Source organism: Paraburkholderia sabiae, from assembly GCF_030412785.1.
Classification (GTDB): Bacteria; Pseudomonadota; Gammaproteobacteria; order Burkholderiales; family Burkholderiaceae; genus Paraburkholderia; species Paraburkholderia sabiae.
The window spans coordinates 6,030,772-6,087,705 of record NZ_CP125295.1 but is presented as its reverse complement, the minus strand read 5'-3'; the positions used below and the strand labels follow the sequence as shown (position 1 = coordinate 6,087,705).

The 56,934-nt window shown below is 63.4% G+C and carries 54 protein-coding genes and 1 tRNA gene; 31 read left to right on the top strand and 24 right to left on the bottom strand.

Going from position 1 to position 56,934, the window contains the following annotated elements; genetic code table 11:
- Window positions 1-3: 3 nt before the first annotated feature.
- The 5 genes from QEN71_RS27310 to QEN71_RS27290 form a co-directional block, all read right to left on the bottom strand.
- Window positions 4-1,224 (bottom strand): type II secretion system F family protein, encoded by a 1,221-nt coding sequence (locus QEN71_RS27310; RefSeq protein ID WP_201655963.1) that lies wholly within the window; start codon window positions 1,222-1,224, stop codon window positions 4-6.
- Entirely contained in the window at window positions 1,221-2,474 is a 1,254-nt protein-coding gene (locus QEN71_RS27305) for a GspE/PulE family protein (protein WP_201655959.1), read from the bottom strand. The genes QEN71_RS27310 and QEN71_RS27305 overlap by 4 nt, the downstream gene beginning before the upstream one ends.
- A 96-nt stretch (window positions 2,475-2,570) precedes the next feature.
- Window positions 2,571-3,875 carry an HlyC/CorC family transporter gene (locus QEN71_RS27300; RefSeq protein WP_201655956.1) on the bottom strand — a complete coding sequence of 435 codons (1,305 nt, stop codon included), beginning with the start codon at window positions 3,873-3,875 and terminating at the stop codon, window positions 2,571-2,573.
- A 179-nt stretch (window positions 3,876-4,054) separates the two neighbouring features.
- Window positions 4,055-4,131, bottom strand: a tRNA-Pro gene (locus QEN71_RS27295).
- Window positions 4,132-4,179: 48 nt separating this feature from the next.
- A complete protein-coding gene (locus QEN71_RS27290; RefSeq protein ID WP_201655953.1) occupies window positions 4,180-5,172 on the bottom strand; it encodes a polyprenyl synthetase family protein in 993 nt (330 codons plus the stop codon).
- 238 nt (window positions 5,173-5,410) lie between these two features.
- On the opposite strand from QEN71_RS27290, the gene rplU reads away from it, so the two are divergent.
- The 4 genes from rplU to proB all read left to right on the top strand — a co-directional run bounded on the left by rplU (window position 5,411) and on the right by proB (window position 8,554).
- On the top strand, window positions 5,411-5,722 hold the full coding sequence (gene rplU, locus QEN71_RS27285) for a 50S ribosomal protein L21 (RefSeq protein WP_007747161.1): 312 nt from the start codon (window positions 5,411-5,413) through the stop codon (window positions 5,720-5,722).
- A gap of 24 nt (window positions 5,723-5,746) precedes the next feature.
- On the top strand, window positions 5,747-6,007 hold the full coding sequence (gene rpmA, locus QEN71_RS27280) for a 50S ribosomal protein L27 (RefSeq protein ID WP_028371762.1): 261 nt from the start codon (window positions 5,747-5,749) through the stop codon (window positions 6,005-6,007).
- Between the two features lie 233 nt (window positions 6,008-6,240).
- Complete coding sequence (gene cgtA, locus QEN71_RS27275; protein WP_201655950.1) at window positions 6,241-7,359, top strand: Obg family GTPase CgtA; 1,119 nt, start codon at window positions 6,241-6,243, stop codon at window positions 7,357-7,359.
- Between the two features lie 76 nt (window positions 7,360-7,435).
- Window positions 7,436-8,554, top strand: a complete 1,119-nt coding sequence (proB, locus tag QEN71_RS27270) for a glutamate 5-kinase (RefSeq protein ID WP_201655947.1) — start codon at window positions 7,436-7,438, stop codon at window positions 8,552-8,554.
- Between the two features lie 83 nt (window positions 8,555-8,637).
- Here the strand turns inward: proB and QEN71_RS27265 are convergent, their stop codons facing one another.
- On the bottom strand, window positions 8,638-9,231 hold the full coding sequence (locus tag QEN71_RS27265; RefSeq protein ID WP_201655944.1) for a CNP1-like family protein: 594 nt from the start codon (window positions 9,229-9,231) through the stop codon (window positions 8,638-8,640).
- Between the two features lie 75 nt (window positions 9,232-9,306).
- Window positions 9,307-9,999 carry an RNA pyrophosphohydrolase gene (locus QEN71_RS27260; RefSeq protein WP_201655940.1) on the bottom strand — a complete coding sequence of 231 codons (693 nt, stop codon included), beginning with the start codon at window positions 9,997-9,999 and terminating at the stop codon, window positions 9,307-9,309.
- A 279-nt stretch (window positions 10,000-10,278) separates the two neighbouring features.
- Between QEN71_RS27260 and QEN71_RS27255 the strand changes: the two genes are divergently transcribed.
- Window positions 10,279-12,015: a proline--tRNA ligase gene (locus QEN71_RS27255; protein ID WP_201655937.1), complete on the top strand. Its 1,737-nt coding sequence runs from the start codon at window positions 10,279-10,281 to the stop codon at window positions 12,013-12,015.
- Window positions 12,016-12,027: 12 nt separating this feature from the next.
- The gene (locus QEN71_RS27250) at window positions 12,028-12,633 is read left to right on the top strand and encodes a MarC family protein (RefSeq protein WP_201655934.1); all 606 of its coding nucleotides are present in this window, start codon (window positions 12,028-12,030) and stop codon (window positions 12,631-12,633) included.
- A gap of 71 nt (window positions 12,634-12,704) precedes the next feature.
- Here the strand turns inward: QEN71_RS27250 and QEN71_RS27245 are convergent, their stop codons facing one another.
- Window positions 12,705-13,256, bottom strand: a complete 552-nt coding sequence (locus QEN71_RS27245) for a hypoxanthine-guanine phosphoribosyltransferase (RefSeq protein WP_201655931.1) — start codon at window positions 13,254-13,256, stop codon at window positions 12,705-12,707.
- A gap of 150 nt (window positions 13,257-13,406) precedes the next feature.
- Window positions 13,407-14,774, bottom strand: coding sequence for a signal recognition particle protein (gene ffh, locus QEN71_RS27240; protein WP_201655928.1), 1,368 nt, complete (start codon window positions 14,772-14,774; stop codon window positions 13,407-13,409).
- A 79-nt stretch (window positions 14,775-14,853) separates the two neighbouring features.
- Between ffh and QEN71_RS27235 the strand changes: the two genes are divergently transcribed.
- The 8 genes from QEN71_RS27235 (at window position 14,854) to QEN71_RS27200 (ending at window position 23,152) form a co-directional block, all read left to right on the top strand.
- On the top strand, window positions 14,854-15,795 hold the full coding sequence (locus QEN71_RS27235; RefSeq protein ID WP_201655925.1) for a cytochrome C assembly family protein: 942 nt from the start codon (window positions 14,854-14,856) through the stop codon (window positions 15,793-15,795).
- 25 nt (window positions 15,796-15,820) lie between these two features.
- Window positions 15,821-16,165, top strand: a complete 345-nt coding sequence (locus tag QEN71_RS27230) for a PP0621 family protein (RefSeq protein WP_201655910.1) — start codon at window positions 15,821-15,823, stop codon at window positions 16,163-16,165.
- Window positions 16,162-16,782: a 1,6-anhydro-N-acetylmuramyl-L-alanine amidase AmpD gene (ampD, locus tag QEN71_RS27225; protein ID WP_233472007.1), complete on the top strand. Its 621-nt coding sequence runs from the start codon at window positions 16,162-16,164 to the stop codon at window positions 16,780-16,782. The genes QEN71_RS27230 and ampD overlap by 4 nt, the downstream gene beginning before the upstream one ends.
- Window positions 16,783-17,273: 491 nt before the next feature.
- Window positions 17,274-20,273 carry a ribonucleoside-diphosphate reductase subunit alpha gene (locus tag QEN71_RS27220; protein ID WP_201655907.1) on the top strand — a complete coding sequence of 1,000 codons (3,000 nt, stop codon included), beginning with the start codon at window positions 17,274-17,276 and terminating at the stop codon, window positions 20,271-20,273.
- Between the two features lie 101 nt (window positions 20,274-20,374).
- Window positions 20,375-20,818: a hypothetical protein gene (locus tag QEN71_RS27215; protein ID WP_290468227.1), complete on the top strand. Its 444-nt coding sequence runs from the start codon at window positions 20,375-20,377 to the stop codon at window positions 20,816-20,818.
- 62 nt (window positions 20,819-20,880) lie between these two features.
- Entirely contained in the window at window positions 20,881-22,104 is a 1,224-nt protein-coding gene (locus tag QEN71_RS27210) for a ribonucleotide-diphosphate reductase subunit beta (RefSeq protein WP_201655904.1), read from the top strand.
- Window positions 22,105-22,183: 79 nt separating this feature from the next.
- On the top strand, window positions 22,184-22,510 hold the full coding sequence (locus QEN71_RS27205) for a hypothetical protein (protein WP_201655901.1): 327 nt from the start codon (window positions 22,184-22,186) through the stop codon (window positions 22,508-22,510).
- A gap of 30 nt (window positions 22,511-22,540) precedes the next feature.
- Complete coding sequence (locus QEN71_RS27200; RefSeq protein ID WP_201656056.1) at window positions 22,541-23,152, top strand: histone H1-like DNA-binding protein; 612 nt, start codon at window positions 22,541-22,543, stop codon at window positions 23,150-23,152.
- Between the two features lie 235 nt (window positions 23,153-23,387).
- On the opposite strand, the gene QEN71_RS27195 is transcribed toward QEN71_RS27200, so the two are convergent.
- The 10 genes from QEN71_RS27195 to QEN71_RS27150 all read right to left on the bottom strand — a co-directional run bounded on the left by QEN71_RS27195 (window position 23,388) and on the right by QEN71_RS27150 (window position 32,304).
- Window positions 23,388-23,876 carry an outer membrane lipoprotein gene (locus tag QEN71_RS27195; RefSeq protein ID WP_223959185.1) on the bottom strand — a complete coding sequence of 163 codons (489 nt, stop codon included), beginning with the start codon at window positions 23,874-23,876 and terminating at the stop codon, window positions 23,388-23,390.
- A 95-nt stretch (window positions 23,877-23,971) separates the two neighbouring features.
- On the bottom strand, window positions 23,972-24,916 hold the full coding sequence (locus tag QEN71_RS27190; protein ID WP_201655895.1) for a carbohydrate kinase family protein: 945 nt from the start codon (window positions 24,914-24,916) through the stop codon (window positions 23,972-23,974).
- Window positions 24,917-25,026: 110 nt separating this feature from the next.
- Entirely contained in the window at window positions 25,027-25,527 is a 501-nt protein-coding gene (tpx, locus tag QEN71_RS27185; protein ID WP_201655892.1) for a thiol peroxidase, read from the bottom strand.
- A 93-nt stretch (window positions 25,528-25,620) separates the two neighbouring features.
- Entirely contained in the window at window positions 25,621-27,384 is a 1,764-nt protein-coding gene (locus tag QEN71_RS27180; protein ID WP_201655889.1) for a DUF3426 domain-containing protein, read from the bottom strand.
- Between the two features lie 81 nt (window positions 27,385-27,465).
- A complete protein-coding gene (gene prmA, locus QEN71_RS27175) occupies window positions 27,466-28,368 on the bottom strand; it encodes a 50S ribosomal protein L11 methyltransferase (protein ID WP_201655886.1) in 903 nt (300 codons plus the stop codon).
- A 3-nt stretch (window positions 28,369-28,371) separates the two neighbouring features.
- A complete protein-coding gene (gene accC / locus QEN71_RS27170; RefSeq protein WP_201655883.1) occupies window positions 28,372-29,739 on the bottom strand; it encodes an acetyl-CoA carboxylase biotin carboxylase subunit in 1,368 nt (455 codons plus the stop codon).
- A gap of 141 nt (window positions 29,740-29,880) precedes the next feature.
- On the bottom strand, window positions 29,881-30,348 hold the full coding sequence (gene accB / locus QEN71_RS27165) for an acetyl-CoA carboxylase biotin carboxyl carrier protein (RefSeq protein ID WP_201655880.1): 468 nt from the start codon (window positions 30,346-30,348) through the stop codon (window positions 29,881-29,883).
- A 68-nt stretch (window positions 30,349-30,416) separates the two neighbouring features.
- A complete protein-coding gene (gene aroQ, locus QEN71_RS27160) occupies window positions 30,417-30,881 on the bottom strand; it encodes a type II 3-dehydroquinate dehydratase (protein ID WP_028371785.1) in 465 nt (154 codons plus the stop codon).
- Between the two features lie 194 nt (window positions 30,882-31,075).
- Window positions 31,076-31,624, bottom strand: coding sequence for a TlpA family protein disulfide reductase (locus QEN71_RS27155; RefSeq protein ID WP_201655878.1), 549 nt, complete (start codon window positions 31,622-31,624; stop codon window positions 31,076-31,078).
- A 26-nt stretch (window positions 31,625-31,650) separates the two neighbouring features.
- Window positions 31,651-32,304: a UDP-N-acetylmuramate--alanine ligase gene (locus tag QEN71_RS27150; protein ID WP_201655875.1), complete on the bottom strand. Its 654-nt coding sequence runs from the start codon at window positions 32,302-32,304 to the stop codon at window positions 31,651-31,653.
- 204 nt (window positions 32,305-32,508) lie between these two features.
- Between QEN71_RS27150 and mpl the strand changes: the two genes are divergently transcribed.
- The 5 genes from mpl (at window position 32,509) to mtgA (ending at window position 38,404) form a co-directional block, all read left to right on the top strand.
- Window positions 32,509-33,918: a UDP-N-acetylmuramate:L-alanyl-gamma-D-glutamyl-meso-diaminopimelate ligase gene (mpl, locus tag QEN71_RS27145; protein WP_201655874.1), complete on the top strand. Its 1,410-nt coding sequence runs from the start codon at window positions 32,509-32,511 to the stop codon at window positions 33,916-33,918.
- Window positions 33,915-34,517 carry a YqiA/YcfP family alpha/beta fold hydrolase gene (locus QEN71_RS27140; protein WP_201655871.1) on the top strand — a complete coding sequence of 201 codons (603 nt, stop codon included), beginning with the start codon at window positions 33,915-33,917 and terminating at the stop codon, window positions 34,515-34,517. Before mpl ends, QEN71_RS27140 begins: the two co-directional genes overlap by 4 nt.
- A 140-nt stretch (window positions 34,518-34,657) precedes the next feature.
- Window positions 34,658-36,748 (top strand): ribonuclease catalytic domain-containing protein, encoded by a 2,091-nt coding sequence (locus QEN71_RS27135; protein WP_201655868.1) that lies wholly within the window; start codon window positions 34,658-34,660, stop codon window positions 36,746-36,748.
- The gene (aroE, locus tag QEN71_RS27130) at window positions 36,745-37,617 is read left to right on the top strand and encodes a shikimate dehydrogenase (protein WP_201655865.1); all 873 of its coding nucleotides are present in this window, start codon (window positions 36,745-36,747) and stop codon (window positions 37,615-37,617) included. The genes QEN71_RS27135 and aroE overlap by 4 nt, the downstream gene beginning before the upstream one ends.
- Window positions 37,618-37,675: 58 nt before the next feature.
- Entirely contained in the window at window positions 37,676-38,404 is a 729-nt protein-coding gene (mtgA, locus tag QEN71_RS27125) for a monofunctional biosynthetic peptidoglycan transglycosylase (RefSeq protein ID WP_201655862.1), read from the top strand.
- Window positions 38,405-38,486: 82 nt separating this feature from the next.
- Here mtgA and QEN71_RS27120 read toward each other — a convergent pair whose 3' ends face one another.
- On the bottom strand, window positions 38,487-39,002 hold the full coding sequence (locus QEN71_RS27120) for an outer membrane protein (RefSeq protein WP_201655859.1): 516 nt from the start codon (window positions 39,000-39,002) through the stop codon (window positions 38,487-38,489).
- Between the two features lie 532 nt (window positions 39,003-39,534).
- Here QEN71_RS27120 and QEN71_RS27115 point away from each other — a divergent pair.
- From QEN71_RS27115 to pyrF, 11 genes are all read left to right on the top strand, one after another.
- A complete protein-coding gene (locus QEN71_RS27115; protein ID WP_201655856.1) occupies window positions 39,535-40,488 on the top strand; it encodes an IclR family transcriptional regulator in 954 nt (317 codons plus the stop codon).
- Window positions 40,485-41,525 carry a 2-dehydro-3-deoxygalactonokinase gene (locus QEN71_RS27110; RefSeq protein ID WP_201655853.1) on the top strand — a complete coding sequence of 347 codons (1,041 nt, stop codon included), beginning with the start codon at window positions 40,485-40,487 and terminating at the stop codon, window positions 41,523-41,525. Before QEN71_RS27115 ends, QEN71_RS27110 begins: the two co-directional genes overlap by 4 nt.
- Window positions 41,526-41,590: 65 nt before the next feature.
- Window positions 41,591-42,271, top strand: a complete 681-nt coding sequence (locus QEN71_RS27105) for a 2-dehydro-3-deoxy-6-phosphogalactonate aldolase (RefSeq protein WP_201655850.1) — start codon at window positions 41,591-41,593, stop codon at window positions 42,269-42,271.
- Window positions 42,268-43,053 (top strand): SDR family oxidoreductase, encoded by a 786-nt coding sequence (locus tag QEN71_RS27100; RefSeq protein ID WP_201655847.1) that lies wholly within the window; start codon window positions 42,268-42,270, stop codon window positions 43,051-43,053. Before QEN71_RS27105 ends, QEN71_RS27100 begins: the two co-directional genes overlap by 4 nt.
- A gap of 214 nt (window positions 43,054-43,267) precedes the next feature.
- Window positions 43,268-44,266: an arabinose ABC transporter substrate-binding protein gene (locus tag QEN71_RS27095; RefSeq protein ID WP_201655844.1), complete on the top strand. Its 999-nt coding sequence runs from the start codon at window positions 43,268-43,270 to the stop codon at window positions 44,264-44,266.
- Between the two features lie 86 nt (window positions 44,267-44,352).
- Window positions 44,353-45,867, top strand: a complete 1,515-nt coding sequence (gene araG, locus QEN71_RS27090; RefSeq protein WP_201655840.1) for an L-arabinose ABC transporter ATP-binding protein AraG — start codon at window positions 44,353-44,355, stop codon at window positions 45,865-45,867.
- A 104-nt stretch (window positions 45,868-45,971) separates the two neighbouring features.
- Window positions 45,972-46,988, top strand: coding sequence for an L-arabinose ABC transporter permease AraH (araH, locus tag QEN71_RS27085; RefSeq protein WP_201655837.1), 1,017 nt, complete (start codon window positions 45,972-45,974; stop codon window positions 46,986-46,988).
- A gap of 40 nt (window positions 46,989-47,028) precedes the next feature.
- Window positions 47,029-47,829, top strand: a complete 801-nt coding sequence (locus QEN71_RS27080; protein ID WP_201655834.1) for an SDR family NAD(P)-dependent oxidoreductase — start codon at window positions 47,029-47,031, stop codon at window positions 47,827-47,829.
- Entirely contained in the window at window positions 47,826-48,746 is a 921-nt protein-coding gene (locus QEN71_RS27075) for an SMP-30/gluconolactonase/LRE family protein (RefSeq protein ID WP_201655831.1), read from the top strand. The genes QEN71_RS27080 and QEN71_RS27075 overlap by 4 nt, the downstream gene beginning before the upstream one ends.
- A gap of 208 nt (window positions 48,747-48,954) precedes the next feature.
- Complete coding sequence (locus QEN71_RS27070; protein WP_201655828.1) at window positions 48,955-50,013, top strand: aldose 1-epimerase; 1,059 nt, start codon at window positions 48,955-48,957, stop codon at window positions 50,011-50,013.
- A gap of 125 nt (window positions 50,014-50,138) precedes the next feature.
- On the top strand, window positions 50,139-50,954 hold the full coding sequence (gene pyrF, locus QEN71_RS27065; RefSeq protein ID WP_201655825.1) for an orotidine-5'-phosphate decarboxylase: 816 nt from the start codon (window positions 50,139-50,141) through the stop codon (window positions 50,952-50,954).
- 30 nt (window positions 50,955-50,984) lie between these two features.
- Here pyrF and QEN71_RS27060 read toward each other — a convergent pair whose 3' ends face one another.
- Genes QEN71_RS27060 through thiL form a run of 4 tightly spaced genes read right to left on the bottom strand, consistent with a single transcriptional unit; the run spans window position 50,985 to window position 53,666 of the window.
- Window positions 50,985-51,497: a cupin domain-containing protein gene (locus QEN71_RS27060; protein ID WP_201655822.1), complete on the bottom strand. Its 513-nt coding sequence runs from the start codon at window positions 51,495-51,497 to the stop codon at window positions 50,985-50,987.
- A gap of 8 nt (window positions 51,498-51,505) precedes the next feature.
- A complete protein-coding gene (locus QEN71_RS27055) occupies window positions 51,506-52,006 on the bottom strand; it encodes a CinA family protein (RefSeq protein ID WP_028371806.1) in 501 nt (166 codons plus the stop codon).
- Between the two features lie 33 nt (window positions 52,007-52,039).
- Window positions 52,040-52,681, bottom strand: a complete 642-nt coding sequence (locus QEN71_RS27050; RefSeq protein WP_233472006.1) for a phosphatidylglycerophosphatase A family protein — start codon at window positions 52,679-52,681, stop codon at window positions 52,040-52,042.
- Window positions 52,671-53,666, bottom strand: coding sequence for a thiamine-phosphate kinase (gene thiL / locus QEN71_RS27045; protein WP_201655816.1), 996 nt, complete (start codon window positions 53,664-53,666; stop codon window positions 52,671-52,673). Before thiL ends, QEN71_RS27050 begins: the two co-directional genes overlap by 11 nt.
- A gap of 250 nt (window positions 53,667-53,916) precedes the next feature.
- Here thiL and QEN71_RS27040 point away from each other — a divergent pair, with 250 nt between their 5' ends.
- Window positions 53,917-56,211 (top strand): NADP-dependent malic enzyme, encoded by a 2,295-nt coding sequence (locus tag QEN71_RS27040; RefSeq protein WP_201655806.1) that lies wholly within the window; start codon window positions 53,917-53,919, stop codon window positions 56,209-56,211.
- Window positions 56,212-56,934: the final 723 nt, after the last annotated feature.

Sequence of the window (56,934 nt, the reverse complement as noted above, 5' to 3'; positions counted from 1 at the left end):
CTACTACACCACGTTGCCGAGTTGGATGATGGGAAGATACATCGCGACGACGAGACCGCCGACCAGCCCGCCGAGTACGACGATCACGAGCGGTTCGCACAGGCTCGCAAGGCCCGAGATCTTTTCGTCTACCTGACGATCGCTCAGCGACGCCACGTCGAGCAGCATCGTGTCCAGCGTGCCGGATTCTTCGGCGACGGCGACGGGTTGCACGATCTCTTCGGGAAAGCATCGCGCGTCCCGCATCGCTGGCGCGAGACGCACGCCGCGTCGAAGCTCTGCCGAGATCGACACCGTCGCGCGATCGAACCAGGCATTGCCCGTTGCGTGCGTGAGCGAATCGAATGCATCGGCGAGCGGCGTGCCCGCGGACAGCAACGTGCCGAGCGCACGGCTCCAGCGCGCGGCGCATAGCGTGGCGAGCAGCGGACCGGCGAACGGCAGCCGCAGCGCCGTCCGCGCGAAGTGCAAACGAGCCACTTCCGAGCGACGCAACACGTGACGCATCGCGAATACGAGCGCGCAGGCGATCGATGCGAGCGGCACGCTCCAGCGTCCAGCGGCAGCCGACATCGCGAGCACGATTTGTGTCGGCGCGGGCAGCTTCGCGCCGAAGCCGTCGAAAATCTGCTTGAACGTCGGCACGACCCAAACCAGCAGCGCCGTTGTAATCGCGAGCGCGAGCAGCAGGATCGCGACGGGATAGGTCAGCGCGGCGCGTACTTTCGCGCGCTGGGCGGCGGCGCGTTCGCGGTCGTCGGCGAGCCTCGCAAGCACTGTCGGTAGTGCACCTGATGCTTCACCTACTTCGACCAGCTGGCAGTACAGCGCGTTGAACTGCGCGGGATGACGGGCGAGCGCCGACGAGAAGCCAACGCCTGCGGTGATGTCGCGGGCGAGTGCATTGACGATGCGCGGCATGCCTTTGGCGCGCGTGCTGTCTTTCGACGCCTGCGCGAGCAGTTCGAGCGACGGCGCGAGCGGCAATCCCGCGCGCAGCAAACTCGATAGCTGACGTGTGAATAGCGTGACGTCGGCGGCGCGCGCAGTTGGTTGCGGCGCCGGACCGCGCGCGATCCATTCGACGGCATAGAGCGCGTCCTGTTTCAACGTCGCGCGCGCTGTCGAAATATCCGGCGCGATGACGGTTCCGCGGCGTCGCATGCCTTGCGTGTCGAACGCGCGCCACTCGAAGCGCTGTTCCCTGATCGCCGTATCGCTCATGCAACCTCCATTGCGCTCAACGCTTCCGCGAGGCTCGTCGTGCCGTCGAATGCGCGGGCCAGCGCAGCTTCGCGCAAGGTCTGTACGCGTTCGACTTGCGCGCGTCGCGCGATCTCATGCGTGCCGGCACGCGCAACGATGAGTTCGCGCATCGAGTCCGAGATCGGCATGACCTGATGGATACCGACGCGTCCACGAAAGCCGATGCCATGGCACGCTTCGCATCCGCGCGGAACGAAAGGCTGCCACTGCGCGATCTGATCGTCGGATGCGCCGGCCGAGCGCAACGAGGCGTGCGTTTCCGACGCGTGTTGTTTGCAGGCCGGGCACAGACGCCGCACGAGACGCTGCGCTGTGACGAGACGCAGCGCAGCCGCGAGGTTGTACGGCTCCACTCCGATGTCGATCAGACGTGCGATGGCAGCGGGCGCGTCGTTCGTATGCAGCGTCGAAAGCACCAGGTGCCCGGTTTGCGCCGCTTTGACGGCGACGTCGGCCGTCTCTTCGTCGCGGATTTCACCGACCATGATCACGTCGGGATCCTGCCGCAGAAACGCGCGCAACGCGACGGCGAACGTCAGCCCGGCCTTTTCCCGCACGCTCACCTGATTGATGCCCGCGAGCTGGATTTCGGCAGGATCTTCGACCGAACAGAGATTGCGCGACTCGGCATTCAGCAGTTGGAGGAAGCAGTACAGCGACATCGTTTTGCCGCTGCCCGTCGGACCAGTGACCAGCACGAGCCCGTGCGGCGAGCGGATCGACCCGTCGACGATATCGCGCTGCCCGGCCGCCAGTCCGAGCGAATCGAGCGAAAGATCGGCTGGCAGCGCTTCGAGCCGCCGCAGCACGAGCTTTTCGCCGAACAGCGTCGGTAGCGAATTCACGCGGTAATCTTCGACGCGTCCCGCCGTCACGGGCAGTCGCAGGCGACCGTCCTGCGGCACGCGCCGCTCGGCGATATCCATGCGCGCGAGCACTTTCACGCGTGTGATAAACGCGTCGCGCAGATGTGCGGGTGGTCGCGCCAGTTCGTGCAGCACGCCGTCGACACGCAGACGCATGCGCCAGCCGTGCTCCATCGGCTCGATGTGCAGGTCGGATGCGTTGCGGCGCGCGGCTTCCTGCAGCGTGTCGGCGAGCAGACGGACGGCGGGCGGATTATCGGCGTCGGGCGCGACGGGTTGCAGCGCCGGCCTGTGTGCCGTGACGTTGGGTGCGGGTGTTGAGGCGTGGGAAGTGGTGCGCATCGAAGACCGGCTGCGGGCCGCCTGTAGAACATGACGGCTTCATCATCCCGGTCCGCGTGTATGGCCGCTATTCGGCCGAATGGCCAGGTGTGGGTGTCAGCGGCCGACGAGTCGTTTGATCTTGGAGCCCGGCGGCGGACCGGGACGAAAAATCTTGACGGTTCTGATCGCCTGATCGTCGCTGCGCATAACCTCGATTTTGACGTCCGCGATCTTCACGCAAACATCGCCTTCAGGAATTTCTTCGAGAATTTCCAGGATCAATCCGTTCAGCGTCTTCGGGCCGTCCGTCGGCAATTTCAGCTGTAGCCAGCGGTTGAGTTCGCGCAGCGGCATGCTGCCCGCGACGATGCATTCACCGGCTTCGTTCCAGCCGCCGCGCGAGCTCGCGCTACGCGGCACGGACGTCGTGAACTCGCCGATTAACTCCTCGATGATGTCCTCGGGCGTCACGAGCCCCTGCAGTTCGCCGTATTCGTCGACGACGAGGGCGGTGCGATGGCGGCTTTCCTGGAAGAATTGAAGCTGCTGGAAGACGGGCGTGCCCGTTGGCACGAAGTACGGTTCGGCGAGCAGTTCGCGCAGCGTCTCGCGCTCCAGTTCCTGGTTGTGCAGCGCGGACAGCGTCTTGCGCACGTGGAGCACGCCGAGCACACGGTCGAAATCGCCCTGATACACGACCAGCTTGTTGTGATAGCAGGTCTCGAGCTGATGCAGGATCTGTTCGAACGGCGCGTCGAAGTCGAGCGCTTCGATACGGCGGCGCGGGATCATCACGTCGTCGACGGTAATGTTTTCGAGGTCGAACAGGTTCAGCAGAATGCTGCGGTGCTTGGTCGGCATGAAACTGCCGGACTCGAGCACGATGGTACGCAGTTCCTCAGTCGACAGCCGCTGGTCGTGCGCGCCTTTCGTGTTGATGTGCAGCACGCGCAGAATCGTGTTCGCGAACAGGTTGACGAACCAGATCAGCGGCTTCGACACGCGCATCAGCGGCGCGATCAGCAGGCTGGCGGGCAGCGCGATCTTCTCCGGAAACGTCGCGCCGACGATCTTCGGCGTGATTTCGGCGAACACGATGATCAGGAACGCAACGATACCCGTGGCGATCGACAGCACGACGTTGTTGCTGCCGAACGTGTGCAGCGCGATCGACGTCGTGAGCACCGGGATGATCGTGTTGAACAGGTTATTGCCGATCAGGACGGCGCTCAGCAGCTCATCCGTGCGCGCGAGCAGGCCCTGGGTCGTTTTTGCGCCGAGCGCGCCCTTGGTCGCGAGATGTTTCAGCCGATGACGGTTGATCGCCATCATCGCTGTCTCGGTAATGGAAAAGAAGCTGGAGCAGATGAGAAGCAGGACGACGGCGCCTATTTGCGCCCATAAGGGAAGTTGTTCCACGCGACGTGAATAAGAGAAGGGGAGGGATGGGGAGAATATAGCAGAGGGGCTAGGAGCCCTCAGTGGGCGGACGGACGGCTTGATCTTGCGCGGGTGTTCGACGCTTCGCGGTGCGCAATGGCCGCTTTCCGGAAAGACAGGCGAAAAAAAACCGCGCAATGCGCGGTTTTTTCAAAATCTGGTCGGGGTGAGAGGATTCGAACCTCCGGCCTCTACGTCCCGAACGTAGCGCTCTACCAGGCTAAGCTACACCCCGATTTGGTACTGCCACTCGATTCGGACTAATCCGTTGATTCAGTCTCGTTTAAGACTGCCTCGTCGTCGAGTAAGAACATAATTCTAGCAGGCTTTCTTTGTAAATGGAACCGGGAAACGAAGAAATTGCTGCCGCTGCCGCTTGCGCTTCGTGCTTCGCGCATTCGAGCGTGTGATCGAGCGCGCCCGAGCGCGTAATCGCCTCGAAAATTTCGTCGAAACGGTCGGTGCCGCCTTGCTCGATGGCCTCACGGGCGAGCGCCGACTGCTCCGGCGTGCCGCGCTCGATCAGATAGATGAGCGGCAACGTGGGCTTGCCTTCGCGCAGATCGTCGCCAGCATTCTTGCCCATCGATTCCGGCGTGCCCGTGTAATCGAGCCAGTCGTCCATGATCTGGAAAGCCGTGCCGATACGGCGGCCAAATTCCGCCGCGGCGGCTTCTGTGGTCGCGTCGACGCCCGACAGCACCGCGCCCAGCTGGGCTGCCGCCTCGAACAGCTTGGCCGTCTTGTAGCGGATGACCTGCATGTAACGCGCTTCGTCGACGTCGGCATCATGCATGTTCAGCAGCTGCAGCACCTCGCCTTCGGAAATGATGTTGGTCGCTTCCGAAAGAATCTCCATCACGCGCATCTTGCCCACGCCGACCATCATCTGGAACGAGCGCGAATACAGGAAGTCGCCGACCAGCACGCTGGCCGCGTTGCCGAACAGCGCATTCGCGGTCTGCCGGCCGCGACGCAGATCGGATTCGTCGACGACGTCGTCGTGCAGCAGCGTGGCCGTATGGATGAACTCGACGACGGCCGCCAGCTCGTGCCGATGCCCCGTCCTGTCGCCGAGCGCGCCTGCTACGAGCAGAAGCAGCGCGGGCCGCAGCCGCTTGCCTCCGGCACTGATGATGTACTCGGAGATCTGGTTGATCAGCATCACCTCGGACGCCAGACGGTGCCGGATGACGCGATTCACCTGCTGCATGTCTTCGGCGATCGGAGCGAGCAGATTGGCTGCGTTGGGGGTTGGGGTGGCGGTTGACGACATGGTGGCGAATTCGGGTAGTGCCGCGAATTATAAGGCGAACTGCGGTATTTCCGCGCCGTACACCATTTGTTCATGGCCGTTTTGGCCCGTTTCCGCATTCTTTCGCCCGGTTTGTTGCGCGCGGGACGGTGAGGCGCGGTCGTTGTCAACTGTTTTTGACCGCGAAGCTAACTCTATGTATAATCGAGGGTTTCCGCGCGTGGTGCGTCGGGAAAATGAATTTAGAGTGAGGTTTTCAATGTACGCGGTCATAAAAACCGGCGGCAAGCAGTACAAAGTTGCTGTCGGCGAAAAACTTAAAGTAGAACAGATACCGGCAGACATTGACGCTGAAATCACGCTCGACCAGGTTCTCGCAGTGGGCGAAGGCGAATCGATTAAGTTCGGTACGCCGCTGGTCAGTGGGGCTTCCGTCAAGGCTACCGTCGTGTCCCAAGGTCGTCACAAGAAAGTGACCATCTTCAAGATGCGTCGCCGGAAGCACTACCAAAAGCATGGCGGCCACCGCCAGAACTACACCGAACTGCGCATCGACGCTATCAACGCGTAAGCGCATCGGGCAAGGAGTAATCACATGGCACACAAAAAGGCAGGCGGCTCTTCCCGGAACGGCCGCGACTCCGAGTCGAAGCGTCTCGGCGTGAAAGTGTACGGCGGTCAGGCCATCCTGGCGGGCGGCATCATCGTGCGTCAACGCGGCACGCGTATGCACCCGGGCGAAAACGTCGGTATCGGCAAGGATCACACCTTGTTCGCGCTGACGGACGGCCACGTCAAGTTCACGACGAAGGGCGCCGACAAGAAGCACATGGTCAACGTCGTCCCGGCTGTCTGAGAATAATCAGGCACGGGCTTCAGGACCGGAAAAAGGCCCCGCGAAGTTTGCGGGGCCTTTTTGTTTGCGGGTTTGGGTTTGCGAGTTTCACGGCGATGTATTCGCCAAGCCCGCATCGTCGCGGCGGTCATTGTCGCGACTGGACAAGAATCAAGATCAATCTGGCCGTTCGGCCAATGGTGCACGCGCGCTGCGCGCGGCAGAATAGCAATACACACGGGACGGAGTAACGCATGAAGTTCATTGACGAAGCGAGGATCGAAGTCATCGCCGGCGACGGGGGAGATGGCAGCGCGTCGATGCGCCGCGAGAAATTCGTCCCGTTCGGTGGTCCGGACGGCGGCGACGGCGGCCGCGGCGGCAGCGTTTTCGCAGTTGCAGACCGCAACATCAACACGCTGATCGACTATCGCTATTCGAAAAAGCATCAGGCGCGCAACGGCGAAAACGGCCGTGGCTCGGACTGCTACGGCAAGGGCGGCGATGACATTACGCTGCGCATGCCCGTCGGTACGATCATCACGGACATGGACACGGGCGAGCTGATCGCTGACCTTACCGAGCACAATCAGACGGTGCGCATCGCGCAGGGCGGCGCGGGCGGCCTCGGCAATCTGCACTTCAAATCCAGTACGAATCGCGCGCCGCGCCAGAAGACGGACGGCAAGCCGGGTGAGCGCCGCATGGTGCGCCTCGAGCTGAAAGTGCTCGCGGATGTCGGTTTGCTCGGCATGCCGAACGCGGGAAAGTCGACGTTCATTTCGTCGGTGTCGAATGCGAAGCCGAAGATCGCCGATTATCCGTTCACGACGCTCGCGCCGAATCTAGGCGTGGTGCGCGTCGGGCCGAGCCGCAGCTTCGTGATCGCCGACATTCCCGGGCTGATCGAAGGTGCGGCGGAAGGCGCGGGCCTCGGTCACCAGTTCCTGCGCCACTTGCAGCGCACGGGCCTGTTGCTGCATATCGTCGATCTCGCGCCGTTCGACGAGTCCGTCGATCCCGTCGCGGAAGCGAAAGCAATCGTCAACGAACTGCGCAAATACGACGAGCTGTTGTACAACAAGCCACGCTGGTTGGTGCTGAACAAGCTGGACATGGTCCCCGAAGACGAGCGCGAGGCGCGCGTGGCCGCGTTCCTGAAGGACTTCGAATGGGACGGCCCGGTCTTCGAAATTTCGGCGCTCACGGGTCAGGGCTGCGAAAACCTCTGCTACGCGGTGTACGACTACCTCGCGGAGCATTCGGATGCGCAGCGCGCGGCGGAAGCGGAAGATCTCGCCGCTGACGTGCGTTTCCGCGAGCAGCAGCAAGGCAGCGGTGACGCGAACGCGCCCGTTGGGCCGCAGGAGTAAGCAGGAGCCGTAATCTGGATGCCGGCGCACTCCCAGCATGCGCCGGTCTTACGAATCATCTTGGAGACCGCGCAGAATGCGTTCCGTTATCGCAGATTCGAAGCGATTGGTCGTGAAAGTCGGGTCCAGCCTCGTCACGAACGACGGGCGCGGACTCGATCACACAGCAATCGGCCGCTGGGCCGCGCAGATTGCCGCGCTGCGCGAGCAGGGCAAGGAAGTCGTGCTCGTCAGTTCGGGCGCCATTGCCGAAGGCATGCAGCGTCTTGGCTGGACAAAGCGCCCGCGTGAAATCGACGAGTTGCAGGCGGCGGCCGCCGTTGGGCAGATGGGACTCGCGCAAGTCTACGAGAGCCGTTTCGCCGAGCACTCCATCCGGACCGCGCAGATTCTGCTGACACACGCCGATCTTGCCGATCGCGAACGCTATCTGAACGCGCGGTCAACGCTGCTGACGCTGCTGCGTCTCGGTGTGGTGCCGATCATCAACGAGAACGACACTGTCGTCACCGACGAAATCAAGTTCGGCGACAACGACACGCTGGGCGCGCTGGTCGCGAATCTGATCGAAGGCGATGCACTGATCATTCTCACCGACCAGCAAGGTCTCTTCACCGCCGATCCGCGCAAAGATCCCTCCGCAACGCTCGTCCAGCAGGCCGATGCCGGCACGCCGGAACTCGAAGCGATGGCGGGCGGCGCAGGGTCGAGCATCGGCCGTGGCGGCATGCTGACGAAGATTCTCGCGGCGAAGCGCGCGGCCCACAGCGGTGCGAATACGGTGATCGCAAGTGGCCGGGAGGCGGACGTGCTGGCGCGGCTGGCATCGGGCGAGGCGATCGGTACGCAATTGATCGCGCGCACGGCACGGATGGCCGCGCGCAAGCAGTGGATGGCGGATCACCTCCAGGTGCGCGGGCACGTGGTAATCGACGACGGCGCCGTCGAAAAGCTCACGGAAGGCGGCAAGAGCTTGCTGCCGATCGGCGTAGTCGGCGTGCAGGGTGCGTTTGCGCGCGGCGAGGTGATCGCGTGTCTAAACGCGTCTGGGCGAGAGGTCGCGCGTGGACTGACGAACTACAGCAGCGCGGAGACGAAGCTGATCCAGCGTCGTCCGAGCGGCGAGATTGAATCCGTATTGGGTTACATGCTCGAGCCTGAGCTGATCCACCGGGACAACCTGGTGCTCGTCTAAAGACGACTTCCAAAAATCAAAAAGCCGTCCCATCGGAAGATGGGACGGCTTTTTTTTGCGCCAGCAGCGCACGACGCTTCGGTTTAGCCGCCGCCGCCGCGAATCAGCGTGCTGTTCGCGCGCTTGTACTTGATATTGTTCACGATCACATCCGCCTTGCCGACGGGCAGCTTGCTCGTGCAGAAGTAATCCTGATAGAGCGCCGCGTGATACGCGTTCAGATCGCCGTTCTCGATGCGCGTCCACTCGTTTTCGACGGTGCGGTCCCAGCCGTCGTGGTCAGCGTTGAGGCCTGCATACAGCTTCCACGAATAGTCTTCGCAGCGAATGCCTTCGTAGTTCACGTTACGCGCGCCGCTCGGGCTCGTGATCACCACCGTGTAGCGAATCACGCCGTCGTTGTCGACGGTCAGCGACTTCGCATCGACAGCGAATTGAAGCGGCGTGTTCTGCGACACCGAGAACGGCAGCAGATTGGCCGGCTGAGGCATGGCCGGGAGCGTATCGACTTTCTTTTCGGTCCACGTCGACGGCCGGTCGAACAGATACTGAAAGTCGCTCCTGGGTCCGTCGGACGCGGACGAATCGGACGTATTGGTCGGATTCTTGGTGCTCGAACAGCCAGCCAGCAGAACGCCCGCGGCGACGCACGCCACGGCGAAAGCAGATACTTTCAATGTGATTTCCTCGAAACGCCGGCGCAGCGTGTCTCACGCCGCACCGGCAGATGCGGCGTGGACAGCCGCTTTGCGTCAGTCGCGCAGCCCCGGTGCCTGAACGGCTGGGTCTTCCGTCGACGAACAGTCCGACTCGATTGTCGCACGCAGCGTAGTCTCGACCGCAATTGTCGTGGTGACGGTCGTCACCGTTGCGGAGACCATCGACGCCCCGGGCGGCGCATTCACCGACGACGCCATCCGAGGATAGCGCTGCCCGTGATGATGTCCACCGGGCCGTTCCGTACGCGGCGCAGGCCGCCGCAGGAAACGGGACAATTCCGTTAACGCCAGCTGATACACATCCCGCTTGAACTCGATCACACAGTCGAGCGGCACCCAGTACTCGTTCCAGCGCCAGGCATCGAACTCAGGGTGGTCGGTTGCGCGCAGACATATGTCGCAATCGCGTCCGACCATCCGGAGCAAGAACCAGATCTGCTTCTGGCCGCGGTAATGGCCGCGGACCTCACGCTTGATGAACTTGTCAGGCACCTCGTAACGCAACCAGTCGCGCGTGCGACCGATAACCTTGACGTGCTCCGGAAGCAGGCCGGTTTCTTCGTGCAACTCCCGATACATCGCCTGCACGGGGGTCTCACCGTATTTGATGCCCCCTTGCGGAAACTGCCAGGAATGTTCACGGAGCCGCTTGCCCCAAAACACCTCGTTGTGAGCGTTCAAGAGGATGATGCCGACGTTCGGGCGAAAGCCTTCACGATCCAGCATACAACCACCTTCGAATCCTTTAAAATTGCTTTGATTATAAACAGATAACGGGTCTGACGCACCGCCTCGCACCAGATTGGCGCGATTGTCCGTAACAACCCGCATTCGTCGTTGCGAAAGCCTCTTTCCGGCACTTTTTGCGCGTCGTCGGACAAGTGTCACGCGCGTGCGACAATCGCTGTTCGACGTGCGCCGGTTGGCCAGGCGCTCAGGTGCGCAAATCCATCGTCTTACCCTTTCGGGCGGCCCTTTTGGTCCGCCGCTTTTGGAAAATTCTGAATGAAAGCCTCCCGTTTCTTTATTGGCACCCTGAAGGAAGCGCCCGCCGACGCGGAAATCGTCAGTCACAAGCTCATGGTGCGTGCCGGCATGATCCGGCGCGTGGCTGGCGGCATCTACAACTATCTGCCAATTGGCCTGCGCTCGATCCGCAAGGTGGAAGCGATCGTGCGCGAGGAAATGAACCGGGCAGGCGCGATCGAACTGCTGATGCCGGCTGTGCAGCCGGCGGAGCTGTGGCAGGAATCGGGCCGCTGGGAAAAATATGGTCCCGAACTGCTGCGCTTCAAGGATCGCAAGCAGAGCGACTTCGTGATCGGACCGACGCACGAAGAAGTCGTGACGGACATCGCGCGTGGTCAGATCAAGAGCTACCGTCAGCTGCCGGTGAACTTCTACCAGGTGCAGACGAAGTTCCGCGACGAGATCCGTCCGCGTTTCGGCGTGATGCGCGGTCGCGAATTCATCATGAAGGACGCGTACTCGTTCGATAAGGACATGGACGGTCTGCGCGAGTCGTATCGCAAGATGTACGACGCATACGTGCGTATTTTCACGCGCCTGGGTCTCGACTTCCGTGCGGTCGCTGCGGACAACGGCTCGATCGGCGGCAGCGGCTCGCATGAGTTCCACGTGATCGCCGATACGGGCGAAGACGACATCGCGTATTGCCCGACGTCCGACTTCGCGTCGAACGTCGAAGCGGCCGAAGCCTTGCCGCTGATCGCCGAACGCGCCGCGCCGAAGGAAGAGCTCAAGAAGACGTCGACGCCGGGCAAGGCGAAGTGCGAAGCCGTCGCCGAACACCTCAACATTCCGCTCGAAAAGACGATCAAGTCGATCATCCTCGCCACGGAAAACGAAGGCGCCGAACCGACCATCTGGTTGTTGATGCTGCGCGGCGACCACGATCTGAACGAGATCAAGGTCAACAAGCTGCCGGGTCTCGGCGAGTTCCGTATGGCGACGGAAGCAGAAATCGTCGAGTGGTTCGGCACGCCGCCGGGCTATCTCGGACCGCTGAACACGAAGAAGCCGGTCAAGGTGATCGCGGACCGCACGGTCGCGAACATGAGCGACTTCGTGGTCGGCACGAACGAAGTCGATTTCCACACGACGGGCGTCAACTGGGGCCGCGATCTGCCCGAGCCCGTCGTCGCGGATATCCGCAACGTGAAGAAGGGTGATCCGTCGCCGGACGGCAAGGGTGTGATCGACATCTGCCGCGGCATCGAAGTCGGCCATGTGTTCCAGCTCGGCACGAAGTATTCGGAAGCGATGAACGCGACGTTCCTCGACGAATCGGGCAAGCCGCAGCCGATGCAGATGGGCTGCTACGGCATCGGCATCACGCGCATTCTCGGCGCGGCGATTGAGCAGAACTACGACGACAAGGGCATCATCTGGCCGGAATCGATTGCGCCGTTCGAAGTCGTGCTGTGCCCCATGGGTTACGACCGCAGCGACGCCGTGCGCGAGCAGGCTGACAAGCTGCACGACGAACTGACGGCAGCCGGCATCGACGTGATTCTCGACGATCGCGGCGAGCGTCCGGGCGTGATGTTCGCCGACTGGGAACTGATCGGCGTGCCGCATCGTCTGGTGATCGGCGACCGTGGCCTGAAGGACGGCAAGATCGAGTATCAGGGTCGCCGCGATACGGAAGCCACGCTGTTGCCTGTCGAAGGCGCGGCGCAGGCTGTCATCGAAAAGATCAAGGCAGCGCTCGCGCGCTGATAGGAGCGGACGGTGGAGTACAACTTCCTGTCCGCGACCATCCTGCTGATTCTCATCACTGATCCACTCGGCAACATCCCGCTCTTCATCAACTGCCTGCGGGGTGTTGCGCCTCATCGGCGCATTCGCGTCATTCTTCGCGAAGTCGCCATCGCGTTCGTGATCCTGCTGATCTTCATGCTCGTCGGCGACCGCTTTCTGCGGATGATGAGCCTGACGGATCTGTCGCTGCGGATCGGCGGCGGCATTGTGCTGTTTCTGATCGCGCTGCGGATGATCTTTCCGCATCCCGATGGCCCGTTCGGCGCCGACACGCGCGCCGCCGAACCGCTGATCGTGCCGCTCGCGATTCCCGCGCTCGCCGGTCCGTCAGCGTTGGCCACGGTGATGCTGCTGACGTCGCAGGCGCCGAACAAGATGTTGGAATGGGTCGCGGCGCTGACGGTGACGATGATCGTGTGCGCGATCGTGCTGGTGATGGCGGAGCGCATTCAGCAGTGGCTCGGCGAGCGCACGGTGATGGCCTTCGAGCGCTTGATGGGCCTCGTGCTCGTCGCGATTTCGGTGGAGATGATGCTCGGCGGGATTCGCACTTTCGTGCATCAGCTTGAGAAGTGAGCATGGCCGTCGAGGCAACAAAAAAGCGACCCGCGGGTCGCTTTTTTATTTGCGGCAGCGCAGCCTGAGAGTCACGCGCCTTCCGTCAATGCGCGGATAGTCGGCAGATTGCGCCAGTAGCCTTTCGCATCCATCCCGCAGCCGAACACGTAACGGTCGGGCACTTCGAAGCCGCAGAAGTCGGGACGCAGCGGCTTTGCCTTCGGAATGATCTTCTCGCACAGCACCGCGCTCATGAAGCGCTTCGCGCCCATGCCCATGATGCGGTCGCGGATCGCGGCCATCGTCTCGCCTTCATCGAGGATGTCGTCGAGCACGAGCACCACGCGGTCTTTCACCGAACCCGACGGCGCGACGCGCCACTGCATTTCGGCGCTGCCCTTGATCGCGTTGCGATAGCGGGTGAGGTGGATGTAGTCGAACTCGAGCGGAAAATCGAGGTGCGGCAGGAGCATGCCCGTGAACACCGCCGCGCCGCCCATCACCGACAGCACGAGCGGAAACTCGTCGGCCATTTCCGCGCGAATGGCGCCGGCCATACGGCCGATAGAGGCGTTGACGTCGCTGGCCGAAACGATTTCTTCGGAGTGACTGAAAATGTGGAGAGCTTCTTCGCGATTCATGACGTCTGGCGGGCGGTAACTGTATACATAGTGTGAGAGACAACGACCCGGCGCGCTACAGCAAATACCCGCGCCTCGATCCGGCATACGCGCCGGGTCGCGATGGCCGTCGCACGCCCGGACAAACGGGCGAGCGACGGCCGTAAAACATTAGCGCATGCCCGGCATCATGCCCTTCATGCCGCGCATCATCTTTTGCAGATTGCCGCCCTTGAGCTTCTTCATCATTGTGCGCATTTGCTCGTACTGGTTTAACAGGCGGTTCACTTCCTGCACCTGCACGCCCGCGCCGGCAGCGATACGGCGCTTGCGCGTCGCCTTGATCAGCTCGGGCTTCGCGCGCTCGGCGGCCGTCATCGAATTGATGATGCCTTCCATGCGGCGCATCTGCTTTTCGGCCTGGCCCATGTCGGCATTCGACGCGGCCTGCTGAAACTGTGCGGGCAGCTTGTCCATCAGCGACGACAGACCGCCCATCTTCTTCATCTGTGAAAGCTGCGCGCGGAAATCGTTCAGATCGAAATCGCCGCCTTTCTTGACCTTGTCGGCGAGCTTTTGCGCGGCCTGAACGTCGACGCCGCGCTGCGCTTCCTCGACGAGCGCGAGAATATCGCCCATGCCGAGAATCCGGTTCGCCATGCGATCCGGGTAGAAGACTTCGAGGCCGTCGAGCTTTTCCGCGACACCGACGAACTTGATCGGCTTGCCCGTCACGTGACGCACGGAAAGCGCCGCGCCGCCGCGCGAATCGCCGTCGAGCTTGGTCAGCACGACGCCCGTGAGCGGCAGCGTGTCGTTGAACGCCTTCGCGGTGTTCACGGCGTCCTGACCGAGCATCGCGTCGACGACGAACAGCGTTTCCGCCGGATTCAATTCCTTATGCAGCGCGGCGATTTCGTTCATCATCGCCTCGTCGATACCGAGACGACCGGCCGTGTCGACGAGCAGCACATCGTGATAGTGACGCTTGGCCCAGTCGACGGCGGCGCGCGCGATGTCGACGGGCTTCTGGTCCGGCTGCGACGGGAAGAAGTCGGCGCCGACCTGTTCGGTCACCGTCTTCAACTGCGCGATAGCGGCGGGGCGATACACGTCGCACGACACCGTCAGCACTTTCTTTTTGTACTTTTCGCGCAGCAGTTTCGCGAGCTTGCCGACCGTGGTCGTCTTACCCGCGCCCTGCAGACCCGCCATCAGGATGACGGCAGGCGGCGTGACGCTGAGATTGAGTTCAGCGGCCTTGCCTTCGTAGTCGCCGCCGATCACGGCCGTCAGCTCGCGCTGAACGACGCCGACGAGCGCCTGGCCCGGCGACAGGCTGGCGATCACTTCCTCGCCGAGCGCCTTTTCCTTCACCTTCGCGATGAAGTCGCGCACGACGGGCAGCGCCACGTCCGCTTCGAGGAGTGCGAGGCGCACTTCGCGCAGCATCTCCTGGGTGTTCGCCTCGGTGAGCCGGGCTTCGCCGCGCAGCGTCTTGACGACGCGCGCCATCCGTTGAGTGAGGTTGTCGAGCATGGGGGCGATGAGCAGTGCGGCCGCCCCTGTCGCAGCGCGAGAGCGGCGGACTTTGGAGGGCCTGGTGTAAACTTCCAATATGGATATTGTACTGTATGCCCTCACTGCGCTCCTGTACGGCGGACTTGCCGTCGCGGGCTGGCGCGCGCACCGGCAGGCGAGCGCCGCGCCGATGCTCGAAAGCGTGCCGCCGCTTCCCGCTGCTGCGCCGCTGCCTGCGGGCGGGCGAGGGCTGGCGGGCGCGTCCGCCGGCATGTCGATGACGACGCGCATCGTGTTGCTCGTCGCGCTGCTTGCGCACGGCGTGCTGCTGCACACCACTATTTTTCCGCACGACGCGATGGTGTTCGGCTTCGCGTTCGCGCTGTCCGCGATGTTCTGGCTCGGCGCGGGCATCTACTGGATCGAGAGCTTCTTTTTTCCGCTCGACGGTCTGCGTCTGCTCGTGCTGCCGCTCGCGTGCATCGCGTCGCTGCTGCCGCTCGTGTTCAACGGCGTGCACGTGCTGTCGTATGCCGCCGATCCTCTCTTCAAGCTGCACTTCCTGATCGCGAACATCGCGTATGGTCTGTTCGTGATCGCCGCGCTGCATGCCGTGCTGATGCTGCTCGTCGAACGGCGCCTGCACGCGATGCGCGGCGGCGCGCTAGCGCGTCAAAGCGCCGCGGCGGGCAACGGCTGGCTGTCGAGCTGGCTCGACTCGCTGCCGCCACTGCTCACGCTCGAGACGCTGCTGTTCCGTCTGATCGGCGCGGGCTTCGTGCTGCTCACGCTCACGCTGGTGTCGGGCATCCTGTTCAACGAACAGCTGCTCGACCGCGCGCTGCAACTCGATCACAAGACCGTGTTCGCGCTGCTGTCGTGGGTGATGTTCGGCGCGCTGCTGACGGCGCGCAAGGTGTCGGGATGGCGCGGACGCGCGGCGTTGCGCTGGGTGCTCGCGTCGTTCGTCGCGCTGCTGCTCGCCTATGTCGGCAGCCGTTTCGTTTTCGAGGTGCTGTTGCACCGTCCTGTGGTCTGAGTTGTTCCAGGTTGATCCAAGCATCATGCGACAAATTTTTCTGCTGATCCTGTTGTTCATCGTCGGCCAATGGCTGGTGAAGGCGCTGCGCCGCGCAGAGGCATCGCGCACGACGCGCACGGGTACGGGCGACGCCGCCGGCGCGAACGCGCGCCCGGGTGCGCGCGCGAACAGTCACGCTAGCGGTCAGGCGAACGGAAGCGCGAACGGCAAGAGCGCGCCCCGACTCGCCGAGCCGATGATCCGCTGCGCCGAATGCGGCGTGCATGCGCCACAGAGCGACTCCGTGCTCGTGGCAGGGCAGACCTTCTGTTCGCACGATCACGCGAAGCGTTACGCCGCCCGTCCGACGGGCCGCGACGCACGATGACGGCACACATCCCCGCGCGCTTCACCGTCGATGCAAACGGGTGGGTCAACGAAGCGCGCAAGCTGCCGTCGCCGAATTTCGAGGTGCGTCCGAACGGCGCACGTCCGACGCTGATCGTCATCCACAACATCAGCCTGCCGCCGAACGAATTCGGCGGCACGGGCATCACCGATCTCTTCCTCAATCGCCTCGACTGCGACGCGCATCCGTACTACGACACGCATCTGCGCGACGTGCGCGTGTCCGCGCATTTCGTGATTCATCGCGACGGCGCGCTCGAACAGTACGTCTCGTGCGACGAGCGCGCATGGCATGCGGGCGCGTCGAACTTCTTCGGCCGCGAGCGCTGCAACGACTTCTCGATCGGCATCGAACTCGAAGGCAGCGACGCGTCGCCATTCGAAGCGGCGCAATACGAGACGCTAGCGCCGCTCGTGCAGGCGCTCGCCGCGCACTACGCAATCGACTCTCTCGCGGGTCACTCGGACATCGCGCCCGGCCGCAAGACCGATCCCGGTCCGCACTTCGACTGGCCGCGTCTTCAACGCGATACGGCGCTCGCCGATCCGTATTTCCCCTATCTGCATCCTTCCTCGCGCGCGCCGATAACGTCGTAAGCGCGTCACTTCCGCTCTGTACGATGCCGCACCGACAGCGCGCAAACGCTGTGTTGGCCCGTCGCCGTTTTCTGACGCGGCCTATCCAAAAGTCAAGATCGTCAGACCAAATAAAAGAATTTGCGATGGCCGTTGAGTACACTATACTTCGTGCCGTTAATCAGTTTTTGCACAAGATGTAGTGTTTGTCAGGCGGCGCCCCGCTCCATGAGCATGGCGCCGTCAGCATTACCGGCACTGAAAAAACCTGATGCGGCGCAACCAGTTACGAGAACCGGTGCGCCGACCCATTCGAAGAAAAGGGCGCAGCCAAGTGATCGCGACACGCACGACGTTGAAGTTCTCCCACGCGGATCTGTCGCATCCGGCCCAGCTGTTTCCTGGTTCCCGCTGTCCCTCTTCTTCTTCCTCATCGCATGCGTCCGGGGTGGCGCAGCGGTTGTACTAATCCGCGGTAACTCCGCACTATTCCAAGACCAGGAGCTTTGCACATGCAAACCACCGACAACGTGACGACCCGGTTCGAAGGCGCACCCGCTGGCCGCCCCGAAGCGCTCGCACATGGCGCGCAAGCGCTCGCGCCGCAGACGAACTACGCCGACTACAAGGTGATGCGTCGCAACGGCGGCGTGGTGTCGTTCGAACCGTCGAAAATCGCCATCGCCGTGACGAAGGCATTTCTGGCCGTCAACGGTGGTCAGGGCGCGGCATCGGCACGCGTTCGTGAACTGGTCGAGCAACTCACGCAGAACGTCGTGCGCGCGCTGGTGCGCAGCCGTCCGAACGGCGGCACGTTCCATATCGAAGACATTCAGGATCAGGTCGAACTCGCGCTGATGCGCACGGGCGAGCACAACGTCGCGCGCGCCTACGTGCTGTATCGCGAGAAGCGCACGCAGGAGCGCGGTCATGAGGCCGACGTGCCGGCAGGCGCATCGGGTCTGAACGTGACCGACAACGGCGTCACGCGTCCGCTCGACATGGCTGCACTGCGCGGCATCATCGAATCGGCATGTGCGAACCTGGGCGATGCCGTGAACGCAGAGCCGATCGTCGCGGAAACGGTGAAGAACCTGTACGACGGCGTGCCGATGAGCCAGGTCTACGACTCGGCCATCCTCGCTGCACGCACGATGATCGAAAAGGATCCGGCATACAGCCAGGTCACGTCGCGCATCCTGCTGCACACGATCCGCCGCGAGATCCTCGAAGAAGAAGTCACGCAAGCCGAAATGGGCCAGCGTTACGCCGAGTACTTCCCGCTCTTCATCAAGCGCGGCGTGAACGCCGAGCTGCTCGACGACAAGCTGCTGCAATTCGACCTGAAGCGTCTCGGCGCCGCGCTCGACGCGAACCGCGACCTGCAGTTCGGCTACCTCGGCCTGCAGACGCTGTATGACCGTTACTTCCTGCACGTCGACGGCACGCGTATCGAAATGCCCCAGGCATTCTTTATGCGTGTTGCGATGGGTCTGTCGCTGAACGAGATCGACCGCGAAGCGCGCGCGATCGAGTTCTACAACGTGCTGTCGAGCTTCGACTTCATGTCGTCGACGCCGACGCTGTTCAACTCGGGCACGCGCCGCTCGCAACTGTCGTCGTGCTATCTGACGACGGTCGACGACGACCTCGACGGCATCTACGAAGCGCTGAAGGAAAACGCGCTGCTGTCGAAGTTCGCCGGCGGTCTGGGCAACGACTGGACGCGCGTGCGTGCGCTCGGCTCGCACATCAAGGGTACCAACGGCAAGTCGCAAGGCGTCGTGCCGTTCCTGAAGGTCGTCAACGACACGGCCGTCGCCGTGAACCAGGGCGGCAAGCGCAAGGGCGCGGTGTGCGCGTACCTGGAATCGTGGCACCTCGACATCGAAGAATTCCTCGAGCTGCGCAAGAACACGGGTGACGACCGTCGCCGTACGCACGACATGAACACGGCGAACTGGATTCCCGACCTGTTCATGAAGCGCGTGCTCGAAGGTGGCGACTGGACGCTGTTCTCGCCGTCCACCTGCCCGGACCTGCACGACAAGTTCGGCGCCGAGTTCGAAACGGCTTACACCGCTTACGAAGACAAGGTCGCGCGCGGCGAGATCAAGCTGTTCAAGAAGATTCCGGCTGCGCAACTGTGGCGCAAGATGCTGGGCATGCTGTTCGAAACGGGCCATCCGTGGATCACGTTCAAGGATCCGTGCAATGTGCGCTCGCCGCAACAGCACGTCGGCGTCGTCCACTCGTCGAACCTGTGCACGGAAATCACGCTGAACACGAGCGACACCGAAATCGCCGTCTGCAACCTCGGCTCGGTGAATCTCGTCGCGCACCTGAAGGAACAGGCCGACGGCACGCTCGCGCTCGACCACGACAAGCTGAAGCGCACCATCAGCGTCGCGATGCGCATGCTCGACAACGTGATCGACATCAACTACTACGCGGTCGCGAAGGCACGTAACTCGAACCTGAAGCACCGTCCGGTGGGTATGGGCATCATGGGCTTCCAGGACTGCCTGCACGTGCTGCGCACGCCGTACGCATCGCAGGAAGCCGTCGAGTTCGCCGACCGTTCGATGGAAGCCGTCTGCTACTACGCATACTGGGCGTCGACGGAACTGGCGGAAGAGCGCGGCCGTTACTCGACGTACCGCGGCTCGCTGTGGGATCGCGGCATCCTCCCGCAGGACACGCTGAAGCTGCTCGCCGATGCACGCGGCGGCTACGTCGAAGTGGATTCGAGCGAATCGATGGACTGGTCGTCGCTGCGCTCGCGCATCGCGACGCACGGCATGCGCAACTCGAACTGTGTCGCGATCGCGCCGACGGCGACGATCTCGAACATCATCGGCGTGTCTGCATGTATCGAGCCGACGTTCCAGAACCTGTACGTGAAGTCGAACCTGTCGGGCGAATTCACGGTGGTGAACGACTACCTCGTGCGTGACCTGAAGGCGCGCGGCCTGTGGGACGAAGTGATGGTCGCCGACCTGAAGTACTTCGACGGCTCGCTGTCGCGCATCGACCGCGTGCCGGCCGACCTCCGCGCGATCTACGCGACGGCGTTCGAAGTCGATGCAACGTGGCTGGTCGAAGCGGCGTCGCGCCGTCAGAAGTGGATCGACCAGGCGCAGTCGCTCAACATCTACATGGCGGGCGCATCGGGCAAGAAGCTCGACGAGGTCTACAAGCTCGCATGGCTGCGCGGCCTGAAGACGACGTACTACCTCCGCACGATGGCGGCAACGCACGTCGAGAAGTCGACGGTCGCGCACGGCGCGCTGAACGCAGTGCCGTCGGGCGACGGCGGTGCAGGTGGTGCAGCAGGTGGCTTCGGTGTCGGCGGCGGTGCAGCGTCGTCGGGTAGTACGGGTGGCTTCCAGGCATCGGCTGCTTCAGCAACTGCGGTTCCTGCTGTCGAAGCAGCGCCGGAAGCGGATGGTCCCGTGTGCATGATGCGTCCGGGCGATCCTGGCTTCGAAGAGTGCGAAGCCTGCCAGTAAGCCGGAGCGCTCACTAATAAGTAGCAGGTAAGAAGTGGCAGGTAAGCCGCCGGCGCTCGCCGGCGGCGAGCAACAGATAGCAAGCGAGTAGCAGATGAGCGGTGGCCGTCGAACGCATCGCTCATCGCAGCACGAAGGCGCGGCTCCCGTTGCAGATCCTCGTTTCAGTTTCAGTCGGAAGAGAAGCACACGACGCAACGAGGAACATCACGTGCTACCCACTCATCGACGAGTGCGCGAAAACCCTGAACGCACACACGATGAAGTCGGCGAGACAGCACAGAAGTGACGATGCATCGCGCGTCCCGCTCGCTTCGCAAGACACGCGCAACGCGCAGCGAAGCAGCAAATGTTTCGAGTTCGGAACAACGCAGAAGCAACGTGGAAGCAACGCATACGCATCACTGAAGCAACACGCTTTTGATCGTGCATCGCGCTTCATCGACACACGTTTCGATCGACTCGCAACGCGTGACCTTCACACACTGATGAACAAAGTGTTGTATGTAGGTCGCAACGCGATTCGAAAACAGGATTTTTCATGAGCGGACCCTTTTAACGCTCGTGAAAAGATGGTACAAACCGATCTAAATTGATGGTGACATTTATGCTCAACTGGGATGACGAGATCACTGCCGTAACTCCCTCGAGTGATTCGCAACAAAACGTGTTGCGCAACGCTGCGGGAACGGCTGTCGGTTCGCAAGTCGAAACGCGTTCCGCTCATCAAGCTCCCTCGGCTCAACAGGTCTTTGCGAACGACATCGCAATCGCTCCGCCGGCGCAAGCAACTGCATCGGCTGTCGCTTCCGAAGCTCGCGTGAATGTCGCCGACAAGCGCATCATCAACGGCCAGACTGACGTCAACCAGCTGGTGCCGTTCAAGTACAAGTGGGCGTGGGAAAAGTATCTGTCCGGTTGCGCGAACCACTGGATGCCGCAGGAAATCAACATGTCCCGCGACATCGCGCTCTGGAAAGACCCGAACGGGCTGACGGAAGACGAGCGTCGCGTCGTCAAGCGCAACCTCGGCTTCTTCGTGACGGCCGACTCGCTCGCGGCGAACAACATCGTCCTCGGCACGTACCGCCACATCACGGCGCCCGAATGCCGCCAGTTCCTGCTGCGCCAGGCGTTCGAAGAGGCGATCCACACGCACGCTTACCAGTACATCGTGGAGTCGCTCGGTCTCGACGAAGGCGAGATCTTCAACGCGTACCACGAAGTGCAGTCCATTCGTGACAAAGACGAATTCCTGATTCCGTTCATCCACACGCTGACCGACCCGGCCTTCAAGACGGGCACGCTCGAAGCAGACCAGAAGCTGCTCAAGTCGCTGATCGTGTTCGCGTGCGTGATGGAAGGCCTGTTCTTCTACGTCGGCTTCACGCAGATTCTGGCGCTCGGCCGTCAGAACAAGATGACGGGCGCCGCGGAACAGTACCAGTACATCCTGCGCGACGAGTCGATGCACTGCAATTTCGGCATCGACCTGATCAACCAGATCAAACTCGAAAACCCGCATCTGTGGACGCCGGAGTTCCGCGCGGAAATCCGCGAGATCTTCAAGCATGCGGTCGACCTCGAATATCGCTACGCAGAAGACACGATGCCGCGCGGGGTGCTCGGCCTCAATGCGTCGATGTTCAAGAGCTATCTTCGCTTCATCTGCAACCGCCGTTGCCAGCAGATCGGTCTCGATCCGCTGTTCCCGAACGAGGAAAACCCGTTCCCGTGGATGAGCGAGATGATCGACCTGAAGAAGGAACGCAACTTCTTCGAGACTCGGGTTATCGAATATCAGACCGGCGGCGCGCTGTCCTGGGAATAACCCAACGCGTCGTGTATGTATTTGATGGGGTTGCCGCTGGCTGTGCCGCGGCAAAATTGGTGAGGAGCAATATCGCCTGATGCAGAGCGTGCCCGTTGTGCCGCGGACTACCGCGGCCTATAAAGATCACAGGCACTTTGCGAACCCTTCAGTGGGATGGGCAAACTTCCCCCCGGAAAAAGCCGTTCGCTACAGAGCGAGCGGTTCGATCAAACGATTGACGGTGTCGCAATCCGGCGCCGACAGGACTTGGCGCGCTGTGCCCGATGGCACGGCGCGCCTTACCGTATTCATTAGCGTAAGCGCGCTGGAGCTGCGTACGCCGATGAATAGCCCGCTTCGCAGTGGCCGCCGTGAGAAGCGTCCGCGGGAAGCGGGTTTTGACGAAGGGTGTAGTTTGAACTGACTCTCATCTGAAAACCTGAAGGAGAAAATGATGGCACTCGCCAAGAAGAAACCGGCAGCCAAGAAGGCTGCAGCAAAGAAGGTCGTCGCGAAGAAGGCTGCTCCCGCAAAGAAGGCAGCACCGGCCAAGAAGGCAGCTGTGAAGAAGGTCGCAGCCAAGAAAGTCGCAGTGAAGAAGGTTGCTGCGAAGAAGGCAGCTCCGGCGAAGAAGGCCGCTGCAAAGAAGGTCGCAACGAAGAAGGTTGCAGCGAAGAAAGTCGCCGTGAAGAAGGTTGCTGCGAAGAAGGCAGCGCCGGCGAAGAAGGCCGCAGTGAAGAAGGTTGCAGCGAAGAAAGTCGCCGTGAAGAAGGTTGCTGCGAAGAAGGCAGCACCGGCGAAGAAGGCTGCAGCGAAGAAGGCCGCTGCGAAGAAGGCGCCTGCGAAAAAGGCTGCTGCCAAAAAGGCTGCGCCTGCGAAGAAGGCTGCCGCGAAGAAGGCCGCTGCTGCCCCTGCGAAGAAGGCTGCTCCTGCGAAGAAGGCAGTTTCGAAGAAGGCAGCACCTGCTCCGGCTGCGCCCGCTGCTTCGACGGCGCCGGCTGCTACGGTGAAGACGGCTCTGAACCCGGCTGCAGCATGGCCGTTCCCGACGGGCAGCCGTCCGTAAGAGCTGAAGTCGTAACGGACGCATCATGTATGCGTCCGTCGATTGAGCGACATTGCTCGATCACATCTCATCCCGTCGCCGGGTCACTGGCGGCGGGATTTTTTTCGTCACGCGCTTTGTCGCAGTACAGCTCGACGCAAACGCCGGACCAAAAAAAACGCATGCACAGGGGAGCGCATGCGTGTGAGGTTGCCGACACGGCGCAAGTGCGCCGCCGACAGGGAAAGGGTTTGCGTCAGTGCGTGACGCGCGTCACGCCGCCGCTCGAAAGCAGACGCACGCGCTCGCCGGCGCGGAAGATTTCGCCCGTCGCGCTTTGCGTGATCGCGCGCATGTCGCCGTTGTCGAGACGCACGGTGATCTCGACGCCGTCGCGCATTGCGGTGCTGTTCTCGACCGTGTTGCCGGCAACAGCGCCCGCCAGCCCGCCGACGATGCCCGTCAGAATGGACCCGCGTCCGCCGCCGATCGCGCTGCCCGCAACCGCGCCGAGTGCGCCGCCGCCGATTGCGCCGATACCGCTTGGCTGGCCGTTGTTCGAGCTGATCTTCACGGCGCGCACGCTATCGACGGTGCCCATGCGGACCGTCTCTTCGCGCTGCGCCTGTGACGACGTGTACACGTCGGCGGAACTGCTGTTGTACGCACAGCCCGACATCACGAGCGAACTGACGATCACCGCGCCTACAACCAGGCGGCCCAAACTGCGATTCGTTGTTTTCATTCCCTAAACTCCAAACGGGGCTCGCCTCGAGCCCCTCAAACCCGATCGGTCAGGCGCGGCGTATGCGCAGCGGGCGCTGTTCGCTGCTCGCTGTGTCAGGCGCCCTCTGGCAGTTCGTAGCCGAACGCCTGCTTGAACCGTTCGTTGATCTCCGCGCGCGACGGCGCATAGTTTTGCGGCCCTTGATGTTCGATCTTGAGCGCGCCCATCAGACTGGCGAGACGGCCGGTGGTCGCCCAGCCGAGGCCCTTCTCGATGCCGTACAGCAGGCCGCCCCGGAACGCATCGCCGCAACCCGTGGGGTCCAGCACCTGCTTCGCCTTGACGGCCGGAATCTCTTCGATGCCGCCTGCATGGTGAATCTGTGCCCCGTGCTCGCCGCGCGTGACGATCAGTGCATCGACACGGCTCGTGATTTCTTCGATCGACCAGCCCGTCTTGTTGCTCACCAACGCAGCTTCGTAATCATTGACTGCGACGTAAGTGGCAAGTTCAATCATGCGGCGCAGCGACTCACCGTCGAACAGCGGCAGCCCCTGACCCGGATCGAAGATGAACGGAGTACCTGCCGCGGCGAACTGTTCGGAGTGCTGGATCATGCCGTCGAAGCCGTCCGGCGCGACGATGCCGAGCTTCACGCCGGGCTGGTCCGCGCGGTTCAGGTGCGACTGCATCATCGCGCCCGGGTGGAACGCGGTGATCTGATTGTTCTCGAGGTCGGTGGTGATCATCGCCTGCGCCGAGTACGTGTCGGGCAGCACGCGCACGTGTTCTTTCGACAGACCCAGCGTGTCGAGACGGTCGACGTAGAGTTGCGCGTCGACGGCGCCGAGCGTCGCCATGATGCGCGCATCGCCGCCGAGCAGATGCAGCGAGTAGGCGATATTGCCCGCGCAGCCGCCGAATTCGCGGCGCATCGTCGGCACGAGGAAGCTGACGTTCAGGATGTGGACCTGTTCCGGCAGGATGTGCTCCCGAAAGCGCCCTTCGAAGGTCATGATGTTGTCGTAGGCGAGCGAGCCGCAAATCAGCGTAGCCAAGGCGAGCGTTCCTATAAGTGTCGGTCGGAGAAGAAAAAGGGCGCGACGATGTGACAGCGCCGCGCCCGATGCGATACGGGCGCGGCGCTGTATCGACGCAAATATGAAGCTTACTTCAGCGCGGCAAGCGCTGCGTCGTAGTTCGGTTCGTTCTTGATTTCGCCGACGAGTTCGGCGTGCACGACCTTGTCGTTTTCGTCGATGACGACGACGGCGCGTGCTGTCAGGCCCGTCAGCGGGCCGCTCGTCACGTCGACGCCGTACGCCTGCGCGAACTCATGGCCGCGGAACGTCGAAGCCGTGACGACGTTCTCGATGCCTTCCGTCGTGCAGAAGCGCGTCGCGGCGAACGGCAGGTCGCCCGACACGACGATCACGGCCGTGTTGTTCAGCTTGGCAGCCGCTTCGTTGAACTTGCGCGTGGACGTTGCGCAGGTCGGCGTGTCGAGGCTCGGGACGATGTTCAGCACCTTGCGCTTGCCAGCGAAGTCGCCGAGCGTGAGCGGCTTCAGATCCTTGCCGACGAGCGAGAAGGCGGGCGCCGCCTGGCCCACGGACGGGAACGTGCCAGCGACTTCGATCGGGTTGCCACCCAGCGTGACTTGACTCATGTTGTGCTCCGAAGATTCGTCAGGGATTGACGGGATGCGCGGCCGGTTTGCGCCGGACGCGCGGACAAGCTGCACGCGCTGCAGATCGACGGATTACGGATAGAAGATCTGCACGCGGAAGTTCGAGGCGACCGTGTCGCCGGTGTCGAGGCGCACGATCATCGTCTGCGTCGTGCGTGCGGGCAGGCCCGCCGCGATCGGCGTGCCGGGCTTCACATAGTCTTGCGGCCACAGCACGCGCCGCACGGCGATGTTGTTGTTCTCGTCGAGCAACGTCAGTTCGACGGCGGGATACGCGAGCGCGAGATCGAAACGGTTGCGCAGCGGCATCTTCAGTTCGAGCTTGTGCGGACCGTCGACTTGACGCAGATCCGACGGCTCGACCAGCAATCCGTCGATATCGCGCGGCGGTTCGATCTTGCAGCCCAGATTCGAGCAGGCCTTGACGAACAGCGCCTGCGAATCGGGCCACGCGACCATCACCGATTCGCGCTGCCACCACGCCAGTTGCACGAGCAGCAAACAGGCGAGCAGGCCGCCCGCGACGCCGCCCCCGATGTGCCACATGAGGCGCTTCGCTTCAGGCTCGCGCGGCTCACGCGTGACGGCGAAGGCATCGTCGTCGCCTCCGTGTGGTGCCGCGAATGGCGTGCGATACGGCTCGCCGTATTGATCGCGTGCGCCCGCGTCGGCGCCGAAGCGCGGTTCGAGATCGGGTTCCGCCGATGGTGCGCCGAAGTACGGTTCGCGCTCGCGCGGCTGTCCGGCGTGATCGGCTGACGGCGAAACGGTGCGGTCGTCGTTTTCGAACGCGGGCTTGCTGGGCTTGTCGCGCGGCGGTTCGCGCAGATCGTCGTCGAACGGATCGTGCAGCGGCGCTTTGGCTTCGGGCTTTGGCGCTGCCTGGCCGCGCTGGGTCTCTGCGGATTCGCGCAGCGATTCCGGTTCGCGCCATGCGTGCGTCGTCGATTCGCGCATGTCGCGTTCGAAGTCGCGCGCGGACGCGCCGTCGAAGGCCGGCTCCGCTTTCGACTGTGCGGGCGCCACGGCAGGTTCTTCGACGCGAGGTTGCGATTGCGCTTCGGCAGTCGGTCCGACCTTCGGCTCCGTCTGCACGGCGACGGTCGGCTCGACGCGCTGTTCGACTTGTTGTTCGGCGCTCGCCTTGATGTGCGGCTCGACCGGGTCGCGCTCGACCGGGTTGCGCGCGATCGCCTTCTCGAGATTCATCGGCTCGGACTCGGTGAGTTCGAGCGTGAGCGGCGGTTGCGCGGAACGCGGGATCGTGACGGGGTTGAACGGAATCGTCGACGCGTTATGGCGGATGCGCCGGTCGATCGACGCATCGGGCGCGGGCGCCCACGGATTCCATGCTTCCGCGCGGAAGTCGGGCTCGTGTTCGGACGGCGCGTGTTGCGCGTCGGCGGCGGGCGACGGTTGCGCTGCCGCCTCGGTTTCGACGCGCGGTCCCGCAGGCGCTTGTTCTGCGCGCGCCGTTTCGCGATTGGATTCGGGTTCGGCAGCGGCGGGGCGCTCGTTTTGCGTTTCCACCGGCTGCGTGGGCGCCGCTTCCTGCACCTGCGTCACGACAGGCGGCGCCACCGGCTTCGTTTCCCGCACCGCAGCTTCAGCGCCGCCGTTCGCGAGCGAGCCGAGCGTGTAGGCCGTGACATCGTCGATCGTCACGGGCTTCGCCTTGTCGATACTGACGCCGTTGCTCACGTCGAACAGGCTGCTCGATGCATCGAATACTTCTTTGCAATGGCCACAACGCACGAGTCCGCGGCGCAGCGTGAGCTGCTCCGGTTGGAGCCTGAAGACGGTTTCGCAGAAGGGACAGCGTGTCGCTAGAAGCATATCGAGCCGAAAGACCGGTGAGCCGCCAAGATGCCAAATGAGGTGCCGAATGGGGCCGGAAGCAAACAAATATGCCTTATTCTAATTGCTTTCGCGTCGCGTTCCCGCAAGACATACCCAACCTTCGTGTTCGCGCCACACGGCGATGTCGATCCACTGCCGGTAGACGCTCGCCACTTCTTCTGCCTGTCGCGCGAGAATGCCCGACAGCGCAATGCGGCCGCCCGGCTTCACCTTCGACGACAGCATCGAGGCCATCAGCTTCAGCGGATTCGACAGAATGTTCGCGACGACGATATCGAACTCGCCTTCGGGACAATCGTCGGGCAAACCGTACGTCACATCAGCGTGATTGCGCTCGCTGTTGTGGCGCGCGGATTCGACGGCTTGCGGATCGATGTCGATGCCGATCACGGGATTCGCGCCGCACTTCTTCGCGAGAATCGCGAGAATGCCCGAGCCGCAGCCGTAGTCGAGCACCGACTGATCTTTCTGCACCGACTGCTCGAGCCACTCCATGCACAGACGCGTGGTCGGATGGCTGCCCGTGCCGAATGCAAGGCCCGGATCGAGCTCGAGTACGAGCGCGTTCGGATCGGGTGCGTCGTGCCATGACGGCACGACCCAGATGCGTTCGCCGATCGGAATCGGATCGAACTGGGATTGCGTGAGGCGCACCCAGTCCTGTTCTTCGACCTCGCGCACGCTGAACGACGGCGTATCGGCGAGACCGAGTTCATTCGCAGCGGCCGCCAGCAGCACGGCCGGTTCGTGTTCCGGCGCCAGCAGCGCGATCACGCGTGAGTGCGTCCACGCGGTGCGCTCCGGCGTGAGACCGGGTTCGCCGAACAGCGGCTGCTCGTCGGGCGTATCGGCATCCGCGTCTTCGACGGACACCGACAACGCACCCAGTTCGAGCAACGCATCCGACAACGCTTCCGCATGCTCGCGCGCGAGTTCGACGATCAGTTCCCGGTAACTCATTGATTACGCTTCTTCCGGTGCGGCTTGCAGCTTCGCGGCCAGCCGGTTTTCGAGGTAATGGATGCTCGTGCCGCCCTCGACGAACTTCGCGTCGAGCATCAGCTCGCGATGCAGCGGGATGTTGGTCTGAATGCCTTCGACCACCATTTCCGACAGCGCGATACGCATCCGCTTGATCGCCTGCTCGCGCGTCGCGCCGTAAGCGATCAGCTTGCCGATCATCGAATCATAGTTCGGCGGAACGAAATAACCGTTGTACGCGTGCGAATCGACGCGAATGCCGGGACCGCCCGGCATATGCCACGACGTCAGACGTCCCGGCGACGGAATGAACTTGAACGGATCTTCGGCGTTGATACGGCATTCGATCGCATGTCCGCGGAACTGGATGTCGCGCTGACGGATGGCAAGCTTTTCGCCAGCCGCGATGCGGATCTGTTCCTGCACGATGTCGATGCCCGTAATCAGTTCCGTGACCGGGTGCTCGACCTGCACGCGCGTGTTCATTTCGATGAAGTAGAACTCGCCGTTTTCGTACAGGAACTCGAACGTGCCCGCGCCGAGATAGCCCATCTTCTTGCACGCGTCCGCGCAACGATCGCCGATACGCTCGATCAGACGGCGCGCGATGCCGGGCGCCGGCGCCTCTTCGATCACCTTCTGGTGGCGGCGCTGCATCGAGCAGTCGCGTTCGCCGAGCCACAGCGCGTTCTTGAAGGAGTCCGCGAGAATCTGGATTTCGATGTGCCGCGGGTTCTCCAGGTATTTCTCCATGTAGACCTGCGGATTGCCGAATGCGCGGCCGGCTTCTTCACGCGTCATGTTGACGGCGTTCACGAGCGCGGCTTCCGTGTGCACCACGCGCATGCCGCGGCCACCGCCGCCGCCTGCCGCCTTGATGATCACCGGGTAGCCGACCGCGCGCGCAATCTTCACGATCTCTTTCGGATCTTCCGGCAACGCGCCTTCCGAACCGGGCACGCAGGGCACGCCCGTCTTGATCATCGTCTGCTTCGCGGTGACCTTGTCGCCCATCAGGCGGATCGTGTCGGGACGCGGGCCGATGAAGACGAAGCCCGATTGTTCGACGCGCTCGGCGAAGTCCGCGTTCTCGGACAGGAAGCCGTAGCCGGGGTGAATCGCTTCGGCGTCCGTGACTTCCGCCGCGCTGATCAGCGCGGGCATGTTCAGGTAGCTCAGGTTCGACGGCGCCGGTCCGATACAGACCGCCTCGTCGGCGAGCTTCACGTACTTGGCTTCCTTGTCGGCTTCGGAATAGACGACGACCGTCTTGACGCCGAGTTCGCGGCACGCGCGCTGAATGCGGAGCGCGATTTCGCCACGATTGGCAATGAGGATTTTTTCAAACATAGCGGATATTCGACTCATCAATGGGCGCCGCGGGCCCGGTTGGTTCGAAAGGGCGGGCGGCTGCCTCAGAGGATCGGTTGCGCGCCCGAAGAAGTAGGGCGCGCGGATGGCGAACGGCGAGCTGGCTAAAAGCGCGCCGTATCAGCCGATCACGAACAGCGGCTGGCCGTACTCGACCGCCTGGCCGTTCTCGACGAGGATTTCCTTGATCACGCCAGCCTGGTCCGATTCGATCTCGTTCAGCAGCTTCATCGCTTCGATGATGCAGATCGTCTGGCCTTCCTTGACCGTGTCGCCGACCTGCACGAACGGATCTGCGCCCGGCGACGGTGCGCGGTAGAACGTGCCGACCATCGGCGACGTCACGACATGGCCTTGCGGTGCGGCAGCGGCGGGCGTTGCAGCGCCGGCAGGCGCCTGCTCTGCGTGGCCGACGGCGGCCGGTGCCGAACCCGCGAATTGCGGCGCAAAGTTGCCGGGCTGCTGGACGTAAACCGGCGGCGCGTTCTTGACGATGCGCACCTTGCCTTCGCCCTCGGTCACTTCGAGTTCGGAGATGCCGGACTCGGAGACGAGGTCGATCAGAGTCTTCAGTTTACGTAGATCCATGGGCTTTCCCCTTCAATGCGTGAAGCGCCGGCGGGTTGCCGCCAGCGCCGAATTCGTGTTTTGGGTTGTCAGTTGCGCGACGATCCGGCCGCCCCAACGGCCAACCGGTCGAGCGCATATTCGAGTGCGTACAGATAACCCTTCCAGCCGAGGCCGCAAATCACGCCCTCTGCCTGGTCGGAAAAATACGAGTGATGCCTAAACGGTTCTCGACGATGCACGTTCGACAGATGAATCTCGACGAACGGGATGCCGACGCCCGCCAGTGCGTCCCGGATCGCCACGCTCGTATGCGTGTACGCTGCGGGATTGATCAGGATGAAATCGGTCTTCTCGGTTCGCGCGGCCTGGATGCGGTCGACGAGCGCGCCTTCGTGATTGCTCTGGAAGGTGGCCAGTTCGACGTCGGCGTCCGCTGCGCGGTCGGCCAGCGCCTGATCGATCTGCGGGAGCGTAACGCGGCCATACACCTCGGGTTCCCGTGTACCGAGAAGGTTGAGGTTGGGGCCGTGCAGAACCAGCAGTCGCGTCATGGTCGCTTCGTTTTCCGTGGAATTGGGCGCACTTTAGCGCCGATTAGAGAAATTTGTCTAGTTTCTCGAACGGGCGGCACGTCTCGCGCCCTTACCAGGATAGCAGCAACTAGCAGAACTTCTGACATTTAAGTGCGAATATCGCCCAACCTGAGGCCAAAGGTTCTCAACTAAATGTCAAAAAGTTGTTGGCGTTATAGCGCGTCGAGCGTGCGTTTCAGCTCGTCCGGCTTGATCTGGCCGAGTTTTGTCGACCGTACGACGCCTTTGGCATCAATTACGACCGTGTAAGGCAAACCGCCCGCGTTGTTGCCGAACGCGCGCGCGAGGTCCGCACCGCCGAAGCCGGCGACGTAGATCGGATAGTTGACGGGCACTTTCTGCAGGAACGCCTTGATGTTCTTGTCGGAGTCGACGCCCAGACCGACGAACTCGATACCCTTTTTCGAGTATTCCTTGTGCAACGCCGACAGCGACGGCATTTCTTCGACGCACGGTCCGCACCACGACGCCCAGAAGTTGACGACGACGGGATGGCCCTTGAAGCCGGCAAGCGACTGCGGCGCGCCGTCGGCGTTGGTGACTTTCGCTGCCCACAGCTGATTGACGGCGTTCGCGCTGTCGGCGGGCGCCGCGTTCGCCACGCCCGCGAGATCGTTGTTGCCGAGGAGCCAGTGGCCCGCCACCGCTCCGCCCACGGTCGCGACGACGGCGACGGCCGCGACTGCCAGAATTCGCTTCATATAGTGCATGTGCCCGATCGAGGTGTTCAGTTCGTGGAAGGCGCCGCGCCGCTTTCGTCGATCAGCGCCTGAACGGCGCGGATGTCGGCGCGCGCAAGACGGCCGCGCGCGTCGGCCCGCACGGCGCCGCGCAGATCGTCGGTGCCGTACAGCGCGACGTGGATGCCTACCGGTTCGGTGTCCCGGCCTTCGTTCGCCGGACGCCAGAGAAAGCTCAAGGTTTCGACGTAGCCGCGGCCCGCAAAGTGCCGTGTCTCCGAAACGTCGTACTGCACGTTGGCATTGAGCAGGTAAATGGCGACTTCCTTGGGGTTGTCGCAGAACGCTTGCAGATGAATATCGGAATGTTCGCCGGCCGTCCCACCTAGCACGGCGCCCGTCAGATAGCTGTTGAACGGCGCGAGCCGCTGCATCCAGTCGAGCGCGATCTCGCGCAGCCGGCGCAGCACGGCCGGCTGGCTGTCGCCCTGGAACAGCGACTGGTATTCGCGAATTTCTTCCTCGATCTGGTCGTTATCCGGCAGCCATTCGCCCGCGACGCGCGTCTCCCCGACGACTTGCCGCGCGGCTTTGCGCTTGGCCGTCGAGTAATCGAGACCGTCTTCGGCGATCATCCGCGCAGCCGCGATGGCGATTTCCTCGCGCACGCGCTGCGGATCGAAGTGTGATTTGCGAACCATCCGACAATCATACTAGAGAAAGCCTGACGGCCTTTTGACGCCGCCACCCGCCCGCGCGAGCCCCGAAGGGCTCTGCCGAATAGCACGCACGATCAAGAACGGGCGGGGCTGTCGGTTACAATAGTCGTCCTTTGCACGAGGGCTTTTTCGCTCCCGGCGCGCATCTTTTTCCACGCAAAACACGCCTTGCGGCGCGACAGCTTTATGCACATTCACATCCTCGGCATCTGCGGCACGTTCATGGGTGGTCTCGCGGTTCTCGCGCGCAACGCCGGTCACACGGTGACGGGCTGCGACGCCGGCGTCTATCCGCCGATGAGCACGCAGCTGGAGGCGCAAGGCATCAAGCTGATCGAAGGCTGGGGCGTCGAGCAACTCGAACTGAAGCCCGATCTGTTCGTGGTCGGCAACGTCGTGACGCGCGGCAATCCGCTGATGGAAGAAATCCTGAATCGCGGGCTGCCGTACACGTCCGGCCCGCAGTGGCTCGGCGAGCATGTGCTGAACGGCAAGTGGGTGCTGGCCGTGGCGGGCACGCACGGCAAGACCACGACGACTTCCATGCTGACGTGGCTGCTCGAGGACGCGGGCATGAATCCGGGCTTTCTGATCGGCGGCGTGCCGCTGAACTTCGGCGTGTCGGCGCGGCTGACGGATTCGAGCTTCTTCGTGATCGAAGCCGACGAATACGACACCGCGTTCTTCGACAAGCGCTCCAAGTTCGTCCATTACCGGCCGCGCACTGCGATCCTGAACAATCTCGAATTCGATCACGCGGACATCTTCGCCGATCTCGCCGCGATCGAAACGCAATTCCATCACCTCGTGCGTACCGTGCCGGGCATCGGCCGCGTCATCTCGAATGGCCGCGAAGCCGCGCTCGACCGAGTGCTCACGCGTGGCTGCTGGAGCGAAGTCGAGCGCTTCGGCGTCGAAGGCGGCTGGCAGGCGCTGCCCGCTGAAGACGGCGTCGCCGTCGACGAACGCTTCGCCGTGTATCACAACGGCGAGCGCGTCGGCGTGGTCGACTGGCAGGTGCAGGGCGATCACAACCGGATGAACGCGATCGCCGCAATCGCTGCCGCGCGTCATATCGGCGTGCCGCCCGCGCAAGCCGCGAAGTCGCTGGCGACGTTCCGTAACGTGAAGCGCCGGATGGAAGTGCGCGGCAGCGTCGACGGCGTGACCGTGTACGACGACTTCGCGCATCACCCGACGGCGATCGAAACGACGGTGGCCGGTCTGCGCACGCGCATCGGTCGTACGAATACGCGGATTCTCGCCGTGCTGGAGCCGCGCTCGAACACGATGAAGCTCGGCGTGATGAAAGCGCAACTGCCGTCGAGTCTCGCCGACGCCGATCTCGTGTTCGGTTACGGCGCGCCGTCCGGCAAGGACGCGCTCGGCTGGGATCTCGCCGAAGCGCTCGCGCCGATGGGCGACAAGGCGCAGGCATTCAACGACATCGATACGCTCGTCAAGGCGGTCGTGGCAGCCGCGCAGCCGGGCGATCAGGTGCTGGTGATGAGCAACGGCGGTTTCGGCGGCGTGCATCAGAAGCTGCTCGACGCGCTGTCGGTGCGGCCGACGGCGCAGGCGCGGGGCGTCGCGTGATTCTGTATCTGCACGGTTTCCGCTCGTCGCCCAATTCCTTCAAGGCGCGCGTGATGGCCGAGCGTCTCGAGGCGCTGGGACGCCGCGCCGAATGGTGCTGTCCGATGCTGCCCGTGTCGCCGCTGGAAACGGTGGCGCTCGTCGAAGAAATCGTCGCGAAAGAGAAGCCGGCGCGCGTGACGCTGGTTGGCAGTTCGCTCGGCGGCTACTTCGCGACGCATCTCGCGGAGAAGCACGGCTGGCGCGCGGTGCTGCTGAACCCGGCCGTCGTGCCGCAGCGCGATCTGAGCCACTATCTCGGCGAGCAGCCGTTGTGGCATGGCGGCGGCAGCATCGTCGTCGAGCCGCATCATCTTGATGAGTTGCGTGCGTTAGGCGTCGCGCAGATCACGCATCCCGAACGCTATTATCTGTTTGCTGCCACCGGCGACGAAGTGCTCGATTATCGCGAAATGCTCGCGCACTATCCCGGCGTGCGGACGAAGCTGATCGAAGGCAGCGACCACGCGATCAGCGAATTTCCCGACTATGTCGACGACGTGCTCGCATTTTGCGACGCCGCCGACGCCGAGCCGCCCGCGCCACGCGAGGCGGCATGATCCGATGATCCGCAGCCGGAGCGCGCCCGAAAGGCACGCGCGTTGCGGAGCACCACACCGAACACGACGCCGACGCGCGCAGACGCAAGCAGCATGCAGCACCGCGCGCCGGCTGACGCAAGCCAGAACGAGAGTATTGAGTGAACGTTTTCTTCGAGGAATCGGGTAGTTTCAAGGCGGGCAGCGTGCTGTCGCGTCAAGGCGACGCGTTTCAGGTCGAACTGCCGGGCGGACGCCGCGCGAAGGTCCGCGCGAAAGACGTGCTGATCGAGTTCGACAAGCCGACGGCGGGCGAGCTGATGGAACAGGCCGACGTCGTCGCGCAGGACATCGATCTGGACTTCCTGTGGGAATGCGCGCCCGAAGACGAGTTTCCGTTTGCGACGCTCGGCGCCGACTATTTCGGCGACACCTTCGGGCCCGTCGAACGCGCCGCGCTGATTCTGCGCATGCACGGCTCGCCCATCTATTTCCGTCGCAAGGGGCGCGGCCAGTATCAGCGCGCGCCGGAAGAGCAGCTGAAAATGGCGCTCGCGTCGCTCGAACGCAAACGCCAGCAGGCGCTCGTGCAGCAGGGCTACGAAGACGAAATGAAGGCGGGCCGTCTGCCCGACGGCTTCCAGAGCAAGGCGCTCGGTCTGCTGACGAAGCCCGACAAGAATTCGATCGAATACAAGGCGCTCGAAGCGGCGGCGGCGGCGCGCGGCATTTCGGCGGCGCGTCTGATGCTCGAATGCGGCGGCATTCCGTCGGCCCGCGCGCTGCACGAAGCGCGCTTCCTGTCGGAATTCTTCCCGCACGGCACCGGTTTCCCGCCTGTCACGGTCGGCGAATTGCCGGAAGATCTGCCGCAAGCGGAAGTCGAAGCGTTTTCGATCGACGACGTGACGACGACTGAAATCGACGATGCGTTCTCCGTCGAGCATCTGTCCGATGGCCGCGTGCGGATCGGCATTCACATCGCCGCGCCGGCGCTGGGCATCGAACGCGGCGACGCCGTCGATGCAATCGCGCGCGGCCGTTTGTCCACGGTCTACATGCCGGGCGACAAGATCACGATGTTGCCCGACGGTGTAGTCGACCGCTTCACGCTTGCCGAAGGCGGCTTGCGTCCGGCGCTGTCGCTGTACAGCATCGTCAATCGCGAGACGCAGGAAATCGTCGCGAGTGAAACGCGCGCCGAACTCGTCTACGTGAAGAACAATCTGCGCCACAACACGCTCGACGAACTGGTGACGGAAGACGCGCTCGCCAACGGTACGGGCGAGTATCCGCACAAGGAAGACATCGCGGTGCTGTGGCCGTTCGCGCAGGCGCTGTTCGAGAAGCGTCAGGTCGCGCGCGCCGGTTACGGCCTGAAGCGCGAAGTGCAGCGCAATACGGACTACAACTTCTACGTCGACGGCGAGCACATCTCGATCACGCCGCGCCGCCGCGGTTCGCCGCTCGACACGATCGTCGCCGAACTGGCGATTCTCGCGAACTCGACGTGGGGCGCGTTCCTGCACGATCACGGCGTGCCGGGCATCTATCGTTCGCAGCGCGCGTTCGGCGCGCCGACGGGCCCGAAGCGCACCCGCATGCAGACGACGGCCGCGCCGCACGAAGGCCTCGGCGTCGCGCAGTACGCGTGGAGCACGTCGCCGCTGCGCCGTTACGTCGACCTCGTCAATCAATGGCAACTGATCGCGTGCGTGCAGCACGGCGTGACGGCGAAGCTCGCCGCGCCGTTCAAGCCGAAGGACGCTGATCTGTTCGCCGTCGTGCAAGGTTTCGACGATACGTACACCGCGTACGCCGATCATCAGCGCCGCATGGAGTATTTCTGGTGTCTGCGCTGGCTCACGCAGGAAAACCGCAAGCAGGTCGCGGCGTCTGTCGTAAAGGGCGATCTGGTGCGTCTCGAAGAAGTGCCGTTGCTACTGCATGTGCCGGGTCTCGGCGTGCACGCGCGCGGCACGCGACTGATGCTCGACGTGATGTCGGTGGATGAGCTGACGGTCGAAGCGTCCGTGCGCCTGTTGCACGTGATCGACGCGCCGACCGTGACGAGCGGCACGGAAGAAGAGGAAGAGGCCGACGAAGAAATCATCGACGCCACCGACGAATCCGCCGAAAGCGAAGCCGAAGCCAAGGCCGAAGCCGACACGGAAGGCGCGGCGGAAGGCGAGCAAGCTGCCGATCAGCAGAACAACGACTCGACGCAGCACGCGACGGAGCAAGGCCAATGAGTTCGAACCAGACCACGCCGCGCGACAAATACGCGGTGATCGGGAATCCGATTGCGCACAGCAAGTCGCCGCTGATCCACGCGCAGTTCGCCGAACAGACGGGCGAGCCCGTCGAATATGGCCGGCTGCTGGCGCCCGTCGACCAGTTCGTCGGGCACGTGCGTGCGTTCATCGACGAAGGCGGCCGTGGCATGAATGTCACCGTGCCGTTCAAGCTCGACGCGCACGCGTTCGCGACCACGCTGTCGCCGCGCGCGGCGGCAGCGGGCGCGGTCAACACGCTGCGTTTCGAAAAAGACGGCGGCGTGTACGGCGACAACACAGATGGCTTCGGCCTCGTGCGCGACATCGAAGTGAACCTGGGCGTGTCGCTCAAGGGCGCGCGCGTGCTGCTGCTCGGCGCGGGCGGCGCGGCGCGTGGCGTTGTATTGCCGATGCTCGAACGCAAGCCGCAGTCGTTGACCATCGTGAACCGCACGGCATCGAAGGCCGACGAACTCGTCGCGCAATTTTCGGACGCGGCCAGCGACGCCGCGTGCCGTCTGACGGGCGGCAGCGCACAGGCAATCGAAGCAGGCGCGTACGACGTGATCGTCAACGCGACGGCAAGCAGCCTCGATGCATCGCTGCCCGAGTGCGGCGATAGCGCGTTCGGCGCGCACACACTCGCGTACGACATGATGTACGGCGCGCAGCCAACCGTCTTCATGCAGCACGCGAGCAAGCTGGGAGCGCGCGCGGCGGATGGTCTCGGCATGCTGGTCGAACAGGCGGCGGAGTCGTTCTTCGTGTGGCGCGGCGTGCGTCCCGACGGCGCGCCCGTGCTGGCGGCACTGCGCGAGATGCTGCGCGCACCGCAGAGCGCGTGACGGCGTAAGCGCCGCTCATTCGCTCATCTCACGGCACGGCGACGATATGGCGACGACGATGACAAGAACGAAGCGCGCAAAGGGGCAAGCCGCCAGTCCCGCACGCTGGTTGATGTACGCCGGCGCGGTCTTCGCCGTCGCGTGGATCGCGACACAACTGTTCTATTTTGCGCAGATTGCCGTCTGGAACTACGTGAATCCGCAATCGACGGCTTTCATGCGTTCCGATGCCTGGCGTCTTTCTCAAGATCGTCCGGACTTGTCGATCCAGCACACGTGGGTGTCCTACGACCAGATCTCACGCAATCTGAAGCGCGCAATCATCGCGTCGGAAGATGCGAACTTCGTCAATAACAACGGCTACGAGACGGACGCGATTCTCCAGGCATGGGAGAAAAACAAGGCGCGCGGCAAGATCGTCAGAGGCGGCTCGACGATCACGCAGCAGCTTGCACGCAATCTGTTTCTGTCGCGTGAGAAGAGCTATATCCGCAAGGGCCAGGAACTGATCATCACGTGGATGCTTGAGACGCTGATGGACAAAGAGCGAATCTTCGAGATCTATCTGAATTCGGTCGAGTGGGGCAACGGCGTGTACGGCGCGGAAGCGGCGGCGCGCTACTACTTCAGGACATCGGCGGCGAAGCTGACGGCGGGACAATCGGCGCGGCTCGCGGTCATGCTGCCGAGACCGAAATACTTCGATGAGCATCGCAGTTCGGGGTACCTCGCGCAGCGCGCGCGGGTGATCGCGCGAAGAATGGGCGCGGCGGAATTGCCAGAGTGACGATCCGGATTCAAGCGCAAACAGGCAATGAAAACGGCGATTATCGTGCAGATAATCGCCGTTTTTGTTTTGGAGCAACTGCTTACCGGAAGCGGTAATTCGCGCCGATCGTGAGGCTGTCGTTCGTCCAGTGCGTGTTGTCCGCATGCGTGGCATCGTGCGTCCATTCCGAGAACAGGCTCACGTTTTTCATGAACATGTATTCGACGCCAAGCCCGTAGTTGAAGCGCGAGGCCGGCCAGTCGGTGGTCACACCGAGACGCGCATACGGCATGAACTGACCAACGGGATAGCCGATCTTCGCGTCGATGCCGCCGTCCTTGAAGGTCGCCGAACCGTGATGCAGATCCGCGAAGATTTCCGCGCCGAGCATTACGGGGCCTGCGTTGAAGCCATAACCGGCAACGAAACCGGGGAAGACCGTCGAGTGCGTCGGCTTGTCCGTCGCGCCCGATGCGCTCGACACATTCACGCCCAGTTTGGCGCCGACATACGGACCGGAAAAATCGTCGATCAGTTGCTGCTGGGTCGGTTGTGCTTGCGCGGCAGCGCTGAGCGCAATCGCTGCACATGCCAATAAAGTCTTGATTGCTGTCATTTTTGGGAACCTGAAAATCGCGAGAGCTCTTGAGAATCGAAAAGCTCCGGAAGTGGGCCGAAACGGCGTTCCCCAAGTCTTTTAAGCGTCGACTTAGAGCGGGAGCAGCCTAAGTACAGCCTCATGCACGCTCAATCGGAGTGTTCTTAAAAGCGCCCCCGCGAAACTGACAGGCTCTTCTGCTATGGCGGACAGGATCGGACAGGAAGCGTGAATGCTTGCGAAATGTCTCCAACAACGCGTCTCGCATCCTTGATGCATGATTCCCAAAATATGGACGCGACGCTCATATGTTGGTGAATCTCAAAAAAGCGCCCTACAATCCGGTTCAACAAGCCGAAACCGGCCAGAAACACCGCTTCATCGACGTGCACCGCGCGTCCTACGAAGCGGGACGAAAATCGGAGACACCACGCCATGCCTTCCAGCATCTTGCTGACCGACCCGCTCGCGCAGCTTCGACCCGCTCCCGACGCAAGCCGTCACGCCGGCTTCTCCCGGTAACTCACCTTTTGTCTGTTGCCCAGTCGCCATGAACAAAGCGATGACCTCTCACGCCGAGTCCGACGCGCCCGAAGCGCCTGAAGTCGAAGTGCCGCGCAAGCCCGCTGCACGTCCCGCGAACGGTGCCGTTGTGCCGCCGCCGCCCGCCGACACGATCGGACTGCCGAGCACGCTGCTCGACATCACGCCGCAGCAAGCCGGCACGCAAACGCTGCTGCGCGGCCTCGCGATTCTCGAAGCGGCCGCCGCCGGCGTGCGCGATCTGCGCACCTTCGGCGCCGCGCTCGGCACGACGCGCAGCACGACGCACCGGCTCGTCAGCAGCCTCGTGCAGGCGCGCTATCTGCGCCAGGTGCAGGGCGGCTATCTGCTTGGCCCGAAGCTGATCGAACTCGGCACGATCGCGCTCGAACAGATGCCGCTCACGCAGGTTGCGCGTCCGCATCTGGAGTCGCTCGCGGAACAGACGCACGATACGATTCACCTCGGCGTGCGCGACGGCGACGACGTGCTGTACATCGACAAGATTCCCGGCACGCGCGGTCTGGAAATGCGTTCGCGCGTCGGTCACCGGATGCCGCTCGCATCGACGGGCATCGGCAAGGCGATGATGCTCGACCTCGTGCCGGACCAGTGGCAGTCGCTGTTCGACGCGTCGCGCCGCGCGCTCGCGGGCGTCAGCTTCAAGCCCGACAACCGGCCCGACCAGCAGACGTTCATGCAGCGCATGACGAACTACTCGGCCGGCGGCTTCACGTTCGACCTCGAAGAGAACGAAGCGTCGATCCGCTGCGTGGCGGCGCCCGTGCGCGATGCGTCGGGTTCGATCGTCGCGGCGCTGTCGGTGGCGAGCACGATTCCGTACATGTCGCTCGAACGGATGGACGAACTGATTCCCGTCGTGCAGCGCGAAGCGCGCGCAATTTCGGAAGAGCTGGGCTGGCGTGTTCCGCAACCGACTACCCGCAGGATCAAACGATGAATCAGACGGGTTCGACCCTGTCGCTGGAACAAGCCCGGCCCGCGCAGACGGCGAATAACGCCGCACTGATCGCGCTCGACTGGGGCACGACGTCGCTGCGCGCGTATCTGTTCGACGCGCACGGCGCCGTGCTGGACACGCGCGCTTCGACGGCGGGCATCATGAATTTGCCGCGCCCGGCCGCGGAAGGCGGTTTCGACGCCGCGTTCGACGCCGTCGTCGGCGCATGGCTGGACGCCACGCCCAATCTGCCCGTGATCGCGGCAGGCATGGTCGGCAGCGCGCAAGGCTGGAAGGAAGCGCCTTACGTGAGCGCGCCCGCCAGCGCCGATGCGCTCGTCGCGGGCATCGTGCGCGTGCAGACGGCGCGCGGCGTGCCGCTGAACATCGTGCCTGGCGTGCTGCAGAACGGCGATTTGCCGAACGTGATGCGCGGCGAGGAAACGCAGATTTTCGGCGCGCTGGCTTGTGCGCAGGCGTCGGCGGCGAGCAAGGGCATGCTGATCGGTTTGCCCGGCACGCACGCGAAATGGGTGATGGTGCGCGACGCGAAGATCGAACGATTCGACACGTTCATGACGGGCGAGGTGTTCGCCGCGCTCTCCGAGCACACGATTCTCGGCCGCACGATGATCACGCCCGACCATCCGGATACGGGCGCCTTCCTGCGCGGCGTACAAGTCGCGCGTGACCAGGGCAAGGCCGGCGTGCTCGCGACGATTTTCAGCACGCGCACGCTGGGCCTCACGGGCCAGCTGGCGCGCGAGCAGCAACCCGATTACCTGTCCGGTCTCCTGATCGGTCACGAACTGAGCGGCCTCGAAGCGGCGCTCGCGCAACAGCAATCGACGCTCGCCGGCAACGCGCTGCAGCTGATCGGCAACGAAGCGCTGTGCGAGCGATATCGTCTCGCGCTCGCGCAGTTCGGCTGTCATCAGGCGGACCTCGTGAAGCAGGCGACGGAGCGCGGCTTGTGGCGCATCGCGGCGCAAGCGGGGCTCGTCAGCGAGGCGTCGGGCGCCGTACAGGCGAGCTGAAACGCTAGCCAAAACGCGAGCCAAAAAACGCGCCCGAGCCGCCGCGCAAAACCAAAGGAACCGACATGCAACTCGATCTGAATCTGCCCGCTCCGTACCAGCCGCACGCCGGCCTGATGGCCGCGTTCGAAGTGTGTCCGCTGATCGCGATTCTGCGCGGCGTCACGCCCGCCGATGCCGCCGATCAGGGCCGCGCGCTGTACGAAGCAGGCTTTCGCATCATCGAAGTGCCGCTCAATTCGCCGAATCCGTTCGACAGCATTTCGGCGATCCGTCAGGCGCTGCCTGCGGACTGCATCGTCGGCGCGGGCACGGTGCTGCGCGGCGAACTCGTGCATGACGTGAAGGCGGCGGGCGGCGAACTGATCGTGATGCCGCACAGCGATCCCGAAGTCGTGACGACGGCGAAGTCGCTCGCAATGGCGTGCGCGCCCGGCGTCGCGACGATGACGGAAGCGTTCATCGCGCTGAAGAATGGTGCCGACGTGCTGAAGATGTTCCCCGCCGAGCAGCTCGGCTGCCAGATCGTGAAGGCGTGGCGCGCGGTGCTGCACAAGGACGTGCCGCTCTTGCCCGTCGGCGGGATCGCGCCGGACAACATGGGGCCGTTCCTCACCGCGGGCGCGAACGGTTTCGGGCTCGGCTCGGCGCTGTACAAACCGGGCCAGCCGGCGACGACGACGGGTTCGCATGCGAAGGCGTTCATCAACGGTCTGCGCATTGCGCGCGCGAGCGTGAAGAAATGAAACGGCTGCAAGGCAAGGTGGCGCTGGTGACGGGCGCGGGACGCGGGATCGGCGCGGCGATCGCGACGGCTTTCGCGCGCGAAGGCGCCGCTGTCGTGCTCGCGGAACTCGATATCGAGACCGCACAGCGCACGGCCGCCGACATTGCCACGCAAACGGCAGACGCAGGCGGCAAGACGCTCGCCGTGCAGACAGACGTGACGCAATCGGCGTCCGTGCAGCGCGCGGTGAGTGAAGCGGAAAAGGCGTTCGGTCCCATCGACGTGCTCGTGAACAACGCGGGGATCAACGTGTTCTGCGATCCGCTGACGATGACCGACGACGACTGGCGCCGCTGCTTCGCCGTCGATCTGGACGGCGTGTGGAATGGTTGCCGCGCGGTGCTGCCGGGCATGGTCGAACGCGGTGCGGGCAGCATCGTGAACATCGCGTCGACACACTCGTTCAAGATCATTCCGGGCTGCTTCCCGTATCCGGTGGCGAAGCACGGCGTGCTTGGCCTGACGCGCGCGCTCGGCATCGAGTACGCGCCGCGCAACGTGCGTGTGAACGCGATCGCGCCGGGCTACATCGAGACGCAATTGACGCGCGACTGGTGGGACGGTCAGTCCGATCCCGCCGCCGCGAAACAGGCAACGCTGGATTTGCAGCCGATGGGCCGCATCGGCACGCCGGAAGAAGTCGCGATGACGGCCGTGTTTCTCGCGTCGGACGAAGCGCCGTTCATCAACGCGAGCTGCATCACCGTCGACGGAGGACGCTCGGCGCTCTATCACGATTGAGAAGACCGCAACGCATCGGGGCAGTAACGAAGAAACAGCGAAGAAAAAGCGAAGAACGAACGCAGTAGCGAAAGAACAGAAAACAGCAGCAAACCCGCCTCGGCAACGAGGCGATGTTGTGACCCGCCTGACGCGCTGGCCGCGTGTGTCGAAGGCGGTACAAGAAGACGCGGCCGATACCTTCTCGTTACTCACTAGTCAGGAGACACGCAACATGAAACGCAGAATTTTCCTCACGCTGGCAGCAGCGGCGACGGCGGTGCTCTTCAACGCACCCGTCGCGCAAGCCGCCGACCCGGTCAAGATCGGCTTCCTCGTGAAGCAACCCGAAGAGCCGTGGTTCCAGGACGAGTGGAAGTTCGCCGAACAGGCCGCCAAGGAAAAGGGCTTCACGCTGGTGAAGATCGGCGCGCCGTCGGGCGAGAAGGTCATGAGCGCAATCGACAACCTCGCTGCGCAAAAGGCACAAGGTTTCGTGATCTGCACGCCGGACGTCAAGCTCGGACCGGGCATCGTCGCGAAGGCCAAGGCTGACAACCTGAAGATGATGACGGTCGACGACCGCCTCGTCGACGGCGCGGGCAAGCCGATCGAGTCGGTGCCGCATATGGGCATCTCGGCTTACAACATCGGCAAGCAGGTCGGCGACGGTCTCGCGGCTGAAATCAAGAAGCGCGGCTGGGACATGAAGGACGTCGGCGCGATCGACGTGACCTACGAACAGCTGCCGACGGCACACGACCGCACGTCGGGCGCCACCGACGCGCTGATCGCCGCCGGCTTCCCGAAGGCCAACATCATCGCTGCGCCGCAAGCGAAGACCGACACGGAAAACGCGTTCAACGCGGCGAACATCGCGCTGACGAAGAACCCGAACTTCAAGCACTGGGTCGCCTACGGCCTGAACGACGAAGCCGTGCTCGGCGCGGTTCGTGCAGCGGAAGGCCGCGGCTTCAAGGCCGACAACATGATCGGCATCGGCATCGGCGGTTCGGACTCGGCACTGAACGAGTTCAAGAAGCCGAACCCGACGGGCTTCTACGGCACCGTGATCATCAGCCCGAAGCGTCACGGCGAAGAGACGTCGGAACTGATGTACTCGTGGATCACGCAAGGCAAGGAACCGCCGAAGCTCACGCTGACGACGGGCATGCTGGCCACGCGCGACAACGTCGGCGAAGTGCGTGAAAAGATGGGTCTCGCATCGAAGTAAGCGTTTTTTGAAGCGAGGGCGCGTGAATACCGGCAGCAACGGCGTTCACGCGCCATGTAAGTCGTAACGAATCAGAAGGAGGCAAAGTGTCAGCGACGCTGCGTTTTGACAATATCGGCAAGGTGTTTCCAGGCGTGCGTGCGCTCGACGGAATCTCTTTCGACGTGCATGCCGGCCAGGTGCATGGCCTGATGGGCGAAAACGGCGCGGGGAAATCGACCCTGCTGAAGATTCTCGGTGGCGAATATCAGCCGGATTCCGGCCGTGTGCTGATCGACGAAAACGAAGTGCGTTTCGCAAATGCGGGCGCGTCGATCGCTGCGGGAATCGCGGTGATTCACCAGGAACTGCAGTACGTGCCGGACCTGACGGTGTCGGAAAACCTGCTGCTCGGCCGTTTGCCGAACACGATCGGCTTCGTGAAGAAGGGCGACGCGAAGCGCTTCGTGCGCGAACAGCTGGCGGCGATGGGCGTCGATCTCGACCCGAACGCGAAGCTGCGCAAGCTCTCCATCGCGCAGCGCCAGATGGTCGAAATCTGTAAGGCGCTGATGCGCAATGCTCGCGTGATCGCGCTCGACGAACCGACGAGTTCGCTGTCGCACCGCGAGACGGAAGTGCTGTTCAAGCTGGTGCGCGATCTGCGCGCCGACAACCGCGCGCTGATCTACATCTCGCACCGGATGGACGAGATCTATCAGCTGTGCGACGCGTGCACGATTTTCCGCGACGGCCGCAAGGTCGCGTCGCATCCTTCGCTCGAAGGCGTGAGCCGCGACACGATCGTGAGCGAAATGGTCGGCCGCGAAATCTCGGATATCTACGGCTACCGCGCCCGTGAACTCGGCGAAGTGCGCTTCTCGGTGAAGAACATCGAAGGCAAGCCGCTGACGGAACCGGCGAGCTTCGAAGTGCGCCGCGGCGAGATCGTCGGCTTCTTCGGGCTGGTCGGCGCAGGCCGCAGCGAGCTGATGCACCTGATCTACGGCGACGACCCGAAGAAGGGCGGCGAACTCGTGCTCGACGGCAAGCCGATCAAGGTGAAGAGCGCCGGCGACGCGATCCGCCAGGGCATCGTGCTGTGTCCGGAAGACCGCAAGGAAGAAGGCATCGTCGCGATTGCGTCGGTGGCGGAGAACATCAATATCAGCTGCCGCCGTCATTATCTGAAGGCGGGGCTGTTTCTGGACCGCAAGAAGGAAGCCGAAACGGCCGACCGTTTCATCAAGCTCCTGAAGATCAAGACGCCGAGCCGTCGTCAGAAGATCCGTTTTCTGTCAGGCGGCAACCAGCAGAAAGCGATTCTGTCGCGCTGGCTGGCCGAGCCGGATCTGCGCGTGGTGATTCTCGACGAACCGACGCGCGGCATCGACGTCGGCGCGAAGCACGAGATTTACAACGTGATTTACGAACTGGCCGAGCGCGGCTGCGCGATCGTGATGATTTCGTCGGAACTGCCGGAAGTGCTCGGCGTGTCGGACCGGATCGTCGTGATGCGCCAGGGGCGTATTTCGGGCGAACTGTCGCGCAGCGCGGCAACCGAGCAATCGGTGCTGAGCCTCGCGCTGCCGAAGAGTTCGACGACGGCGCAGGCGGCCTGAAGGTCCGCGCACTGCGTCGAGTGAATCGAAAACCGCAAGTCATCTGTAACTGTCGGGGCCTTTAATAGTCCTGCAACCCGTGGGGAACGGGAGGAGTGAACCAAATGCAAGCCAGAGAAAACCTCGCGCAACAGGCCGCCAAGAGCGCCGCCGAAGCGCTGATTCCGCAAGCCAGCGACAAGCAGAAGTGGTGGCAGCAGATCACCGAGTACAGCCTGATCGTGATCTTCGCGGTGATGTTCATCACGATGTCGCTGACCGTCGATCACTTCTTCTCGATCGAAAACATGCTCGGCCTCGCGCTGTCGATTTCGCAGATCGGCATGGTCGCGTGCACGATGATGTTCTGTCTCGCGTCGCGCGACTTCGACCTGTCGGTCGGTTCGACGGTCGCGTTCGCGGGCGTGTTGTGCGCGATGGTGCTCAACGCGACGGGCAACACGTTCATCGCGATCATCGCGGCTGTCGTCGCCGGTTCGGTGATCGGCTTCGTCAATGGCGCGGTGATTGCGTATCTGCGCATCAACGCGCTGATCACGACGCTCGCGACGATGGAAATCGTGCGCGGCCTCGGCTTCATCGTGTCGCACGGTCAGGCAGTCGGTGTGTCGTCGGATACGTTCATCGCGCTCGGCGGCCTGTCGATGTTCGGCGTGTCGCTGCCGATCTGGGTCACGCTCGTCTGCTTCATCGTGTTCGGCGTGATGCTGAACTCGACGGTGTACGGCCGTAACACGCTGGCGATCGGCGGCAATCCGGAAGCGTCGCGTCTTGCAGGTATCAATGTGGAACGCACGCGCGTCTACATCTTCCTGATCCAGGGTGCGGTGACGGCGCTGGCAGGCGTGATTCTCGCGTCGCGTATCACGTCGGGTCAGCCGAACGCCGCTGAAGGCTTCGAGCTGAACGTGATTTCGGCGTGCGTGCTGGGCGGCGTGTCGCTGCTCGGCGGCCGCGCGACGATTTCGGGCGTCGTGATCGGCGTGCTCATCATGGGCACGGTCGAAAACGTGATGAACCTGATGAACATCGACGCGTTCTACCAGTACCTCGTGCGCGGCGCGATCCTGCTGGCCGCCGTGCTGCTGGACCAGTTGAAGAACCGCGGCACGCGCGACTGATTCATCGCCACACTCAACGCCACAAGAAGGAAACCGAACGATGTCGTCTCCCGCCAATGCGACCGCGCGTGAAGAGCAAAGCCAGTACGCGCGCTATCCGAGTCTCGTGGACCGCACGGTGCTGATCACGGGCGGCGCGACGGGCATCGGCGCATCGTTCGTCGAGCATTTCGTCGCGCAGGGCGCGCGCGTCGCGTTCTTCGATATCGACGAAACGGCGGGCGACGCGCTCGCCGATCAGCTCGGCGATTCGCGTCACAAGCCGCTGTTCCTGTATGCCGATCTCACCGACGTCGACGCGCTGAAGAAGGCAATCGCCGACGTGCGCGCGGCGCTCGGGCCGATCGACGTGCTCGTGAACAACGCAGCGAACGACAAGCGTCACAAGATCGAAGATGTGACACCGGAATCGTTCGATGCAGGGATCGCCGTCAACATCCGTCACCAGTTTTTCGCGGCGCAAGCTGTCGCGGAAGACATGAAGGCGGCGCGGCGCGGCTCGATCATCAATCTCGGCTCGATCAGCTGGATGCTGAAGAACGGCGGCTATCCCGTGTACACGCTGTCGAAGTCGGCGGTGCAGGGACTCACGCGCGGGCTCGCGCGCGATCTCGGCCACTTCGGCATTCGCGTGAACTCGCTGGTGCCGGGCTGGGTGATGACGGACAAGCAGAAGCGTCTGTGGCTCGACGACGCCGGGCGTCTCGCGATCAAGCAGGGCCAGTGTATCGATGAAGAACTGCTGCCCGACGACCTCGCGCGCATGGCGCTCTTCCTCGCGGCCGACGACAGCCGCATGATCACCGCGCAGGACATCATCGTCGACGGAGGCTGGGCATGAGCGACGCGACCAACACCAACGTCCAGGCGGCATTGCTCGTCGATTCGAAATGCACGCTGGGCGAAGGCGCAACGTGGGACGCGCGCAGCGGCCTCTTTTACTGGACGGATATTGAAGGCGCGCGGCTATGGCGTTACGATCCGCGCGATGGACGCAGCACGTTCTGGCCCATGCCGGAGCGGCTGTCGACGTTCGCGCTGTGTGCCGATCCGCACTACATGCTGCTCGGTCTCGCGTCGCGACTCGCTTTCTTCGACCTTGCAACGGGTCAGATCGAGCACATCGTCGATGTCGAGCCGGGCATGAATACGCGTGTGAACGACGGGCGCTGCGATCGTCAGGGGCGTTTCGTGTTCGGCACGAAGGATGAAGCGTCGCCCGTGCAGCCGATTGGCGGCTTTTACCGGCTGAATCACGATCTGTCGCTTGAACGGCTGGCGTTGCCATCGCCGGCGATTTCGAACAGTATCGCGTTCAGTCCCGACGGCGCGACGATGTACTTCTGCGATTCGCCGACGCTTGAAATCCGCGCCTGCGATTACCGTGCCGACTGCAGCGTTGCCAACGAGCGGCTGTTCGTGAAGCTGACGGACAAGACGGGCGAGCCGGACGGTTCGACCGTCGATAGCGAAGGCGGCCTGTGGAACGCGCAGTGGGGCGGACGGCGCGTCGTGCGCTACGACGCGAACGGCGTCGAGACGGAACGTGTCGATGTGCCGACCGTGCAGCCCAGTTGCGTCGCGCTGGGCGGCGCGCAGCTGGGCACGCTGTATGTGACGAGCGCGCGCGTCGGGCTCGATGCGCAGGCGCTTGCAGGCGATACGCTCGCGGGCGGCGTGTACGTCGCGACGCAAGGACGGCGCGGTTTGCCGGAACCGGTGTTCAAGGGTTCGCCCGTGGCGCTCGCGGCGAAATAGAGCGAGCAGGGCGAGTAAACCCCATCGAACCACGAACGTTTCGAAGTATCCAAAGCAGGGCAGTTCACGCCCCATCGCAAGTTCTGACGGGGCATAGCATGCAGCAAAGACTCAGGAGGCGGCCGCTACGACGCGCCGCCCGCACAAGCAGCCATCTGTTCTCCGATGCGCCGATTACGCTGTTCGATGCCTCTCGTGGGAGTTTGATATGACTGTCGCGAATCCCGCTGTCCCGACTTCTCCACAATCGCGCGCGCGTCGCGCCCGCCTCGCGGCTGCCGTGCAGCCCGTGCTGGCCGGGCCGAGCACGTCCGCAGTCGCCGTCGGCGCGGGCGCTGCCGGCGACGTCGCGTGCGTGACGCTCGCCAATTCGCTGCTGCGTCTCGATGTAGCGCCGTCGCTGGGCGGCGGCATCACACGCTTCGACTTTCGCAACGAGGGCACGCTCGTGCCCGTGTTCAGGCGCTGCCGTCATGTCGATGCGGACACCGACGCGAACGATCTCGCCTGCTATTCGCTGCTGCCGTATTCGAACCGGATCGGCGGAGGGCAGTTCAAGCTGGGCGAACGTTCCGTCGACGTGCCGTGCAATCGCGAAGGCGAACCGCTGCCGATTCACGGCGACGGCTGGCTCGCGAACTGGGATGTCGCGGCGGCCGATCAGGAAAGCGTCACGCTGACGCTCGACCGGCGCGACGGCAAGCCGTATTCGTACCGCGCGACGCAGACTTATGCGCTCGAAGGTTCGACGCTCGTCATCACACTCGAAGTGGAAAACACCGGGCGCGACGCGATGCCGTTCGGCCTCGGCGTGCATCCGTTTCTGGTGCGCGACGCCGATACGCAGCTGTCGGCGGCAGCAGCGGGATTGTGGCTGTCGGGCGAAGACTGGCTGCCTGTGCGCCATGTTCCCGTGCCGCCCGCGTGGCAATTCGGTGTCGCGTATCCGTTGCCGCGCACGGTGGTCAATCACGCGTTCACAGGCTGGAGTGGACACGCGACGGTCGTGTGGCCGAAGCGCCGCCTGTCGCTGACGATGTCGTCGAATACCGAGTACTACATTCTCTACACGCCGGCGTCGAAGGACTTCTTCTGCTTCGAACCCGTCGATCATCCGATCAACGCGATGAACCTGCCGGGCGGTGCGGCCGACAACGGCATGACGATGCTCGGACGCGGCGAGCGGCTGGTGCGCTCGTTCAGCTTCGCGGTGGAACGCACGGGGCTGCGCGCGGTGGCGGGCGGGCGCGGGTCGAAGCGCGGCTGAGCGCGAATCAAGTGCTGGTAAGCATCCATGCCGGCCGGAACGCACCGATAGCGGACACGGCCTGCATCGGGCGGCGCGGGTAAAATACGCGGCTCATCCGTTACCCGCGCGCCGCGAGATTTCCTATGTCCACATTCATCCAGACGCTCGACCACGCATGGCACACGACGAATTCGCTGCTGTGTGTCGGTCTCGATCCCGAGCCGTCGAAGTTTCCCGGCGCCTACGCCAACCGTTCTGACGCGATCTTCGATTTCTGCAAGAAGATCGTCGACGCGACGGCGCCGTACGCTTCGTCGTTCAAGCCGCAGATAGCGTACTTCGCCGCGCATCGCGCCGAAGAGCAGCTCGAACAGCTGATCGCGCACATTCATCTGAAGCATCCCGGTCTGCCCGTGATTCTCGACGCGAAGCGCGGCGACATCGGCAGCACGGCCGAGCAGTACGCGCGCGAAGCGTTCGACCGCTATCGCGCGGACGCCGTCACGGTGAACCCGTACATGGGCTTCGATTCGATCGAGCCGTATCTGGAGCACGAGGGCAAGGGCGTGATCGTGCTCTGCCGGACGTCGAACCCCGGCGGTTCGGACCTGCAGTTTCTTGAGACGGGCGGTCGTCCGCTGTATCAGACGGTGGCGCAGCTGGCGGCGGAAAAGTGGAACGCGAAGGGCCAGCTGGGTCTGGTGGTCGGCGCGACGTTCCCGAAGGAAATCGAAGTGGTGCGCGGTATCGTCGGCGATATGCCGCTGCTGATTCCGGGCATCGGCGCGCAGGGCGGCGACGTCGAGGCGACGGTGAAGGCGGGCCGCACGGCAGCGGGCACGGGCATGCTGATCAACTCGTCGCGCGCGATTCTCTATGCGGGCAAGGGCGACGACTGGGTCGAAGCCGCCGCGCAGGCTGCGAAAGATACGCGCGACCGCGTCAACGCGTTTCTTTGACGCACGGTCAGACGCTCGGGTCGGCGTCGTCTATCGGGCGACGACTGGCCCGAGTTTCCCGATCAGCTCACGATGCTGCGGATACTCGCGCTGCAACGCTTCGACGCGAGCAATCTCGAACTCGCTGAACTCGAATCCCGGCGCAACCGTGCAGCCGACGAGCGCAACGCTCGCGGCGTCGTCGCATTGCGCGGCGAACCAGCGGCCTGACGGCACGACGGCCTGAAACACGCAACCGGCGTGTTCGAGCGCGTTGCCCAGACGATGCACGGTGAGCGCGCCGTCGTCTTCGAGCACGTAGACGTTTAGCGGGTCGCCGGCGTAGAAATGCCAGACTTCGTCGGACTGGATCCGATGCCACGCCGAGTGCGCGCCGTCGCAAAGCAGGTAGTAGATGGCCGTCGACGCGGAACGCGTGTCCGCAGACCCTTCGCGTCGAATCGAATCGGACGAACGATACGTTTCGCGAAAGAAGCCGCCTTCGGGATGCGGCTGGAGATCGAAGCGGCGAATCAGTTCATCGCGGTCGACAGATCGGTCCATGAGCAGGCTCAGCGCTCGCGTTCGTCGAGCAAGGTCAGCAGTCCGCGCAACGCATGCGTCGCGGCCTGCACGCGCACCCGCTCGCGGTCGCCCTTGAAGACGAGCGTCTCGACGACCGTATGCAGACGGTTGCTCCATCCGAAGCACACCATGCCGACCGGCTTCGTCTCGGTGCCGCCGCCCGGACCGGCAACGCCCGTAATCGACAGCGCGACCTGCGCGCGCGAATTCCTCAGCGCGCCTTCGACCATCGCCCGCGCGACGGGCTCGGACACGGCGCCGTGCTTGTCGATCAGATCGGGCGGCACACCGATCATTTCGCTCTTCGCCTGGTTCGAATACGTGACAAAGCCACGCTCGAACCAGCCGCTGCTGCCGGAAATGTCGGTGATGGCCGTCGCGACCATGCCGCCCGTGCAGGATTCAGCCGTAGCAAGCATCAGCCGCTCGTCCCGCAGACGATTGCCGACGCGAATGGCGAGTTGGTGAACGACGGAATCGGTAGCCATGCTGGACTCGGGTAAGAAGAACGCTGCGAATGATCAGACGGACATCCGCCAGAGCGCAATCACGAGCAAGGTGAAAAACGCCGCGACGAGATCATCGAACATGATGCCAAAGCCGCCTTTCAGTCTGCGGTCGAAGTAACGGATGGGCGGCGGCTTCACCATGTCGAAGAAGCGGAAGACGATGAACGCCCACAGTTGCCCCGTGAAAGTCGCGGGCGTCACCATCAGCAGCACGAGCCAGAACGCGACGATCTCGTCCCACACGACGGGCGACGGATCGTCGATGCCGAGCCGGTTCGCAGTGAAGCCGCAGATGCTGATGCCGGCGACGAAGCCGACCATGATCAGGATGCCCCATTCGATGACGGTCAGCTGCGCGCTGAACGCAGCGAACGATGCCCACGCGAACAGCGTGCCGACTGTGCCCGGCGCGATGGGCGACAGCCCGCTGCCGAATCCCAGCGACAAGATATGCAACGGATGTGACAGCATGAAGCGCGCGGTCGCGCGACGGGGCTTTGGCGCGCGCGGCTGGCCTTTCGGTGCGCCGTTCGAGCCGGTTTCCGCTGTCCCGCTCGGTGTTCCCGAGGATGTGCCGCCCGCCGGGCGGGATGACTCGCCCGTTGGCGCGTCGGAGAAACTGCCCGCCGGGTCAAGCGAGGATTCATTCTGCATGGAAATGATCGAAGCCTTGCAACGTCAAAGTGAGTGGAGCGCCGGACGCGTCGCGCCATGCAATCGTGGGCGCGGCGCCGGCCGCATCGAGCGGAGTTATTGTACCGACGTGCGTCACGCAAACACGCGCCTGTTGACCAGCCGCAACGACTGCGTCGCGCGCGGCAGACGGCGCGGTGAAGCACAGCTCGTAGTCGTCGCCGCCCGCGATCGTGCAGCGTCGCTGGATGTCGGCAGGAAGACGGCGCAATGCGTCCGAGCGCGGCAGTGCGTCGGCGTTGACGGTCGCGTTCACGTGCGAGCGTTCGAGGATGTGCATCAGGTCGCCCGCAAGGCCGTCCGAAATGTCGAGCGCCGCGCGCGCGACGCCGCGCAGCGCAAGGCCCAGCGCGACGCGCGGCTCCGGCCACTCCATGGCGCGGCGGAATGTCGCGGCATCGTTGGCATCGGCGGACCACTCGTTGCGTTGCACGCCGAGGCTCGCGCGCGCATCGCCGAGCGTTCCCGACACCCAGATGTCGTCGCCGGGTTGCGCGGCGTCGCGGCGCAGCGCCGCTTGCGGCGGCACCGAGCCGAACACCGTGATGCACAAGTTGAGCGGGCCGCTCGTGGTGTCACCGCCGACCAGTTCGCAGCCGTGACGCTCGGCGAGATCGAAGAGGCCGTCGCTGAAAGCGGCCAGCCAGTCGGCATCGGCTTTCGGCAGCGCGAAGGCCAGCGTGAAGGCCTGCGGCTTCGCGCCCATCGCCGCGAGGTCCGACAGGTTCACGGCGAGCGCCTTGTGGCCGAGCGCTTTCGGATCGACGTCGGGAAAAAAGTGGCGACCTTCGACCAGCATGTCTGTCGATATGGCGAGCATCTCGCCGGCGGGCGGCGCGAGCAGCGCGCAGTCGTCACCGATGCCGAGCGCGGCGCGCTGCGGATAAGCCGAGCCCGACGCGCGGCGCGCAAAGAAGCGGTCGATCAGCGAAAACTCTGAAAGCATAAATATGGCGTGTGAGGGCGAAAGGCCACGAAAGCGAGTGGATGGATGCGCTCAAGAAACGCTAATGGAAGCTAACACGACGCTAAAGGCGCGCATTGTAGTCGCGGTATCCGCCTTGACTGATGGGCGCGCTTTCCTTTCACGCTGTTTCGGTCGCGGCACTTGCACCCGGATTGCAGGGTTCGAGTTTTGGGATTGGCGCTACAATGCCGTCGAACATCTATTCTAATCCGCACTTCCAAGTCCGCTTATGTCGACTCCCGTCAATACCAAACTCCGTGAAGCCGCTCTCGATTACCACGAATTCCCGACCCCCGGGAAGATCGCGATCGCCCCGACGAAGCAGATGATCAACCAGCGCGACCTCGCGCTGGCGTACTCGCCGGGCGTTGCGTTCGCGTGCGAGGCGATCGTCGAGAATCCGCTGAATGCCGCGCGCTTCACGGCGCGCAGCAACCTCGTTGGCGTCGTGTCGAACGGCACGGCAGTGCTCGGCCTCGGCAACATCGGGCCGCTCGCTTCGAAGCCGGTGATGGAAGGCAAGGCCGTGCTGTTCAAGAAGTTCGCCGGCATCGACGTGTTCGACATCGAGCTGAACGAATCGGACCCGCACAAGCTGGTCGAGGTGATCGCCGCGCTGGAACCGACCTTCGGCGGCATCAACCTGGAAGACATCAAGGCGCCGGACTGCTTCATCGTCGAGCGCGAATGCCGCAAGCGCATGAAGATTCCCGTCTTCCACGACGACCAGCACGGCACGGCGATCGTCGTCGCGGCAGCGATCACGAACGGCCTGAAGGTGGTCGGCAAGAGCATCAAGGAAGTGAAGCTGGTGGCGTCGGGCGCGGGCGCAGCGTCGCTGGCGTGTCTGAACCTGCTGGTCGATCTCGGCATGCCGCTCGAGAACATCTACGTGACGGACCTGGCCGGCGTGGTCTACAAGGGCCGCACGGAACTGATGGATCCGGACAAGGAACGCTTCGCACGCGAGACGGATGCGCGCACGCTGGCCGAAGTGATGGGCGGCGCGGACGTGTTCCTCGGTCTGTCGGCGGGCGGCGTGCTGAAGCCGGAGATGGTCAAGGAGATGGCCGAGAAGCCGCTGATTCTGGCGCTCGCCAATCCGACGCCGGAAATCCTGCCGGAACTGGCGCTCGAAGTGCGCCCGGACGCGGTGCTGGCAACGGGCCGCACGGACTACCCGAACCAGGTCAACAACGTCCTGTGCTTCCCGTTCATCTTCCGCGGCGCGCTGGATGTCGGCGCAACCGTCATCACGAAGGAAATGGAAATCGCGGCAGTGAACGCGATTGCGGAACTGGCGCGCCAGGAGCAGTCGGACATCGTTGCGACGGCTTACGGCATTCAGGATCTGTCGTTCGGTCCGGAATACCTGATTCCGAAGCCTTTCGATCCGCGTCTGATCGTCAAGATCGCGCCCGCCGTCGCGCAAGCCGCGATGGATTCGGGCGTCGCGACGCGTCCGATCGAGGACATGGAGGCGTACAAGCAGCATCTGCAGCAGTTCGTCTACCACAGCGGCACGACGATGAAGCCGATTTTCCAGCTGGCGCGTGGCGTCGAGCCGGAGAAGAAGCGCATCGTGTTCGCGGAAGGCGAAGAAGAGCGCGTGCTGCGCGCGGTGCAGATCGTCGTCGATGAAAAGCTCGCGAAGCCGATCCTGATCGGCCGTCCGGCTGTCATCGAGCAGCGCATCGCCAAGTTCGGCCTGCGTCTGGTCAACGGTCAGGACTACACGATCGTCAACACGGATCACGACGAGCGTTATCGCGATTTCTGGCAGACGTACCACAAGATGATGTGCCGCAAGGGCTTCACCGAGCAGATGGCGAAGCTGGAAATGCGCCGCCGCACGACGCTGATCGGCTCGATGCTGGTCACGAAGGGTCACGCCGACGGCATGATCTGCGGCACGGTCAGCACGACGCACCGTCATCTTCACTTCATCGATCAGGTGATCGGCAAGAAGGAAGGCGCGAACGTGTACGCGGCGATGAACGCGCTGGTGCTGCCGAATCGCCAGATTTTCCTCGTCGATACGCACGTGAACGTCGATCCGACGGCGGAAGAACTCGCCGAGATCACGATCATGGCGGCGGAAGAAGTGCGCCGTTTCGGCATCGAGCCGAAGATCGCGCTGCTGTCGCACTCGAACTTCGGCACGAGCAACGCACCGTCCGCGCAGAAGATGCGCGACGTGCTGGCGCTGCTGCAGGAGCGCGCGCCGCATCTGCAGGTGGACGGCGAAATGCACGGCGACCTCGCGCTCGACGCGAATCTGCGTAAGGAAATCCTCGCGGAATCGACGCTGGAAGGCGACGCGAACCTGCTGGTGCTGCCGAACATCGACGCCGCCAACATTTCGTACAACCTGCTGAAGACGGCGGCCGGCAACAACATCGCGATCGGGCCGATCCTGCTCGGCGCGGCCAAGCCGGTGCACGTGCTGACACCGTCGGCGACCGTGCGACGCATCGTCAACATGACGGCGCTGCTGGTCGCGGACGTCAACGCAACGCGTTAAATCTGTCCGGAAACAGCGCGGGCTGGCGATAGTTAGCCCGCGCGGGCAAAAAAAGGGCGTGCCCGCAATGGGCACGCCTTCGAGCAATGGCTGGGGATTAGCTATCCCGCAAAAAGGCCGACGCCGACAATGTTCCGCTGTTCGGATTGTCCGGACGACGAGGCATGAGAGTCGTCCAGCATCGTACCTCGAAGATAAGTTTATATCGCTCGAGATAAATTCTCTGTCAAGATGTGTCAAAACTGGCGTGGACGCCTTGTCCGTTTCGCCTGGACGACCTTTCGTCTAACTAATGAACGTTGATTCCAAAAGACATTAGCGATACCCTTACGTCTTTCGTGCGACACGTTGCACGTGTCCGGTTCCGCCTAACCGTGATTTTATTAGGCAGCCCCAACCGTGAGGCGGGCGTTAAGTAGTCAGCGATCTGCAACTGGCCAAGCCTCGCGCTTGCGTCAGATGGAAACAGCTAGACCCGGTCTGGGTTGACTGGGCCTGCCGGTATGGCGGAAGTGGAGACATCTCACTACACCGTACTGCAACTACCTGATTACCGTCAGGTACCGCGAGTCAGCGGCATTATTTCCGCTGACAAAGCGGAAGCAATGGATGTGTTCCGGGCTCATGCAGCCCGAGATTGTAAACCGGAGACGAGCGAAAACTCGGTGTGTCATTGTTTGACTCCGCCGCAGGTTGGGTAGGAGTAGGAAACCCGTTGTACGA

Coding starts and splice junctions, on each gene's coding strand:
- QEN71_RS27210 (WP_201655904.1), top strand. CDS start 20,881: ATGCTCAACTGGGATGACGAGATCACTGCCGTAACTCCCTCGAGTGAT.
- QEN71_RS27080 (WP_201655834.1), top strand. CDS start 47,029: ATGTCGTCTCCCGCCAATGCGACCGCGCGTGAAGAGCAAAGCCAGTAC.
- QEN71_RS27310 (WP_201655963.1), bottom strand. CDS start 1,224: ATGAGCGATACGGCGATCAGGGAACAGCGCTTCGAGTGGCGCGCGTTC.
- thiL (WP_201655816.1), bottom strand. CDS start 53,666: ATGCTTTCAGAGTTTTCGCTGATCGACCGCTTCTTTGCGCGCCGCGCG.
- QEN71_RS27100 (WP_201655847.1), top strand. CDS start 42,268: ATGAAACGGCTGCAAGGCAAGGTGGCGCTGGTGACGGGCGCGGGACGC.
- araH (WP_201655837.1), top strand. CDS start 45,972: ATGCAAGCCAGAGAAAACCTCGCGCAACAGGCCGCCAAGAGCGCCGCC.
- QEN71_RS27255 (WP_201655937.1), top strand. CDS start 10,279: ATGAAAGCCTCCCGTTTCTTTATTGGCACCCTGAAGGAAGCGCCCGCC.
- QEN71_RS27180 (WP_201655889.1), bottom strand. CDS start 27,384: ATGCTTCTAGCGACACGCTGTCCCTTCTGCGAAACCGTCTTCAGGCTC.
- QEN71_RS27095 (WP_201655844.1), top strand. CDS start 43,268: ATGAAACGCAGAATTTTCCTCACGCTGGCAGCAGCGGCGACGGCGGTG.
- ampD (WP_233472007.1), top strand. CDS start 16,162: ATGACGGCACACATCCCCGCGCGCTTCACCGTCGATGCAAACGGGTGG.
- QEN71_RS27060 (WP_201655822.1), bottom strand. CDS start 51,497: ATGGACCGATCTGTCGACCGCGATGAACTGATTCGCCGCTTCGATCTC.
- prmA (WP_201655886.1), bottom strand. CDS start 28,368: ATGAGTTACCGGGAACTGATCGTCGAACTCGCGCGCGAGCATGCGGAA.
- QEN71_RS27290 (WP_201655953.1), bottom strand. CDS start 5,172: ATGTCGTCAACCGCCACCCCAACCCCCAACGCAGCCAATCTGCTCGCT.
- aroE (WP_201655865.1), top strand. CDS start 36,745: ATGAGTTCGAACCAGACCACGCCGCGCGACAAATACGCGGTGATCGGG.
- QEN71_RS27105 (WP_201655850.1), top strand. CDS start 41,591: ATGCAACTCGATCTGAATCTGCCCGCTCCGTACCAGCCGCACGCCGGC.
- QEN71_RS27220 (WP_201655907.1), top strand. CDS start 17,274: ATGCAAACCACCGACAACGTGACGACCCGGTTCGAAGGCGCACCCGCT.
- tpx (WP_201655892.1), bottom strand. CDS start 25,527: ATGAGTCAAGTCACGCTGGGTGGCAACCCGATCGAAGTCGCTGGCACG.
- aroQ (WP_028371785.1), bottom strand. CDS start 30,881: ATGACGCGACTGCTGGTTCTGCACGGCCCCAACCTCAACCTTCTCGGT.
- QEN71_RS27235 (WP_201655925.1), top strand. CDS start 14,854: ATGGATATTGTACTGTATGCCCTCACTGCGCTCCTGTACGGCGGACTT.
- mtgA (WP_201655862.1), top strand. CDS start 37,676: ATGACAAGAACGAAGCGCGCAAAGGGGCAAGCCGCCAGTCCCGCACGC.
- ffh (WP_201655928.1), bottom strand. CDS start 14,774: ATGCTCGACAACCTCACTCAACGGATGGCGCGCGTCGTCAAGACGCTG.
- cgtA (WP_201655950.1), top strand. CDS start 6,241: ATGAAGTTCATTGACGAAGCGAGGATCGAAGTCATCGCCGGCGACGGG.
- rpmA (WP_028371762.1), top strand. CDS start 5,747: ATGGCACACAAAAAGGCAGGCGGCTCTTCCCGGAACGGCCGCGACTCC.
- QEN71_RS27070 (WP_201655828.1), top strand. CDS start 48,955: ATGACTGTCGCGAATCCCGCTGTCCCGACTTCTCCACAATCGCGCGCG.
- QEN71_RS27120 (WP_201655859.1), bottom strand. CDS start 39,002: ATGACAGCAATCAAGACTTTATTGGCATGTGCAGCGATTGCGCTCAGC.
- accC (WP_201655883.1), bottom strand. CDS start 29,739: ATGTTTGAAAAAATCCTCATTGCCAATCGTGGCGAAATCGCGCTCCGC.
- QEN71_RS27245 (WP_201655931.1), bottom strand. CDS start 13,256: ATGAATCGCGAAGAAGCTCTCCACATTTTCAGTCACTCCGAAGAAATC.
- QEN71_RS27230 (WP_201655910.1), top strand. CDS start 15,821: ATGCGACAAATTTTTCTGCTGATCCTGTTGTTCATCGTCGGCCAATGG.
- QEN71_RS27055 (WP_028371806.1), bottom strand. CDS start 52,006: ATGGCTACCGATTCCGTCGTTCACCAACTCGCCATTCGCGTCGGCAAT.
- QEN71_RS27110 (WP_201655853.1), top strand. CDS start 40,485: ATGAATCAGACGGGTTCGACCCTGTCGCTGGAACAAGCCCGGCCCGCG.
- rplU (WP_007747161.1), top strand. CDS start 5,411: ATGTACGCGGTCATAAAAACCGGCGGCAAGCAGTACAAAGTTGCTGTC.
- proB (WP_201655947.1), top strand. CDS start 7,436: ATGCGTTCCGTTATCGCAGATTCGAAGCGATTGGTCGTGAAAGTCGGG.
- pyrF (WP_201655825.1), top strand. CDS start 50,139: ATGTCCACATTCATCCAGACGCTCGACCACGCATGGCACACGACGAAT.
- QEN71_RS27040 (WP_201655806.1), top strand. CDS start 53,917: ATGTCGACTCCCGTCAATACCAAACTCCGTGAAGCCGCTCTCGATTAC.
- QEN71_RS27115 (WP_201655856.1), top strand. CDS start 39,535: ATGAACAAAGCGATGACCTCTCACGCCGAGTCCGACGCGCCCGAAGCG.
- QEN71_RS27075 (WP_201655831.1), top strand. CDS start 47,826: ATGAGCGACGCGACCAACACCAACGTCCAGGCGGCATTGCTCGTCGAT.
- QEN71_RS27200 (WP_201656056.1), top strand. CDS start 22,541: ATGGCACTCGCCAAGAAGAAACCGGCAGCCAAGAAGGCTGCAGCAAAG.
- QEN71_RS27260 (WP_201655940.1), bottom strand. CDS start 9,999: ATGCTGGATCGTGAAGGCTTTCGCCCGAACGTCGGCATCATCCTCTTG.
- QEN71_RS27205 (WP_201655901.1), top strand. CDS start 22,184: ATGCAGAGCGTGCCCGTTGTGCCGCGGACTACCGCGGCCTATAAAGAT.
- accB (WP_201655880.1), bottom strand. CDS start 30,348: ATGGATCTACGTAAACTGAAGACTCTGATCGACCTCGTCTCCGAGTCC.
- QEN71_RS27195 (WP_223959185.1), bottom strand. CDS start 23,876: ATGAAAACAACGAATCGCAGTTTGGGCCGCCTGGTTGTAGGCGCGGTG.
- QEN71_RS27155 (WP_201655878.1), bottom strand. CDS start 31,624: ATGAAGCGAATTCTGGCAGTCGCGGCCGTCGCCGTCGTCGCGACCGTG.
- mpl (WP_201655874.1), top strand. CDS start 32,509: ATGCACATTCACATCCTCGGCATCTGCGGCACGTTCATGGGTGGTCTC.
- QEN71_RS27305 (WP_201655959.1), bottom strand. CDS start 2,474: ATGCGCACCACTTCCCACGCCTCAACACCCGCACCCAACGTCACGGCA.
- QEN71_RS27050 (WP_233472006.1), bottom strand. CDS start 52,681: ATGCAGAATGAATCCTCGCTTGACCCGGCGGGCAGTTTCTCCGACGCG.
- QEN71_RS27150 (WP_201655875.1), bottom strand. CDS start 32,304: ATGGTTCGCAAATCACACTTCGATCCGCAGCGCGTGCGCGAGGAAATC.